This is a genomic window from Citrobacter sp. 50677481 (genome assembly GCF_001463265.1).
Classification (GTDB): Bacteria; Pseudomonadota; Gammaproteobacteria; order Enterobacterales; family Enterobacteriaceae; genus Citrobacter_A; species Citrobacter_A sedlakii.
In genome coordinates this window covers 1-56,121 of the sequence record NZ_LNHZ01000079.1, presented here as the reverse complement: position 1 = coordinate 56,121, position 56,121 = coordinate 1, and the positions used below count along the sequence as shown (strand labels likewise).

The following is a 56,121-nucleotide window of genomic DNA, read 5'->3' as shown; positions in this document are numbered from 1 at the left end:
TTGGCAAGAAAAGTGTCGGCAGAGTTCTTCACTGCACAACTGAACCGTATACTGAAAGAGCATGACGGTCAGTTGACGCTCAGCGATGGAACGTCGTACCCCAGCTTTTGGAGCTTCATCGACAAGGTTGATCCAGAGCAGGTTGGTTTCGTGGAGATCTACGCTCGGCAGGATGTTAACGATAATGTTGAAGCGACACTGGCGTGTGACATCGTTTTGGTAAATGGTGTGATCACCGTTAAACCTCACTGGTGTGCTTACAAAGACATCAGGGCTGACGAAGTGATTTCCACCTTACTGGTGCCTTTGCATTTGAAGGCTCTCCAGGGTAAGGCTTACATTCGCTGGGATGATGGTGAAACCGAACCTCTGTTACAAAACGACGACTATCAGGCTGAACTTGAAAATGTGTTTAGTGTTTCCAAGTACCCATCAGCCATGAGCTGGGGCGATACAGCAGACCAGAAGGTTAAGCAGTACAAGATGGACCTTGAGTGCGCCACAGATGTTGGTCGTCGAGGTGTCTCATCAGAGCAAGCATGGGATGCTTATCGAGAACTCCGTTACAATAGAACAGTGTGAAACAAGCGGCCATCGGCCGCTTTGAACTTTCACATGTGAAAGTTTTTCGCCTCCCGCTCTTATCATCTCCTCGAATAAACCTCCATAAAGTGCCCAAAATGGGCCGTAACAGCACTGTTCCTAGATTGATCAATTAAGAGACGATTACTCCGTGATGACGACAAGTTATTTGGAGGGTCTATGTCCGCACAAGCTCACGTCAGAGAAAGCGAAAGCTCATCTGGTTCATTCATCTCCTGGCAGTTCCTTGTCTGGCAGGTGATGTTCGTTATAGGTGTTGTTGCAGGGATGAACCTGGAACACGCATTCAATTTTCTAGGTTAATGGGAGGAAGTGTGAACCTTAATAAACAATTTTTCTGGTTTTTGATGAACGCGGTGCTGATGTGCATCTTCATCGTTCCAGTGGCCGTCGCGTTTTGGCTGTCTGCTTTTGCGGCAGGTTTTGACTGGAGTCAGTGGGTTAAGTTGGCTGCTGATACGGCCAACAGAGCTGCAAGTGACCCGGCCAAGGCTCTGGGCACGGTTCAGACCTACTGGGGCATTCTCAGCTTCTTCCTGCTGGCGGCGTACAGTCTGATGTTCAAGTTTAAAGCCAATGCTAACAAGGAAGTGAAAACTCTGGAGGTGGCCCGACCAGCCAATGAAGTTAGCGTTGCGGCTTCGGAAAAACATTCGGAAGCGGTTCCTCAAAATCAATAACCGATCCAGTAAACGCAAAAAAGGCGGCTTAGGCCGCCTTTTTTTATTTGTCGCTGGAAGTGCCCGAAAAGGGCGCGAAGCCGTGGCAGAAAATCAGTGACCCTGAATGAGAATACAGGCCACTAGGAAAAGAAGAGGGTTGCTATGAAGCCTGTAAAGATACCGCGCCGGGTCGATGAGCCCCCGCATCTGCTGTTGTGGAGCGCAGATGAGTTGGCCCCGATGCTTTTGGGGCTAACGATAGGGGTCATCATCGGTAAGGCTCTGATCTGCTTTCTGGGGGGGTTACTTGTAACCAACCTTTATCGCCGATTCAGGGATAACCATCCGGATGGATACCTGCTCCACATGATCTACTGGGCCGGGTTCATCATGACCAAGGCCAAATCTCTCAAGAACCCGTTTGTCCGGAGGTATTTGCCTTGAACCTGAAAAAGTATCTCAAGACCTGGGAAGGGACCCAAACAGAAAATAAGTGGGGGCGAATCTTCCAGGGTGGTCTTATTGCTATCGTTTTCCTGCTGGTGGTCCAAGTATTCAGCAAGGAAACCATCGTCACTATCCAGCCTTTCACGCTCACGGAAGAAGCCTGGGTGACGAAAAGTAACGCCTCTCAGTCCTATAAAGAGGCTTGGGGTTTCGCTTTTGCTCAGCTCCTTGGCAATGTGACGCCAGGAACCGTTGACTTTGTGAAAGAACGGATCACCCCGCTTCTCTCCCCGAGCATCTATCAGGACGTGATTGATGCCATCGAAATTCAAGCTCAACAGATCAAGAACGACCGCGTAACCATGCGGTTTGAGCCGCGTTTTGTTGAGTACGAGCCCAAGAGCGACAAGGTGTTTGTCTACGGATATTCCTACGTCAAAGGGGCTTCTTCTAACGAAGAGCGTAGCGAACGCTCCTACGAGTTCGCCATCAAGATTTCAAACTACGCGCCCGTGCTGGACTACATCGACACCTATGTAGGAAAGCCACGCACCAAAACTGTTTTGGAGCAACTCCAGCGCAAAGAAGAAAACCGGAGAAAGCATGAAGAACAACGCTAAACTTTCGCTCCTGGCGCTGTCCTTGGCGCTTGGAACTTCAATGGCCTATGCCTCGGATGACATTCCTGTTGTCCCGGCCAGTGTTATGAAAAAGGATGTTCCTGCCCCTGTGACGTCAGGACAAAGCTCCCATGAGGTTGTGGGCAGCATGAATGAAAACCCCTTACTGACGATGAAGCCGGGGGTTAACCAGATCATCCCGATAGCCGTTGGTCATCCGAACCGAATCGTCACGCCTTTCAGCAATCCTGAGATCGTTTCAACATCTCTGACCGGGGCGACGGATAACGGCCAGTGTGGTGAGGTCTGCATCAAAGAGAATGTGGTCTATGTCGCCACGGATAAGCAGTATCCGGTGACTATGTTCATTACTGAAAAAGGCTCGGAAGCCCAAGCTCTCAGCCTGACGATGGTTCCCCGTCGTATTCCGCCCAGAGAAGTCTTTCTCAAGCTCGATGGTGGTGTAGGTATCACTGGTGCTTTTGCCAATACCAAGGCTGAGACCTGGGAACAGAGCCAGCCTTATGTCGAAACCATCCGGTCGGTATTCCGCAAGATTGCTCTTGGTGAAGTCCCTCAAGGTTACACGTTGAACCGCATCCCTGCTGGTGCTGCGGTGCCGAGCTGCGCTCATCCTGGGGTAAAGGTGGATTTCAGCAAGGGGCAATACATGATGGGCCACCACCTTAACGTGTTCATCGGTGTCGCCCTGAACGTCTCTGATCAGCCTATTGAGTTCAAAGAGGCGTTGTGTGGGAGCTGGGATGTGGCTGCGGTGACTACGTGGCCGCTTAACGTGCTTGAGCCCGGCCAGAAGACGGAGATCTATGTGGCGAAGAAGCAGAAGCGTGGTCTCGCACCAACGTCTAAGCGTCCATCGCTGCTGGGAGGTGCCCAATGATTAAGCGATTTTGGACACAGTTAGACCCCAACAAGAAGCGTTGGGTGTCTATCGCTGGCGGCGTCTTCGTTCTTTTTGCGGTCGTGACAATGTTCTCTGGTGAACCCAAGAAAGAAGAGAAGCGCGGTCGCCAAGAAACCATCAAGCACGTTCTCACAGACAAAAACACCCGTGAGATCGGGATAGATTCGTTGTCTGCCGATGTGAAGATGGTGTCTCGTGAAAACTCCGACCTGAAAAAGGAGCTGGAACGAGTCAAGAAAGAGCTGGAGGAAACCAAAACCACTGCCGGGAAATCCAGTGATGTTGGCCGTGAGATGACCCGCCTTCGTCAAGATTTGGACCGCCTGACCCAGAAGAACATGGAATTGGCTAAGAAAGTCGAAACCGGCGCTGCTGGTGGAAAAACATCCTCTTCATCAGAGGATGCCAGAGCCGATGTTAATGGTGCATCTGGTGGTGATGGTCAGTTCATGGAGAAAAAGCTCGACTACAAAGATCCTGCATCCTTTTTTCGGGACGCACCGCTTCCTGACTCGAAGGGTGGGGCTCCTGCAACTGGCAAGGGAGACGGTCGTGATGCAACTAAACCAGGCATCCAAATAGTGAGCTACTCGCAGAAAGCGCCAGAAGTTGAAGAGAAGGACAACAAGGATGATGAGTCTATCTACCTACCTTCTGGCTCCATCCTGACAGGGGTGCTCATCAACGGTATGGACGCACCAACATCTCAAGGTGCTCGTCGAGATCCGTTCCCTTCGACCCTCAGGATTCAGAAAGAGGCTATTTTGCCTAACCGCTTCCGTGCGGATGTTCGTGAGTGCTTCCTGATTGTTTCAGGCTATGGAGATCTCAGTTCAGAGCGAGCGTACCTGCGTGGCGAGACCTTCTCGTGCGTTCGGGATGATGGGGGTGTCATAGAAGCGAAGCTGGATTCCTATGCAGTGGGTGAAGACGGTAAGGCCGGTGTCCGTGGTCGCGTCGTATCGAAGCAGGGGCAAATCATCGCCAAGAGCTTGATGGCAGGCTTCCTTGGTGGCGTTTCCGAAGCCTTTGACGTCAATCCTGTGCCGGTCGTTAGCACTAACCCTGGCTCAAATACCCAGTACCAGTCTGTGTTCTCCGACCAGATGTTGCAGGGAGCAGCAGTGAAGGGGGCCAGTAAGGCGCTAGATCGCATCGCTCAGTTCTATATCGACATGGCCGAAGGCATCTTCCCTGTTATCGAGGTCGATGCTGGCCGTCAGGTAGACATCATCGTGACCAAAGGAACCAAGCTACAAATTCGTTCCACCGGGGGAACCAAGAAATGAAAAATTTGAACATTTTGACCAGAAAGGGCAGTTCCAGAGGCGAGGCTCAAAAGGAACAGGCAGTAAGATCCGCAAAGATGTTGGGGGTGGGTGCAGCGCTACTTATTTTGTCGGGCTGTTCGACGTTCAACATCGGCAAGGATGAGTATAGCTGTCCGGGAATGCCGAATGGTGTTCAGTGTATGTCAGCGCGAGACGTTTACGCCGCAACCAATGACGGAAATGTCCCGCGTCCAATGAAACCAGAGGAAGTCGAGGCCAAAGCGGAAGCGGATGGCGAAGGTTCCTCAAACGTTTCAGCGAACTCATCTAGCTCCGGAGACCCGGTGATTGACAACTATGTCGCACCGCGTCTTCCGGATCGCCCGATTCCAATTCGTACACCAGCACAGGTTATGCGGATTTGGGTAGCTCCCTGGGAGGACACCAATGGTGATCTCATCGTGACAGGGTATGTCTATACCGAAATCGAACCGCGCAGGTGGGTGATTGGGGATGGCACACCGCAAAGTGAGCCAGTTTTGAGACCGCTGCAAACGGTACAACACGAACCGAAGTCTGAAACAACCAAATAGGAGATGTTCTTGATGAACGCAAATCAGTTGGCGAATGCCTCAAGTAAAAACAACGCACTCTTCCTCTTCCTGGGGTTGATGGTGGTAGCCTTCCTGCTCGTGCCGGATCAGGCCCACGCTGGTACTGGTGGTACAGCGTTTGACGACGTATGGGTAACTCTCAAGGATTGGACCCAAGGTACTTTGGGTCGAATCGTTGCGGGTGCGATGATCCTGGTCGGTGTTGTTGGTGGTATCGCTCGCCAGAGCCTCATGGCTTTCGCTATGGGTATCGGTGGCGGTATGGGCCTGTACAACTCCCCGACCGTAGTGGAATCCATCATGTCTGCTACTCTGGAACATGCAGAGAAGGTCATCCCGGCTGTTGTGCAACTCAGCAATGGCCTGGGGGTGTAAAAGACACCTTGCCGTTAATCAACGGGTGATAGGGGCAGCCTAAAAGCTGCCCTTATTTTTTGGCAAAAAGTCCAGTCATAACAAATTCCAACTATTTCCCTAGATTCTACGTCAGTACTTCAAAAAGCATAATCAAAGCCTTGATAAATATGCATTCCTTCGAAATTCAGCTTTCACCCATTGGGTGAAAGAAAAGTGCTCAAAAATATGTTAAATTATCAGCTTTTATGACTCGATATATGGTAAAATAATAGTAAGAAAAGTAGTAAAAAGGGGTTCTAATTATGATTAATAAAATTGATTTCAAAGCTAAGAATCTAACATCAAATGCAGGTCTTTTTCTGCTCCTTGAGAATGCAAAAAGCAATGGGATTTTTGATTTTATTGAAAATGACCTCGTATTTGATAATGACTCAACAAATAAAATCAAGATGAATCATATAAAGACCATGCTCTGCGGTCACTTCATTGGCATTGATAAGTTAGAACGTCTAAAGCTACTTCAAAATGATCCCCTCGTCAACGAGTTTGATATTTCCGTAAAAGAACCTGAAACAGTGTCACGGTTTCTAGGAAACTTCAACTTCAAGACAACCCAAATGTTTAGAGACATTAATTTTAAAGTCTTTAAAAAACTGCTCACTAAAAGTAAATTGACATCCATTACGATTGATATTGATAGTAGTGTAATTAACGTAGAAGGTCATCAAGAAGGTGCGTCAAAAGGATATAATCCTAAGAAACTGGGAAACCGATGCTACAATATCCAATTTGCATTTTGCGACGAATTAAAAGCATATGTTACCGGATTTGTAAGAAGTGGCAATACTTACACTGCAAACGGTGCTGCGGAAATGATCAAAGAAATTGTTGCTAACATCAAATCAGACGATTTAGAAATTTTATTTCGAATGGATAGTGGCTACTTTGATGAAAAAATTATCGAAACGATAGAATCTCTTGGATGCAAATATTTAATTAAAGCCAAAAGTTATTCTACACTCACCTCACAAGCAACGAATTCATCAATTGTATTCGTTAAAGGAGAAGAAGGTAGAGAAACTACAGAACTGTATACAAAATTAGTTAAATGGGAAAAAGACAGAAGATTTGTCGTATCTCGCGTACTGAAACCAGAAAAAGAAAGAGCACAATTATCACTTTTAGAAGGTTCCGAATACGACTACTTTTTCTTTGTAACAAATACTACCTTGCTTTCTGAAAAAGTAGTTATATACTATGAAAAGCGTGGTAATGCTGAAAACTATATCAAAGAAGCCAAATACGACATGGCGGTGGGTCATCTCTTGCTAAAGTCATTTTGGGCGAATGAAGCCGTGTTTCAAATGATGATGCTTTCATATAACCTATTTTTGTTGTTCAAGTTTGATTCCTTGGACTCTTCAGAATACAGACAGCAAATAAAGACCTTTCGTTTGAAGTATGTATTTCTTGCAGCAAAAATAATCAAAACCGCAAGATATGTAATCATGAAGTTGTCGGAAAACTATCCGTACAAGGGAGTGTATGAAAAATGTCTGGTATAATAAGAATATCATCAATAAAATTGAGTGTTGCTCTGTGGATAACTTGCAGAGTTTATTAAGTATCATTGCAGCAAAGATGAAATCAATGATTTATCAAAAATGATTGAAAGGTGGTTGTAAATAATGTTACAATGTGTGAGAAGCAGTCTAAATTCTTCGTGAAATAGTGATTTTTGAAGCTAATAAAAAACACACGTGGAATTTAGGAAAAACTTATATCTGCTGCTAAATTTAACCGTTTGTCAACACGGTGCAAATCAAACACACTGATTGCGTCTGACGGGCCCGGACACCTTTTTGCTTTTAATTACGGAACTGATTTCATGATGAAAAAATCGTTATGCTGCGCTCTGCTGCTGACAGCCTCTTTCTCCACATTTGCTGCCGCAAAAACAGAACAACAGATTGCCGATATCGTTAATCGCACCATCACCCCGTTGATGCAGGAGCAGGCTATTCCGGGTATGGCCGTTGCCGTTATCTACCAGGGAAAACCCTATTATTTCACCTGGGGTAAAGCCGATATCGCCAATAACCACCCAGTCACGCAGCAAACGCTGTTTGAGCTAGGATCGGTTAGTAAGACGTTTAACGGCGTGTTGGGCGGCGATGCTATCGCCCGCGGCGAAATTAAGCTCAGCGATCCGGTCACGAAATACTGGCCAGAACTGACAGGCAAACAGTGGCAGGGTATCCGCCTGCTGCACTTAGCCACCTATACGGCAGGCGGCCTACCGCTGCAGATCCCCGATGACGTTAGGGATAAAGCCGCATTACTGCATTTTTATCAAAACTGGCAGCCGCAATGGACTCCGGGCGCTAAGCGACTTTACGCTAACTCCAGCATTGGTCTGTTTGGCGCGCTGGCGGTGAAACCCTCAGGAATGAGTTACGAAGAGGCAATGACCAGACGCGTCCTGCAACCATTAAAACTGGCGCATACCTGGATTACGGTTCCGCAGAACGAACAAAAAGATTATGCCAGGGGCTATCGCGAAGGGAAGCCCGTACACGTTTCTCCGGGACAACTTGACGCCGAAGCCTATGGCGTGAAATCCAGCGTTATTGATATGGCCCGCTGGGTTCAGGCCAACATGGATGCCAGCCACGTTCAGGAGAAAACGCTCCAGCAGGGCATTGCGCTTGCGCAGTCTCGCTACTGGCGTATTGGCGATATGTACCAGGGATTAGGCTGGGAGATGCTGAACTGGCCGCTGAAAGCTGATTCGATCATCAACGGCAGCGACAGCAAAGTGGCATTGGCAGCGCTTCCCGCCGTTGAGGTAAACCCGCCCGCCCCCGCAGTGAAAGCCTCATGGGTGCATAAAACGGGCTCCACTGGTGGATTTGGCAGCTACGTAGCCTTCGTTCCAGAAAAAAACCTTGGCATCGTGATGCTGGCAAACAAAAGCTATCCTAACCCTGTCCGTGTCGAGGCGGCCTGGCGCATTCTTGAAAAGCTGCAATAACTGACGATGAGGCCCAGGATATTGGGCCTCCTTTCTTTCTCTTTTTTTCCTGTTGTCATCTACACTTAACAAAAATACAGCAAGGAAAATCCCATGCGCATTTTGCCCGTCGTTGCTGCAGTTACGGCTGCATTCCTGGTTGTCGCGTGTAGCTCCCCGACACCGCCGAAAGGCGTTACCGTGGTAAATAACTTTGATGCCAAACGCTATCTGGGAACCTGGTATGAAATTGCGCGCTTCGACCATCGTTTCGAGCGCGGATTGGATAAAGTGACCGCAACATACAGCTTGCGCGACGACGGCGGCATCAACGTTATTAACAAGGGCTATAACCCTGACAGGGAGATGTGGCAGAAAACGGAAGGGAAAGCCTATTTCACCGGCGACCCAAGCAGAGCCGCGCTTAAGGTTTCTTTTTTCGGCCCCTTCTATGGCGGGTATAACGTAATTGCACTCGACCGGGAATATCGTCACGCGCTGGTTTGTGGTCCGGATCGCGACTACCTGTGGATCCTTTCACGGACCCCTACTATTTCAGATGAAATGAAACAGCAAATGTTAGCCATCGCGACCCGGGAAGGGTTTGAAGTGAATAAACTGATTTGGGTGAAACAGCCTGGCGCTTAGTGAGTGCTCAGCTTCAGACCAATAATGCCAGCAACGATCAGCCCAAGGCTCAGCAAACGTGCCGGGCTGGCAGACTCACCCAGCAGCAAAATCCCTGTAATGGCCGCCCCAACAGCGCCAATACCGGTCCAGACCGCATAAGCGGTTCCTACAGGCAACGTGCGCATTGCCCAAGAGAGCATGGCGATACTGACGATCATCGCCGCAATAGTGATAATGCTTGGCGTAAGACGCGTAAAACCGTGGGTGTATTTCAGGCCAATCGCCCAGACAACTTCGAGCAAACCTGCAATTAATAAAACGATCCAGGACATATCAGGCTCCAGAACAATGGGGCCGTCCCCGGTGAAAGAAGCGTTTGCAGGTCGTCCTGCAAAGCTAATGTGTGAAATGGCATTTTTGCCCGGAAGAAAATGAATTTCAACCTTTTTATTCACCGCCTGCTAAAAGCAAGAATTAAGCATAATTAGCGGCGTAGTTCCCGCATTTGGCACTCATCGGAGTTCTCTATGATGAAGGGCTTTCTGAAACCAGAAAGTCGATTGCCCCTCTTCTGAATGCGAAACGTTTATGCTTAAAATTTTAGTGATTGACCGGTGCCACTTTACCCGCACAGGGATAGAGGCCTTGCTTAATCATTCTGGCAGGTTCAGCTCCTCATTTCTGGTATCAGGAATCAATAATCTCCTGTTAGCAAAAGAGCATATTTTGCAATGGAAACCGCATCTGGTGATCGCGGATTTATACAGTTTTATTAGCGAGACGCACTCCAGTCCGCCAATTAAACCTTTTTTTATGAGTTGTGGCGTCATCCCACTAATTTTACTGCAATCAGCAGACAGACAGCATGCACCCATCGTGCCCTCTCAATCCGTAGCCCATTCGGTCTTGACCAAGCACACCACGCTGAACACACTCTCCCACACAATTCAGGATTTCCTTATTTGCTCAAAAAGGGCACTTCCACAGCCCATGTTTATGCACTCCCTCCCGTAACCTCCAGCATTGGGTTCTTGTAACTCAAAACGAATGGAGAATGCGATGATCAATTTCAAGCCTAAAATTCCGGCGATGCTTGGGGCTCTGGCGGTTCTTACCGCTGGTGCTGCTCATGCAGAGCTGCTGGAATACACCTTTAAGGCTCCAGATGGTACGCAACGGTCTCTGACTCCGAATGCCAACTATGCCAACCCAACGGGCAATATCTCGTTTGCCTTGAGTGCCGGTATCGACCGAAAGGTAAAGATTTCGGTGCTTCGGTCGGATGGAACAGTGGTTTCGACAGCGACCAGCCACCTTCTTGGGGCTACTGATCGCATCACAGTGGGTGGAAAATCCTACTATGGTGCGGAACTTCAACTACCAGCTCCAGTTGGTGGGGCATACACTATCAGGGCGGAAATTCTTGCCTCTGATGGTTCTACAGTACAGACGGATGAATACCCTCTTACTGTCGATGTGACGCCGCCAACCTACTCTTCGCTTGCCCCGGTTTATAGTAACTATGGGCAGGTTACTAGCGGTGATGTTTGGAAACTGGGTCTAGGTGGCTCTGAGGATAATGCCTTTTTGCTGTCAGGAATCTCTGATGAGTCACCCATCAAAGGCGTCAAAGCAAAGCTGTATCGTCAAGACGGTTCACTCTACAAAGATGTATCCGTGAACTACGATGACGCTAACGGACAAGCTAGACAGTCTTTCCAATCTGGCTTTTTCCCAGCCTCTGACTTGGATGAAGTGTTTACACTTCAGTTTGAGATAAGCGATAGCGCTGGAAATAGCTATCTTTCACCTCGTCAAAAAGTGATGTTTGATAGCATAACCAATGCTCCGTCTGCACCTTTTGGTGTTTATGACCCTTCAAGTACAAACAACTTAGGCCCTGGATTAACCGGATTTGTTGCTTACACTGAGGGCATGACAGTTAAAACTAACCCAATCAAGTTAGCTTGGCGTGTTCCGCGTGATAACTGGCATGAGTATAGAGAAGGTGGGATAAATATGACCAATGCCTTGGGAGAGATGTCCAAGGTAGGAGAAGATGCCAGCTATGTTTATCTCGTCACAACCGCACCTTATGGCAATACCGACGGCAATTATTGGCGTTGGGTGAACTTCGGCCAGTGGGGGGGAGGCGGTATTGCTTATAACCTCACACTCTCTCCATCAGCGCCTAAAAGTCCCAGACTTTTGGGTGTGGACTACAATTACAGTGATATAGGATGGTCTAGTTTTTACCGCTACTGGGTGAACAATTCTGTTCTTCCTGTCACTGTTAGTAGTATCCGTGTCAAAGTTGAACCAAGGCCTTACGTTCAAACTGCCGTTCACAGGGGAAGCTGTGAAATTCCTGTTGGTCAAGATAGCTGCGTGATTGCAAATAGCTTCACAATGGCTAAAGGCACAACAGGGTACGTCCACGATAATGCGACAGTTTTCAATCCGGATAAATCTCTTCGCTCGAATCCTCTTTGGGCAGAGGTTAACTGGAACGATCAGCACTACCCTCAGCTAAGTCAGCAGTTCGATCAAAATAGCAAGGTATTTACCTTATTCGTTAACCAGCCAGGACGAGGCGCTTACTTTGATAGGCTGCGTCTGCGAAGTGCATGGATTGAAGATAGCAAAGGCAACAAGCTGTCTCCAACTGGTGGGTTAATAGCCAACAACTGGGAGAACTACACTTACCAGTGGGATCTTAAAACTCTCCCTGAGGGGCAATACAGTCTTGTTGCCGCAGCAGAGGAGATGCACGGGCCTTTAACGCGACAACCAATGTTCCAGATAACGTCTGATAGAACGCCACCAACCATGACACTCAGTGTGGCAGATGGAGCAGCTATCCAGACTCTAGATGATGTTGTTATTACCTTGGCTGATGCTATCGACCCTTCACCTAAATTGACCTCTATTGCCCTTGTAGGGGGGCCTGCCAATGACAAGGTGCAGTTGTCTTGGCGTGAGGAGTCGAAAGGTCGATTCCGCCTTGAGTACCCGGTAATGTTCCCTTCTTTGAAGGAAGGGGAATCTTACACGCTGACTGTTTCCGGTGAGGATGCACAAGGCAATGCGGTTCAAAAGGCTGTTGGCTTCGAGTACAAACCTCGTCAGGTAATGCTGGCGGATGGGATGGATGGCAAGGTCATGGTCCCCGCTGTCACTCATGAATTTGTTCATGCAGATGGCAAACGGATCATCGAAACCAAGCCGCTGACGCTCAGTGATGGTGCTGTCGTGACAGGTTCATACGACGTGTTTGCGACCCTACGTTCTGATGCGAAAGTACCGCTGGTGGTTAATGGGGTGCGTATCGAGCCAGGCCAGACAATGGGGATCATGAGCCAACATGATTTCGGTGCGTCAGGTGGTCGTTTGAGCATTCCGGTTAAACCTGCTGTTCCTGATGTGGTCGGCTCTTCCAGCCTTCTTGTCATGACCTCCGCGCCGAACTCACCCATCTTGGTTGTGGACATCAATACCTGGAAAGGGACGGCTAAGCTCTCTGCTGAATCATGGACAATTCGCCAGGTCATTGACCCAGTGAAAATCTATGCCCTGCCAGAGTCGGGTGTGCCTTGCCGGTTCACCACGAAAGAGGATGTGGCTATGGCCGCAGACCCAATTCGTGACCCGGTGTGTTTGCTCCAGTGGGACAGAACTCCAGATGAGGCTGAACAAACTACGCAGGACAACAACGGGATGAAAGTTGCTGGGCTGGTGGGGCAGGCTGTGAGCATTGGTGAACAACCTGTCGAATACAGCCTGTACCTGTTCAGTGGTGACGGTTCCAAGGTAAAAGTTGGGTCTGGCTCTCAGAACCTGACGGTAACTACTGCCTATGGCTCTGTTGGCTACACCCCGATTGATGACATTGCTCAGGTGAATCGCGTCATTGAAGATTTTGATGTGAACTTCAAGCAGAGCAAGGGGCCAGACTGTTCTATAACCCTCAGCGCAGACCGTGCGAAAAAAGAGGCCGCGAACAAGGCTGTTGGTAGTGCAAGCCGTGCCTGTCTGTTCGAGTGGCAGCAGATCCCCGATGGATTGGTCCAAGACCCGTTATCGGAATCACCTTCGCTCTCTGGTTCATTGGCCTCCAACGGCGTTCATCCACTGGGGTGGCGGGTAAGTATTTTCACCCGTAACGGCACTAGGGTGACGTTGAACGACGAGACTTTCAATGTCGAAGCGGTTGACCCACCAGCTCCGACCGTTGAACTAGCCTCCGACTACAACTTCAAAGACAACATCTACTTGGTGCCGATGACAGGTAACTACCTGGGTGATGCCATTATCAACTCTGAACGAGCTGATCTGGATATTGCCATATCGCGCAACTCGGATGTTCTTGAGTCTGAGACCTTCACTCCGGGATGGGGTGCCACCAATAAGGTGTATCGCCGCATCAATACCGATGAGCGAGCGTTGTGGGAGGAGACCACCTACAAGGTGAACGCGGCCTACAACAAGGTGCCTGATGTGAAGACTGAGGTTGTCTACCGGGCTATCTCTGCACCTTCTGACAGTATCCGTCCTATCGTTGAAGTTAAAGGTGATACCGCGATTGACACCCAGGCATTGCCGGTTAGGGTTCTCATCCGTGATCAGTACAAACCTGATGGTGACTATGACGCTAACACGATGGGGGTGTGGAAAGTACGCCTGATCCAGCAAAAGGCCTACAACGAGACGGTTGCGCTCACTGATTATGCGGAAGCATCGAACGGTGAAGCTCAGTTCTCAGTAGACCTGTCTGGTGTGGATACTTCCTCCGTCCGTATCGCTGCTGAGGCTGTTCTGGAAAGCCCTGTTGAGGGTTACAACCGCACAGAGTTGTCTATCAGACCTGCCTTCTTGACAGTGCTTCGCGGTGGTGCCATCGGTGCTGGCGTGGAGGCTCGCAAGTTGTCTGGTGAAGCTCCGTTCACTGCTGTGTTCAAGCTATCTTTGGACGACCGTCAGGATCTCCGGGCTACCGGCCAGGTTGTGTGGGAAACCAGTAAGGACGACGGTAAAACCTGGGAGCAGTTCATCCCAGAAGATCGATACAAGTATCAGCTTGTGAAGACCTTCGACAAGGGGGAGTACCAGGTTCGGGCCAAGGTGGTGAACGTCAACTCAGGTGCGGAAAAGTACACCGAAGCGGTCAGTGTTGTCGCTTACGACAAACCTGATATTGCTGTTATCGGCCCGACCACGTTGTTTGTCGGAAGTGAAGGCAAGTACACAGCGAACCTGACGTTGAACGATGAGCCAATCTCCGGTGGCAATGCCATTGTTGAGTGGTCTACTGACGGTGGCAAAACCTACGCGCAGACAGGGGATAGCATCACGCTTTCGAGCGATGAAGAAACCCGATACCGCCTGTGGGCTCGTGTGCGCTCTGCCACGGCACCGGCTGATGACGGCTATGCCTATGAAGTTGCGAAAACGGCGGTTGACTTCCGAGCAGTGAAGGCACCTCGTCCTTACGTGACAGGGCCGCGAGTTATTGAGACCGGTAAGAAGTATGTGTTCAAAGCCGAAACCAGCCTGCCTTACCGTGGGATGGACGTGAAGCTGAACGGGTTCTTCACGCTGCCTGATGGCTCGATTGTGCAGGGTGATACTGCTGAGTACGAACCCTCTGACACTGACCTCAATCAGGCTACTGTAGAAACGAAGTACACCACCTGGATCGAAGGATACCGAGATCAGGGTGCAGAGGCTTCGCATAGCCTACGCTCCCGCGTTTGGCAGTATGTATGGCCGAGCTTCGGAATGCAGGTTAGGAAGAACGCAGACGTGGCTCCTGCGACGATCACCGCGTCAGTGCGGCCAATTGCCTTCAACGGCAAGCTGGAAGAGCCGACCTACGAGTGGGAGTTGCCGGAAGGCGCTGTGATTCAGGATCAGCGGCAGGATATTGTCCGGTCCTTTGTGATCAATGAGCCGGGTGATTACAACATCAAGGTCACTGTCCGTGATGCTCGCGGCCATGAGACCGTGATCGAGCAACCGCTCAAGATCGGCCAGGCAGCGCCCTATGCCATTGACCTGCAATACTCTGGCTCGAACAAATACGAGCGTGAGCCTCTGGATGTGCTGTTGCGACCGTACATTTCTGGCGGCCACCCACGCGACCGTATTTCGACTCGTGTTTATTCGGTAGATGGTACACCGTTGGAAAGCAGTGGTTACTACGGCAGAGCAACTCTGGGCGCTGGTGAGCACAGCATCAAGCTGAAAATAACCTCAGAAATGGGGCATGAAGCTGAGGGCGAGGTGAACATCAATGTTGCAGAGAACAAGTTGCCTGCATGTAGCCTGAGCTCACGAGAGACCGTTGGGTCGTGGATCGTCTATGCGAACTGCGAAGATACCGATGGCCGCATGAAGTCCTACGAATGGACCATTGCCGGTGAGTTGCAGAGCATCAGCTCTGATCGAGTGACTATCAGCAAGGGCACCTATGAAACGATGCCGACCATCTCTCTGGTTGGGGTCGATGACTCTGGGGGCAAATCCGAAGCTGTTACCATGAACTAAGGTTCATTCCTCTCAAAGCCCGGTTCAGACCGGGCTTTTTTTTGTATCGCGCTGGAATTGTCCAAATTGGGCTATTACAGAGGCGAGTCTATTTCCATCCCCCGGATACACTGCCCAGCATCCAGTAATCCAATCTTAGGGGATAGACATGCGGACAAAATTACTTGGGGCGCTGATGGTGTTCGGGATTATTACCGGCACGGCTCATGCGTCATCGAAATTGGAAATCACCGATCCCAGAGCGGCGAAGATAGAGGACATTGTAGAGCTACCCATCAAAGGGGTTCGAGCCGTCCAAAGTGATGGGCAGATCATGTTCCTCTCTGAAAACGGACGATTTGTTATTTCAGGACAAATCTACGACCTGTGGAGCAAGAAGCCCCTCAACACGATGTCCCAAATGAGGGATGTAGCGGAGCGTATCCACTTCAAGAGCATGGGCATGGATGTGGACACGCTGAACACTGTGTCGATGGGGCGTGGTGACAAAGAGGTGGTGGTCTTTGTTGATCCTAGGTGCGCGGTTTGCCATCAGCTCATGGGTGATGCCAAATCGCTGGTGGATGATTACACCTTTAAATTTATCGTGATTCCAGCTCTGGGTGCTGAGTCCAACCGCCTGGCAAAAAACTTGTACTGCGCGAAAGACAAAACCCACGCGCTTGATGCGCTGATGAACAACACCCTGGGTTCCCTTCCTTCAAAAGAAACCTGCGACCCCGGCCAATACGACCAAACGCTGCTGACAGCTCATTTCATTGGGATTGAGGGCGTTCCGTTCGTTGTTGCTCCGGATGGTCGTGTCAGCAAAGGACGTCCGAAGAACCTGAAATCATGGTTGGAGAGTGCTGAATGATCGTAACCATCAAAAAGAAACTCGAAGAAACGTTGATCCCGGAGCACTTGCGAGCTGCCGGGATTATTCCTGTCCTGGCCTATGACGAAGACGATCATGTCTTCCTTATGGATGATCACAGTGCAGGCTTTGGTTTCATGTGTGAGCCCCTGTGTGGTGCCGATGAAAAAGTTCAGGAGCGAATGAACGGTTTCCTGAATCAGGAGTTCCCGTCGAAGACTACGCTCCAGTTTGTCCTGTTCCGCTCCCCGGACATCAATCAGGAGATGTACCGGATGATGGGTTTGCGTGATGGCTTCCGTCACGAGCTGCTGACATCTGTTATCAAGGAACGGATTAACTTCCTCCAGCACCACACGACAGATCGCATATTTGCCAAGACCAACAAAGGTATCTACGACAATGGCTTGATCCAAGACCTCAAGCTGTTCGTTACGTGCAAAGTCCCCATCAAGAACAATAACCCGACTGAAAGCGAACTCCAGCAGCTCGCACAGCTTCGCACGAAGGTCGAATCATCGCTTCAAACCGTTGGTCTGCGTCCTCGCACAATGACGGCGGTGAACTACATCCGGATCATGAGCACCATCCTGAATTGGGGGCCAGATGCTTCATGGCGACATGACTCTGTGGATTGGGAGATGGATAAGCCCATCTGCGAGCAAATCTTCGATTACGGCACCGACGTGGAAGTCAGCAAGAATGGCATCAGGCTGGGTGACTACCACGCGAAAGTCATGTCAGCGAAAAAGCTGCCTGACGTTTTCTACTTTGGTGATGCGTTGACCTATGCCGGGGATCTCAGCGGCGGCAATTCCAGCATCAAAGAAAACTACATGGTCGTGACCAATGTTTTTTTCCCTGAGGCAGAAAGCACGAAAAACACTCTGGAGCGCAAACGCCAGTTCACTGTAAACCAAGCCTACGGGCCGATGCTCAAATTCGTGCCGGTGCTGGCGGACAAGAAGGAGAGCTTCGACACTCTCTATGAGTCCATGAAAGAGGGGGCTAAGCCAGTCAAGATCACCTACTCGGTGGTTTTATTTGCTCCAACCAAAGAACGTGTTGAAGCGGCGGCGATGGCCGCACGAAACATCTGGCGTGAATCTCGGTTCGAGCTGATGGAGGACAAGTTCGTTGCTCTGCCGATGTTCCTCAACTGCCTGCCATTCTGTACCGACCGGGATGCAGTGCGAGACCTATTCCGCTACAAGACCATGACAACCGAGCAGGCTGCTGTGGTCCTGCCGGTGTTTGGGGAATGGAAGGGGACCGGGACCTATCATGCAGCGCTGATTTCCCGCAACGGCCAGCTCATGAGTCTGTCTCTTCACGACAGTAATACCAACAAGAACCTGGTGATCGCAGCCGAATCCGGCTCGGGTAAATCGTTCCTTACCAACGAACTGATTTTTTCCTACTTGTCCGAGGGGGCTCAGGTCTGGGTTATTGATGCCGGTAAGTCCTACCAGAAGTTGTCGGAAATGCTCAATGGCGACTTCGTTCACTTTGAAGAAGGAACGCACGTCTGCCTCAACCCGTTTGAGCTCATACAGAACTACGAGGACGAAGAAGACGCGATAGTCAGCCTCGTTTGTGCGATGGCTTCGGCTAAGGGCTTGCTGGATGAATGGCAAATCTCTGCGTTGAAACAGGTCCTTTCTCGCCTGTGGGAAGAGAAAGGTAAAGAGATGAAGGTTGACGACATCGCTGAGCGCTGCCTGGAAGAAGAAAATGACCAGCGCCTCAAGGATATTGGTCAGCAGCTCTACGCCTTTACGTCGCAGGGCAGCTACGGGAAATACTTCTCTCGCAAGAACAACGTCAGCTTCCAGAACCAGTTCACTGTACTGGAGCTCGATGAACTGCAAGGGCGTAAGCACTTGCGTCAGGTTGTACTACTCCAGCTTATTTACCAGATCCAGCAAGAAGTATTCCTGGGTGAACGTAACCGCAAGAAAGTCGTCATCGTGGATGAGGCCTGGGACCTGCTCAAAGAGGGCGAGGTCTCGGTCTTCATGGAACATGCCTACCGCAAATTCCGTAAGTACGGTGGCTCCGTTGTCATTGCAACGCAGTCCATCAACGACCTCTATGAGAACGCAGTGGGCCGCGCCATCGCGGAGAACTCGGCCAGCATGTACTTGCTCGGCCAAACCGAAGAAACCGTGGAATCTGTTAAACGTAGCGGTCGTCTGACCCTTTCAGAGGGCGGGTTCCACACCCTCAAAACGGTACACACCATCCAAGGCGTGTACTCAGAAATCTTTATCAAATCGAAGAGCGGTATGGGCGTCGGTCGCTTGATAGTGGGCGACTTCCAGAAGCTACTTTATTCGACCGATCCGGTGGACGTTAACGCCATCGACCAGTTTGTGAAACAAGGCATGAGCATACCTGAGGCAATCAAGGCCGTAATGCGAAGCCGTCGGCAGGCTGCATAACCAGGGAGACAGTAATGGACATTAAATCAATCGCAATCGCCGCCATTCTCGGTGCCGCTGGTGGCTTCGGCGGTAGCTACTACGTGATGAGCGAACAAACGGCAAGCATCCATCAGCGTTTGAATCAAACCCCGCCAGTGGTCGTGGTTGACTTCGCTAAAGTGGCGTCGGCGTATCCCGCTGGTGCCTCTCAGGAGGAAGTTGAAAGGCTGATGGTCAAGACCAATGACGCAATTTTGAAGTTGAAAGACGCAGGTTATTTGGTCCTTGACGCAAGTGCTGTCGTCGGGGCTCCAAGTGACGTGTACCTCCCTGATGAGGTGCTGAAATGAATTTTCCACTCAAGAAGTATTTCGTCAAAAAGGAATCCTGGAAGCGCTTCGGGGTTAAGGCAGGTGTGACACTAGTGGTTCTTTGGGCTGCTGGTGCGGCCTTTGCCAGCCGCTACCGTATTGGCATTGATCCACAACAGGAGAAGTGCCTGCCGGGTTACACCTTCTTCCTCATTGATCTGAACGACCAAACTCTGGAGAGGGGAGCGGTTTACGCCTTCCAAGCCAAGAACATGCAGCCTTTCTACAAGGACGGGACTCGCATGGTCAAAATCCTCACCGGTATGCCGGGGGATAAAGTCGAGATCAACGATAAGTGGAAGATCACCGTCAATGGTGATGTCGTCGGAGAGGGGCTCCAGCTCGCAGGGAAACTACATCTGCCAGAGAGCCACTTTTACGGCAAGACCACGCTGAAAGAGAACAACTACTGGTTTATGGGCAAAAGCCCATTCAGCTTCGACTCACGTTACTGGGGGACTGTGAAAAATGATCAGATCATTGGCCGCGCATATCCCCTGTTCTAAGAGCGTTCTGGTGGCGTTGATGTTCTCTGTGGCTGGCGGGGCATACGCTCAAGAGTCTCCGCTCACAGAGCAGGATAAGGCGCTTATTGAGCAAGGAAAGCAAATTGCCCAAAAGGCCCAGAAGATGGAAATGCCATCTCTGTTGCAAAACCAACACATGGACGAGGCTCAGGCCGAAGCCAAGGCATTTTTCAAGCAGCTCCAAACTACTAACCCAACGCTCAAGGAGATGCACCGGAAACAGGCTGAAAAGGGTATCTACTCTGACCATCGGATACTGGTTTTCGCCTCGTTGTCTCTTGGCGAACAGGGGTTAGATGACGTCCTAACGGCGGTGTCAGGCCAGCCTGATTCTGTAATTGTGTTCCGTGGCATCCCGGAAGGAATGAACTTGGGGCAGGGAGTTAAAGCTATTCAGGCGCTCGCGGCCAAAAAAGACCCAGTGCCGAACATCATCATCAACCCTACGTTGTTCAAAACGTACAACATCACAGCCGTTCCCACGATTGTGATGCTGGAGGATGAGCCGCTGCCTGGCGAACAACCAAACGTCGTCGCCCAGGTCTCCGGGTTGTCCGACCCGGTATGGTTGGCTCGGGAAGTGGATAACGGAGAAAAAGGCGATCTCGGCGTTAAGGGGCCGGTGGAGAAAATCAGTGAGCCAGACCTTATTGATGTTGCCAAGAAACGCCTTGCCAATATCGACTGGGAAGAGAAGAAGAAACAGGCTATAGAGCGCTTCTGGACCAAGCAGAATTTCAATGAGCTGCCAAGAGCGCCAAAATCTCGAACACGAGAAATTGACCCTAGCGTCATGATCACCAGTGACATCAGCACTCCGGATGGCACTGTGTTCGCTCACGCGGGTGACGTGATCAACCCATTGTGCGATCCGAAGGAAGTTTGCAAGCCTGGAACGCGGCCATTTACCCAAGCGGTCGTAGTTTTCGACCCGCTGGACAAAAAGCAAATGGAACTACTCGCCAAGAAGCTGCCTGAAATCAAGCTGGAGCCTGGCGTACAACGGATCACCTATATCGCCACAGAGTTCGACAAAGACAAAGGCTGGGATTCCTACAAGAGTGTCACCGACAACTTTGACGCGCCGGTATATCTGCTGACGCCAGATCTGATTACCCGGTTCGAGCTGGAGCACACACCGAGCGTCATTACTGCCAGAGGCAAGAAGTTTGTTGTCCGCGAACTTGCTGAGGAGGGCGGTGAATGATTTTTGCCCCGGCTTTCCAACCAATTAAAGACGTCGGCACAGGTTCGTTTGTCGCTGCTGAGGTACTGGCTCGTTGGTACGACGAAGGCCGGGTTCTTACACCATCCTCTCTGTCATCTCCTCCTTATTGGGGACTGGTGGATATGGAGATGGCACGGTTCATTCAGGACAACCTTCATTATTGCTTGGATCTGTACCCGGCTCTCTTTCTGAATGTCTCCGAACAAACTTTGCAATCAGACGTCATCTTCAAGGCGTGGTGTAGGGTTGTCCGCGACATTGCTAAAAATCACTCATCACGGCTTGTCATCGAGATTACAGAGGGCATTCAGGACGCCTCTCTCGCATCGAGATGGGAGGCTCTGACCGAAATAGGGGTTGAGCTGGCGCTGGATGACTATGGAGACAAAAACTCTTCTCTGGATCGCCTGAGCCGTTATGACTGGCACTATTGCAAGTTTGACGCGAGAAGACTGCGGTCGCTTGAAGACTACCCGGCCATCCTCCACTGCCGCCGAAAAGGCATACAGCTCATTGCTGAGCAGGTGGAGAGCTTCCCATTGGGGGAGAGCGCCAAATTACTTGGACTGTCATGGCAACAAGGTTTCTATCACGGGAAGCCTGCTGTCATGGAGAAAAATTTGAATTACGTAAAGGCCTTACCATGATGCAAAAAATTCTACGGATCATGGCCGTTAGCGCGGTCTTTTGGGTTGGTTCGGTATCGGCTGACCCTGGGTGCCAGAATGCGGAAGTGATCGGCGGAAAACTGATTACTGACATCTGCTGGAGCTGTATTTTCCCTATCAAAGTAGCAGGGGTTCCTATAAGTGGTGGAGGCGGATCATTCCCGAGTGAAGCCGTAAGCAACCCTCTGTGTATGTGCGAGGATAATCTAGGGGTCCCTCGGCCTGGAGTCACCACTTCTATGTGGGAGCCAGCACGGCTCGTTGAATTTCAGAGAGTGCCTGGCTGCTCATCAGTCTTGAATGGTGTCAGGTTCCCGTTTGATAGGACTAACCAAGGGCATCATGGCATGGGAGACATGGATGGTGGTGATGGTTCTTTTATGCACTATCACTACTATGCGTTTCCTCTGTTGGTGATGCTCGATTTATTTATTAAGCAGACCTGTAATGCTGATGGGTATATGGATCTCGACATCATGTACATGTCGGAGCTCGACCCGACCTGGAACAATGATGAGCTCGCTTTTTTTACCAATCCAGAGGCGGCGGCAGTAGCAAACCCAATTGCGGCGGCTGCGTGTACTGCTGATGCTGTCTCATCAACCGCTGGAAAACCTTTAAAACAGCTTTTCTGGTGTGCTGGTTCATGGGGCACCCTGTATCCATTTAGTGGCAACCAGAATGGTGGAAAAGGTGTTATCCGCGATAGCAGTCTTCTTAGCACAAGGGTTCTGGCTGCTTTGCATCGCCGGGGGTTAGCGTGGAAGACAATGGGTTCTGAGGCTATGTGTAGAGGCGTTATTAGCCCAACACTACCCAAAACGCAGTACAAATTCACGCTATTGCATCCGGTTCCAGAGACAAACTCATCTCACGTAATTGGCGAATCCACTCTTACGTGGGGTCTGGCGCGAACTATACCGGCAATTGGGCAAGACCCTATTTACACCATCTGGCGATGGAATGATTGCTGTAACAATTGAGCAGACCCTAACGAATTTGCACGGGCATTTTAGATTATGCCCCAAAAGGGCCACTACACGTACAGGTGGCCCTTGTCTTCTCAGATAGCATGGGAAGGTTGAAATGGAGAACACAATGCGAAGTCATAATTACTTTATGAAAGCTGTGGCCTCGCTGTTGACAGTAACCATGTCTGCGCTGCCGATACATTCCTACGCTAACGGTAGCCAAGACCAGGACATCACAGCGGTGGGTAAAGAGGCCCAGGCTTTCGGACAAAACCTCTCAAACTCATTCAAGTCGAGCTCGGGGACTGTGCAAGATGGCACAATCTCTATGCCGACGTTGAAAGACGGTCAATTCCAAATGAACGGGGGGAGTCAGATTAATGTCAATGATCTATTCCCCGGAACGAGCGGGACCAACAATAAACCTGATAGTTATTACTTCCCTGATGCCAATAAACCTGATGTGGGCGGTCTGCAAGGCATTTACGACTCTGGCGATGACATGGACAGCGTGGGGAATAATGCAAAAGGGTCGCTGTGGAGTGATGCCAATAGTGCTAATCCATCAATCTCTGGTGCGGCATACAAGGTTCTTCTCGATGCCTCTAATCGATCACGCCCTGATTTCAGTAATGACCCGGTACTAAATCTAAGCAAAAAGACCTATGAGGATATGGACCTCATCGCAGGTGGCTTTGGGGATTGTTCTGCCGAAACAACCATCAATCAGAATACTATCAACGCCCACATTCCAGAGTATGAACGGTGTCAGCGTGTTGTAGATCAAAGCGCGGACTGTGAGGTTGTCCATGACTACGACGCCTCTGTGGTGAAGCACTATGATGGTCCATATAACCTCAAATCTTGTGGAGAAGGCTGTACTGAGTTGTGGATTGGTCGAGTGGGGGACAACTACTGGAGTGGTAACTGCAAGATTTATGAGGAGTACACGCGGGTCCAAGTCAGCAATCCAGATGCCATAGTGTCTGCAACGCTTGAATACGCCAAGTGGGATGACTACATGCAAGTGTGGGTCGGTAAGTCCGGCCAAGAGACTAAAGTGTGGTCTGGCCCAGATGGCAACTTCCCTCCAGAAACAGCCGGTAGATGTGAGCTCTCCACGAGTTGGGAGCGAAACCCTAATGTTGATGTCACTCCCTATTTTAAGAACGTGAAAGATGGTGATGTTGTTACGTTTAAGATCCGCGTTTCAGTAAGTGGCGAAGGTGAGGGTTTTGGCCGCATAAAACTCCGCTATGACCCATCGAAAGCCATTACCAAGGATGAGTGGGCTCCACAGAGCTGCATGGATTCAGCCAAAGGGGTGGTAGATGGTTTTGCGGAAGGCGAGATCACATGTATAGATGACCCGACTGATGCTACTGGCTGCACAGTCATCAATGGGATCAAAGTTTGCGAATCTCAACTCAAGCCGTCACCTTTGCCTGGTATTCCAAAACTATGCAAAAAGGTTCGAGTTAAAGCTGACTATGACTTCTATAAGGGGCAAATGGACTGCTGGACAGACCCTCAAGGTGAAACGCACTGTCCGGTAAACACGGGCGGGAATCTCGATAGCTGTCAGAAATATGAAGAAAACCCTCAGTGCGGCTTCATCAGTTCCAAATGTGTTGATGGTGCTCAGGGAAGTTCTGGTACGTGCTACGTCCACGAGGATACTTATGACTGTGGTACAGATGTTTCTGTTCCGACCTTGGAAAAGGAAACTGAGTACCAGTGCGGTGGGCCTATACGCTGCATGGGAGATGACTGCCTTGATTTGACCAAAACACAAAGCACTGATTTTGCTCGCGCTACTGCGTTGCTCAATGCAGCCCAATTCATGACGCAGGATATGAGCTGCACAGGCCAAGATGGGGATGACAATCCTACCGGGGATGAAAACGTTATTTGCTCTGCTTTTGCAGGGGAAGCTGGCGAATGCAAGATAGCTGTTGGGGGAGTTTCTGATTGCTGTGAAAAGCCAACCAATATATCTCTTGCCGATTATCTGAACCTAATAATGGCCGTTCCAAAGCTCGATGGCGCAGTGATGGGGCTGACTGATGGTAATGCGCTTAAAGGTGCTTATCAGGTACTTAGGGAACCTGCCCTTCAAGGGTGGACAGAAGTCACAAAACCGTTCACAAGTTATATAGAGAACGTTTCAGGTGCTGTTGATTCGTTCTTCCAGCCTGTAGAGCAGTTTGTTGATCAACTCATTGACCAGCTCAAAGAGCAAGTCAAAGAAGTGATGATGGATGTCATGAAATCAGCAGGCCAAGATGCAGCAACAGAGCAGGCGGCTGCCGCAGCATCTGAACAAGCTGCCGAAGCAATGATGGAGACTGCGACAACATGGCTTAGCACTGCCATGACGATATATACCGTCTATGTCGTTGCGATGGTGATGATCCAGATGATTTATAAGTGCGAGGAAGAAGAGTTCACTATGAACGCAAAAAGAGCGCTCAAGAATTGCACCTATGTAGGCTCTTATTGTAAATCTAAGGTGTTGGGCGCTTGTATTGAAAAAAGAGAAGCGTATTGCTGCTTCAATTCTCCGCTCTCTCGTATTATACAAGAACAGGTTCGCCCTCAATTGGGGCAGAACTTTGGAGACCCCAAAAATCCTCAGTGTGAAGGGATTCCACTAGATAAAATTGCCGAAATTGATTGGAGCAAAATTAATTTGGATGAGTGGCTTGGGATATTACAGCAGAACGGTAAATTCCCTGATCCGGCCTCAATAAATCTCGACTCGCTGACTGGAGCAGGGAATGACTTCAATATTGACGGGACGCGGAAGAATGCTCAGGAAAGGGCGTTGGAGCGGTTGGAAGGGATTGATATTGACGCGAAGCGAAAAGAGGCGACAAACAGCATAGACCCTCAAACAGGCGCGCCAACTGGTGGTGGATAAAAAAAGGGGCCTTTCGGCCCCTTTCTCATGTAGATTGATTACGCTTCTGGGTAAACAAATAACTCTGCTTTTCCCTGATCAAGAAGGTAAGGGAAAGCAACTTTTTCGCCATTATCCAGCTCAACCGATTTTGGAGCAAGGTAGAGGTAGGCCCAAGCTGGTAGCTGTTTGCTAATAGCTGCGTAGATCGCTTGCTGAGGAGCATGGCTTGCTGCCCCATTACCGACATTCACAAAGTTGTATGCGGTCTCATGGCCTGATGTGAAGGCATACGCTGTACCTTGAACGCCAGAGACAAAATTAGGAGCTGACCCTAGGCGAGGCTCCACGATTTTCACCTTAACGGAACACATGTCAGCTACCTTACTTTGTCCGTTCACCCACGTCGGGCAACCCCATTCATTCTTGTAGAACTGATAGGTTAGGCGACCGTCTTTGTCATACAGAAGCGTGAAATTGGCACCCAAATCAGTCAGCGCTGACTCAATGGAAACTTTCACATGTGAAAGAAATTTGGCCTGAGCGTCTGCCGGTGAAACTGCTTCGTTAGCAGGCATCCAAGCGATCAAGCTATTGCGAGCGCCATGCTGTTTGGGGCCGATAGCCCAGTTCGCAAGGTTGACCAAGCCACCTTGCCAGTCGGTCATTCCGAGCTGAGGGGACATGTAGCCAGACAGCACGTAGGCTGCCCCAAACGTTTTGGTGTCGGTCAGACGCTCCAGCTTGTCACGCGGAACAGAAGCGTCTTGGATGCCTGTTACCAGGCCACCGGCCTCCGCGATGTTGTAAGCGCGACTGTGATTGGTTTTGTACGCTGTGGGTTCGTAACTGCTGGTGGATGCACAGCCAGATAGAGCTGCTACAGCCAGAGCCACGGTGGTGATTAAAGCCTTTTTCATGTTGTTCTCCGTTCTTACCTGAGTTGAATCTGATTTACTTCGATAATATCACAGCATCAAAAAATGCAACCATAAAAGACAAAAAAAAGCCCCTCGGGCGAGGGGCAAAGGTTTGGGCTGGGTTATGCTGCTTTTGTTTTCTCGGCTTCGTCTGCGATTTCCTTGTCGCCGGTTGCAGATTCCGGAGCGGCTTCGGCCACTTCACCTTCTTTGCCTTTGCTGTGGGCGGAAATGCGAGCCCGTTTCTCGATGCCGATGATTCGACCGGCCAGCTTGATGAGGCGTTGCTGCCATTGGTAAGTGGCGTCGGTGCGCTGCTTGCTGGTCAGTACGGTGTTCAGCCAGAGAGTGTCAACGATCCCCATCAGGGTATCCAGTTTGCGGATCAGGTGTGCAAACTGAGCAACCTGAGGAGAGTTGATCTCGATGGTGTATTCATTCGGGTTGGTGTAGCCGGGCATCATGTCGATGCCGTTGTCTTCCATCAGCTTGTTGAGCTGGGCGGTAGCTTTGTCCAGGTCTTCGGAGACCTTGGAAATGTGTTCCAGGATGACGGTTTCAACCTGGTCGATTTCGTCCTGCTCACCGATGATGCGAAGGATCACGTCGATGGAGAACAGGGAGTTGGAAACTCGCTCAAAGCTGCGTTCCATGACGCGCTGAGCTTGGAGGCTGTTTACTTTCAGAACTTGCTTGAAAACAGGGCGAGAGTAGTGGTTGCTGCGGTCGTTGTTTGTGTCCAGTGCTACTTGTGCTTCTGCCATTAGAGATACTCCTAAATTTGAGGTACAGATAAACGCACTGGAAAGGATAAATGCGGTCAATCTGTAACCTGACCTCTCGAAGTGCCCAAAATGGACAGTTACAGCGTTTTCTGTTTAGCAAAGGTGAGCTATATTTGAATCATCTTAGTCGCTCTGCGGCTATAGGTGAGATAGCTGGTCTCCGAAAACAAACAGCATCTAGTCTTATGCCGTATGGCATTACTTAACCCCAAGCCGGGGGCTTCTCCCGGTTTTCGGGTGTTGCCCCTGTTTTTTTTACATAGGAGCAACACCATGCACATCATCACTTTCATTGTAGTTCTGCTTGCATCTCTGGGCGCACTGTACGTAGGCGCGAAGGCATTTGCTTTTTCCTTCATCGTTCTCGCTAAAGTGTTCCAGCGTATCGGTTTGTTCCTTTGGAACAAATTCGCAGTTCCTGCAATGCGGTCTGTACAGGCCGTCATCAAAGAACGTGCTGCCAAGGCTGAACAAGCCAAAGCAGTCGTTGAACCTGAGGTAACTCAAGTTCAAGAAGTCGCTAAACAAGAACCTGACTGGGATTATCTCGAAATCCCGACTTACCTTCGTAAGGGCAAGGAACTTGTTTGGTAATAACTGTCGCTGAGTAATCTTCGACACTTTCAAACCCATCGGGGCAACCATACCCCGACGGGGATGTTGCCCCTTTTTGCTTAGGAGCAACATCATGGAAATCGCTATCATCGCTTTGTGTATCCCTGCTGGTTGGGCAATCTCTCGTCCTTTCGTGAGAATCGCTGAATCGTTCGGTTACTGCTGATAGTCAACGCAAAGGGAGGGGGCAACCCCTCTCTTTCTGGTCAAGCCTCTGTGGCTTGTCCTCAAAGTCTTCTGGTGTCAGTTGGCTTTGACGACAAGCTACAGGGGGAATGTCGAATGCAACAGAATCTTCATGTTTACGACGATCACGCAGGCATCATCTATCTGGCTGATGGACGCGAGGTGAAATTTGATCCGAAACTGTATTCCAGCTCCTACCAGGCGCACAGTGAAGCAGTGAAGTGGGCCAAAGAAACCGGGGTCATTGGTCAAAACGACGATGTGGTGATGTTCGTCCATTGAGGGAGTAGCCTCCAGGAGAGGCTACTCTCCTCGCTCCTTAAAAGTCTTCTTACTCATGGTGAATACCATCAGTAAGCAGATTTTGTTCTCTTCGGAGAGCGAAAAGTGCGATAGCTGGTCGCCAAAAACAAACAGCAAATTAACGTTAATTTACTAGCCCAACCGGGCGCATCCGCCCGGTTCGGGACGTGGTGCGCCTGTCACAATAGGAGCGCACCTATGTCTCAATACTCTCAATTCTCAGTAAGCAAGGTTTTCGGTATGCCCAGCATTCCGGAGAAGGTAACGGCCATCGGCTACGCTGACGGTTCAAACCCTTTCATCCCTGCCACTGATACCAACTACGTTTTCCGCAAAGAGTTTCTGCGAGAGGTCTTGGCCTATCTCAAAGAGCCTGGCGGTGACGCATTGTTCGTAACCGGCCCTACCGGGTCTGGCAAAACCTCAGGTATCACCGAGATCGCTGGTCGTCTCAACTGGCCTGTTCAGCAAATCACTGCCCACGGGCGGATGGAGCTGACAGATCTGATTGGACATCACGCTCTGGTCGCGGAAAAGCCTGGTCAACCACCTGTCATGAAGTTCATGTATGGACCTCTGGCAGTCGCTATGCGTGAAGGTCATCTGCTCCTCATCAACGAGGTGGATTTGGCCGACCCTGCCGAGCTGGCTGGTCTCAACGATGTCCTTGAAGGGCGTCCCCTTGTGATCGCTCAGAATGGCGGGGAAATCATCAAGCCGCACCCGATGTTTCGTGTGGTCGTTACTGGTAACTCTACGGGGTCCGGTGATGCTTCTGGTTTGTACCAGGGGGTGATGATGCAGAACCTCGCAGCTATGGATCGCTATCGTTTCACCAAAGTAGGGTATGCGGATGAGGAAGCTGAACTCAGCATTCTTGGCCGTGCTACTCCGAAACTTCCGGAAAATGTGCGGAAGGGAATGGTTCGGATTGCTAATCAGGTCCGCAAACTGTTTCTTGGCGAAAACGGTGAAGATGGTCAGATCAGCGTCACCATGTCCACTCGGACGTTGGTGCGTTGGGCGAAACTGTCTCTAGCGTTCCGTGGTGCCCCAAATGCTCTTGAATACGCCTTGGATCAAGCTCTGCTTATCCGTGCGGCCAAAGAGGAGCGTGAAGCCATCCTGCGTGTTGCGAAGGATGTGTTCGGGGACCAATGGCGCTAAGAGGTGACGCATGAAGAAAAATGACTGTTTGTGCCGTCGTTACACTGCTAAAGAGTGGGGCAATGACGAAACCACAATAGAAGTCTTCATTGGCTACAAGTTGCTCCGGGAGCCCAGCTCCTCGGAGCCAGGCCAATTCACGATGGTCGAGCTACGCCGAACCGTCACTGATGGGAAAGCTGAAAATTGGTCTGAGACAAAGCTCGAAGGACCTTTTGAAGCTAACGGCCCAGACACGATCCCAATGTCCTACAAGGACAAAGAAAGCCAGTATGTGTCACAGTTTCTCAGCCAGGGGTACACCTTTCTGGATGAGGTGCTGGTAAACGCAGAGACACAGACGGTGCTGGAAGGGGGGAATGTTTCAGCCGGACAAACAGCCAGCTTGGGATCTCTCAACTGGCTGTTATCTCCGCCCTCTGAGTTACCTCCAGGTGACATAAACCTCTTCAAAGGTTTTGTTGCTGGGGTTTTTGCCAAAGGAGCCGGTTTAATCGGCTTTGAGGTTGCTCGGAGCGAAGGCTCAAATGACTTGCTACCCAGTGTGCTGATGCGTACTGACAGCGGTTATGAGCTTGGGGTTAGCACTGGACTAGGCGAAAACACTATCCATCCAGCTACGCTGGAAGGCGCTGGTGAACTCCGCCCGGAACATGGTCACAAACCCCTGCTGATGTTGGTTTACCTGCAACAGCGTTTCGCGGATGACTTTTCAAACGTAGAGAAGCCGCTGGTGGCATTCTGTGATGAACAGGGTGATACCTTCGACTACGAGCGTTTTGATTCACTAAAACCCCTCATTGAACGGTTTGGTTTCAGCTACGACGAAGTAAGAGCAGATGCAGAAAGGCTTGGCCTTGTATCTGAGCTGATTCGCCTGGCAGAGATCGACGCCGAACAAGAGGATCACTTTTTTTAACCCTTACGGGGGCTTGCTCCCCGAAAGGGGCGTTGGCCCTCTCCAAATAACTTGGAGGTCATGATGTCTAAAGGCGTCAACAAAGTAATTCTGGTCGGTAATCTCGGTTCTGACCCGGAAATTCGCTACATGCCAAGCGGCACTGCCGTTGCCAACTTCAACGTTGCAACAACGGATACGTGGCGCGATAAGCAGTCTGGCGAGCAAAGAGAGCATACTGAGTGGCACCGTATTGTGCTTAAAGGTCGTTTGGCGGAAGTCGCTGGTGAGTACCTGAAAAAGGGCTCCCAAGTCTATCTCGAAGGGAGCAACCGCACCCGGAAGTGGACTGACAGCCAACAAATCGAGCGCTACACCACCGAAGTACACTGCGTTGAAATGCAGATGCTTGGTGGTCGTGGAAATGCACCTCAGGACAACTCTCAACGTGCAGCGCCCCAAAAAGGGCAACGTACAGGAGCCGGTACGCAATCTGCTCCTGTGCAGCAATCAGCACCGCAAGGTGGTATGGGCGGAGGCTATGGTCCCGCTCCTGATGGCTGGGATGATGACATCCCGTTCATGCGGCTGCACCACTTGGCTGGCGGGTAACACCGCCAACTCTTACTAAACCCCACGGGGGCACTCATGCCCCGAGGGGGTCATGGTGTCCTCAAACCGTTCATTCGTGAATTGGAGAAACACCATGTCTGATAACAAATCTCTTGTAACCCGTATCGCAAGCCGGTTTGGCGTGGACACCCGAAAGTTCTATGAAACTTTGAAGGCGACCGCATTCAAGCAGCGAGATGGAAGTGCCCCGACCGATGAGCAGATGATGACGCTCCTGATCGTGGCTGAACAGTACGGTTTGAACCCTTTCACTCGGGAAATCTATGCGTTTCCTGACAAGCAAAATGGGATCATTCCGGTAGTAGGTGTTGATGGTTGGAGCCGCATCATCAACGAGCATCCCCAGTATGATGGCGTCGAGTTCGTGTATTCGGACAAGATGGTCAGAATGCAGGGGGCGAAAGTTGACTGCCCTGAGTGGATTGAATGCGTGATTTACCGTAAGGACAGATCTCGCCCTATCCGCATCAAGGAGTTCATTGATGAGGTGTACCGTGAACCGTTTCAGGGTCAAGGTCGCAATGGTGCTTACACTGTTGATGGCCCCTGGCAAACGCACACCAAGCGTCAACTCCGGCACAAGTCGCTGATCCAGTGTTCTCGTGTCGCATTTGGTTTCTCTGGTATTTATGACCAGGATGAAGCTGAACGCATCCGTGAAATGGAGCAGGCATCGGCCATTAACCCGGCTATTGCCAATCTCCCTTCACCATCTCAAGTTCAAAGCCAAGAGCCTTTGGCTATTGAGCACAAAGAGCTTGACCCGATCCTAACCAAACTCGCAAATCGCGCCATTGCTGAAAACGCATGGTCTGCGGCGCATGAGTATGTGAAGGGACGGTATGAAGGTTCGGAACTGCAATATGCGACTCAATTCCTTCGTGACAAGGAGATGGATCAAATGGAGCCTCCGAAACCTGACTACCAGGAAGCGCACGAGCAAGAGTCCGCCGCTGGTGGTTCTGCAAATGCTGAACCTGGTGCCGAAGAAATGCCGCCTTTGAGTGACGAGGACATGATCCCTGTTACAGAAGAGGAGGGCGCGGAAGGCAGTTACTACTAACCCCAACGGGGGGGACTCCCCCGCTGGGGGAGATCTCCCTCCTAACCATTGGAGAGAGGTCCATGAAAATAGTCAACCTATCGCAACGCGAGGAAGATTGGCTTGATTGGCGGCGTCAAGGTGTAACAGCCACTGACGCCGCTATCCTGCTCAATCGGTCTCCGTACAAAACACGATGGAGACTGTGGGCCGAGAAGACTGGGTATGCGCGTGAAGTCGATCTGAGTCTTAATCCGCTGGTTCGCCGGGGGATAGAAAACGAAGATGCTGCAAGACGCGCTTTCGAGGAGAAGTATGATGACATGCTGCTCCCCGCCTGTGTCGAATCGGTTCAATACCCGCTCATGAGGGCCTCCCTGGATGGCCTGAGAGATAACGGGGAGCCCGTCGAGCTGAAAAGCCCGAGTGCGACTGTCTGGGAAGATGTTTGTGCTGAGAAAGCAAACAGCAAGGCATACCAGCTTTATTACCCGCAGGTGCAACACCAGCTCCTGGTAACGGGGGCCAAGCAAGGCTGGTTAGTCTTCTACTTTGAAGGTCAGATTCAGGAGTTTCCAATACTCCGAGACGAAGCCATGATTCAAGAAATCTTGGCCGAGGCTAAAAAGTTCTGGCAACAGGTAGTAGACAAGAAGGAGCCCGACAAAGATCCAGAGAGAGACCTGTACATACCGCAAGGTGAAGAGGTCAACCGTTGGATTGCTGCTGCTGAGGAATACCGCCTCTATGATGCAGAGATTCAGGAGCTGAAACAGCGACTGTCTGAGCTTCAAGAAAGGCAAAAGCCTCATCTCGACACCATGAAGTCCCTCATGGGGGAATACTTCCATGCCGACTACTGCGGTGTGATGGTAACGAGATACAAAGCGGCTGGCCGGGTAGACTACAAAAAGCTGTTGGCTGATAAGGCGTCAGGCGTGAAGCCTGAGGATGTTGACCAGTACAGAGAGAAGTCATCAGAGCGGTGCCGTGTAACGGTTACTGGCTCTGTGAAGCCACGGTACATTGTTGATGAGGACGTGCTTGCTCCTCTTGATGATTTGCCGGAAGAAGTAGAGACGTTCTACTGGTGAGTGGGGGATTTTCCCCCGCTTTCCCTTGGGGATTCTGGGAGTCTCCAACGGAAAGCAAGATTTTGTTCTCTTCGGAGAGCGAAAAGTGCGATAGCTGGTCGCCAAAAACAAACAGCAAATTAACGTTAATTTACTAGCCCAACCGGGCGCATCCGCCCGGTTCGGGACGTGGTGCGCCCCCAACTTTTTGGAGTGCATCATGACTAAAGTGAACCATCTACAAAGCCTCTGTGTTATCCACGTAGACTTTGACATCTGGAGTGGACAAACCCGTTTGTCTGCATCTGATCTCAAGCTGGGCGAGGGTGGTGAAATTCCACCTGAGAAAGTAGCTCAACTGGGAAGTAAGAAGATCTGTGATCCGGCTAAGCTGAAAGGCTTTCATCGCCTGAAAACAGAAACTCGTCGCCTCCTGCTGAAATTCGGTATGCCGTTCATGAACGGATTTGCCGTACCCGTCAGCAAGACCGATGAAATCTGTAACAAGCTGAATGACATCAACTTTCAGTTTAACCAACTGAAACAGGATTTCATCAAAGGTTACAACAAAGCCGTGGATGAATGGTGTCAGGAGAACCCTGAGTATGAACGAGCTATCCGTGCCGGAGCCCTTCCAAAGGAAACGGTCGAGGAGCGGATTGGCTTTGAGTACCAGGTGTTCATGATCCAGCCTGTGAACGAAGATGAGGCCAACGCCAAACGCCTTAACCGCAAGGTTGAGCGCCTGGGTGACGATCTCATCTCCGAAGTGGTTCAGGAAGCGAATAAGTTCTATATGGAACGTTTGGCCGGTCGAGACCAATGTGCGGTCACTACTCGGCAGACACTCCGTAACATCCGCGACAAGGTGGATGGGCTTAGCTTCCTGAACAGCGCTTTTAACCCTCTGGTCAAGCTGCTCGACCAAACCCTCCGGGGATACGAGCAACATGCCGATGGCCGAAACATCGTTGCGCCTTTCTTTTATCAGGTCGTGGCCGCAGTGCTGATCATGAGCGAGAGGGACCGCATCGAGCAGTATGCCAATGGCTCGATTACTGTAGAGGGCATGGCTAATGACATTGGCGGTTCGGGAGCCCAGATGGGGGACCGTTCTAAAGATGAAAAGGCCGAACAGAAAAGCGATAAAGCCGGTGAGCTTATCCCTGCAACAGAGGGTGGCGAAACCAAGCAGCAACAGGTAGGTGGTACTGAATCTGTTCAATCAGAACAGACTAACAGCGGTGGTAACTCTGTTGACCTGGATGAAGACATCGACAACTTCTTCAAGAGTTTTGCAGAACGAGGCGAGGGTGAATCGGAAGATGAATCCAATGCCGGTGATGTGGTTCGAGAAGAGCGTGTTGATGTTGAGGATGAGCTGGTTTTGCCTGAGGAAACTCCGGTAGAGCAAGAGCCTGTCCAAGAGGAGACGACAGAGGAGCCTCTCAACCAGGAGCTGCCTAAAACTGACGACGATGGCGACTATTTCTTCTAATAGTCACTTCAACTAAACCGACCCGGAGGGGATAGCCATTCCCTCCAGGGGTGGACTATCTCCTTCCCTACCAGGAGAAAAGATATGTCCAAAAAACGCACCATTTACAGCGCTCTACCAATCGTGGCCGCAGCCTATGGTGAAAAACTCGGTGTCAAAGTCGCCATCGGTAACGATGACGCATACACCGATGGTAAGACCATCGTGGTTCCGAATATCCCCGACGACTATCCTCACATGGATGCTGTCTGGGGGTATTTGGCCCATGAAGCAGCCCATGTCCGGTTTACGGACTTTGGTGTTGAGCGCCGCAGAGGTCTTCATGCTGAGTTGTCCAACGTTTTGGAGGACTGCCGCATAGAACGGGCCATGATGGAACTCTTCCCCGGTACGTCGCAGACCCTGAATGAGGTTGCTCGCTATATGGCTCAAGCTGGTCATTACGAGCACGTCACAGACAAAGAGGCCCCTGCCTCCATTCTGACAGGGTTTTGTTTGTACTGGTTGCAAACCAAGGCTGTAGGGCAATCCGTCCTTCAACCCTATCTCGATTCGGCTACCCCCGTATTCGAGCGCGTGTTCCCTCAGGGTGTTGTTGTTCGGCTGAACGCTTTACTGCGTAAGGCTGTGAACACTAAGTCAACCGCAGAGGTGACATCCTTGGCCGACCAAATCATCAAGATGATCGAGGAGGAAAAGGAGAAAGAAGAGCAAAAGCCCCAGAATGGTCAGGATGGTAACAACCAGCAGAATGCTGGTGGCAACCAACCTCAGAACAGTCAGGGCGGAAGTGGTAACGATCAAAACCAAGGGCCTGATGCCAATGGTGGTGATCAGCAAGGTAAAGACCAGAAGCAAGACGATGCTAACGGGAAATCTGATCCGAAAGGACAGGGCGACCAAGGCAAGTCGGATACTGATGGTGGCAGCAAGGCAGGACAAAGCCAGGCTGGTGGCAATTCTGACGCGGCGAAACAAGACGCGGCCAAAATGCTCCAGCAGGTTCTGAATGCCGGTGCCGGTGATTTGCGTGGTGACGCGCATGATGCACTTAAAGCCGAGCTCAACCGGGTGGCTCAAGATAAGGGGGACAGTAGCTATATGACTGTTCGCTCTGCTGTGAACACCCAGGACAACCCTGCTGTTGGCAAAAGCCTGGTAGGGGATGTGAAGAGCACCACTTCAAAGATAAGAACGCAGCTCTACGGATTGGTCCAGGCCAGCCAGCGAGTTGCTCACCGTAACCAACGATCAGGGAAGCGTGTGGATGCTCGGAAACTACATCGTGTAGTGACGGGTGATACCCGCGTATTCCTCAAGCCAGAAGCCAAGAAACGCCCTAATACGGCGGTTCACATCCTGGTTGATATGAGCTCCTCGATGGCCTACAAGGCCGCCAATGGAAAGGAGCGTCAAGACATTGCGCGGGAAGCGTCCTTGGCTATTTCGATGGCTCTGGAAGCAATACCCGGCGTAAACCCGGCAGTCACCTTTTTTGGTGGCAACCGGAACCAGCCAGTGTTCAGTGTCGTGAAGCATGGAGATACGGTTCAGAATCGGGCCGGTCGGTTTGGGTTCAAAGCAACTGGCGGTACGCCTATGGCGGAAGCTATGTGGTATGCAGCTTTTGAACTCACCAAGACCCGTGAAGAGCGAAAAATGTTGATCGTAGTGACTGACGGGCAGCCTCAAAGCGCCCCGGCATGTCGCTCAGTGATTGACCTCTGTGAACGAAGCGATGTTGAGGTGATCGGCATAGGGGTAGAGACTACCGCAGTGTCAGGACTGTTCCAAAAGAACATTGTCATTGATGATGCGGCAGCTCTGCAACGCACACTGTTTAAGTTGATGGAGCGGTCATTGACTGCTTTTGCAGCTTAACAGGAAGTGAAACGACAAACGGCTATCCCTTCGGGGGTGGCCGTTTTTATTTGGAGAGTCTATGAACCAATTCCATTCATCTTTGGATTTGTATCATCGGAACAAAGGTAGAAGGGCTACAGTGCCGGAGACGCCTTTTTTACTGCTTGCTAAGCGCATTCCTCCGATGTACTGGAGACTGTTCCAGGGTGTTACTTTGGATAGTCGTATGGGATACACAGGCAGGCGGCAGTTCCACCGTCTTGGGCAAGCAATCGACTGGGCAAAGTCATCAGTTGGCGATTCCTGGTCAAATAAGCGCTTTCACAAGCCGGTAGGCCTCGATGTATTGCTGGCCTGTACTGCGAGTAAGGTGCCTGAACATCTGGTCGAAGAACTGAAAAGACGGGGCAGTTGATGCGTCTTTGAGCTTTGCACCCGAAAAGGGCAGTTTGAGCGTTCCTGTTCACACAGCTCTCGTGGAACAATCAAAGTGAGGAGGGAATACCCTCCCACTTTCTCAGAGGCCTTCATTGAGGGTTGCTGAGAAAGTGAATTTTGTCCTCTCTGAGGGCGAAACGTGCGATAGCTGGTCGCCAAAAACAAACAGCATTCAACCTCAGCCTAAGGGCGCACTGCGCCTGACAGGCTCTGTGTGCCCAAGTTACTTTAAGGAGCACACATGTCTCATCTGAACAATCTCAAATCCGTAATGATCTCTCTCGCCGCCGAACATAAGCTGCCTGAAATCTACCAGGATGACATCACTACCGATGTGGAGTCTCTGGAACGATTCGATGGTTTACGTCTGGTCTGGCTGTTGCGGTCTTGCGGCAGCGTATTGGTGCCAGCGGAAGTTGGCGTTAATCCGATCTATATCACCCATTGGTTGTGGTCTAACCACGGTCAACAGGTGGTTCCATTCTCTGTGGATACCCGCACGGGGTTGATTGAAAAAATCGACTTCGAGCAAGCTGAAAAGCTGATCATGCAGATGCCTTGCAACCTCTCTTCATTGCAGAACAAGGAATACTTGGTTGACCAGGTAAACCGAGTATTGCAACGAGGTTGTGAAATGCGTATCTGGGGTATCTTCGAGTCTCCAAGCTCGGTGGAATCCGTTGGTGGTTGGAAAGAGTGGCAGAGCTATTTCAGCTCTACTGGGAATCGACTGATGGCCGATTTCGTTGGTAAAGCCATTCGATTCACCAACCCTCGATAAATCGCCGTTCAACCATTAACCCTAATTAACCCTATGGGGCTCCGATAGCCCTGAGGGGACGGGGCTCCGCAATCGCAATAAGGAGTCCCTATGAAAAACCTATCAGCTTTGGAAGCAGTTCTTGACTACGACAAACCTTCTCGACGTTTTCTTGATGAGCTCAACGAAAACCAGATGAAGGATTTGTCCGGGGAAATCTTCGCCAAGCTCTACTGGAGCAAGCGTAATCCCCAGTGGTACGAGAAAGACACCAATCGGCTGTTTGCACGACTTCGTTGGGTTCAGCGCATCATCAAGAAGCGCTTGAAAACCGGCAAGGTTAAACCTGAACTGACAGAAAATGGTTCAGTGATGGAGCGCTTCAACTTCCCTTATGGTGACACTCTCGATTTCTTCCATCGGTACTTGCGACATCCCAAATGGGAGGTTGTGTATCAAGAATCGGGGTGCAGTGCCTTTTGGAAAAATGAAGCAACGCTTGAGCTATGCACCTACTGCGAAGGTGATGTGGTCATGATGAAGGCTCCTGATGAAGCAACCTTCTTTCGTGATTGCAATCGCCTTAGCTGGTGGTATGCAGATAACGCTTGATCTTAATCCCTAACCAGGGGCGAACCGGCCCCTGATGGGAGCATGGTGCGCCCCATCTATGATGGAGGACGCCATGTTCAAATCATCAGTATGCTCCTACGAAAACAGGGGGCCTTACGGAAACAACAAGTACCGAGGCAACTGCTCGGGCTTTATCGTTAAAGACTTCATTGAGTCTTACATGAGAAAGCCGAACGGGCTGGTGGCAGACCCAAGTGTTGGGGGTGGCTCTAGCATCGACGTTGCCAATGAACTTGGTGTCCGTTTCAAAGGGACAGACTTGCATCAGGGGTTCAACCTGTTGCGGGATGACTTCCTTTCGTTCCTCGGAGAGCCTGCACACCTGATCTGGTGGCACCCTCCTTACTGGGACATGATCCAGTATTCAGGTAAGCAGTGGGGCGAGCCCAACAAATGGGATATGAGCCGCATGAATTTGCCTGAGTTCGTTGAAGCCCTTGAGCTGGCCGTTATGAATATTCATGACGCCTGTGAGCGAGGAGGGCATTACGGAATCCTCATGGGAAACCTGAGGCGCGATGGGGATTATTTCAACCTGTCCAGCCTTGTGGAACGTATCGCACCTGGGAAGCTGGTGGATGAGATCATCAAAACACAGCACAACTGTGTGAGTGACCGAACTCAGTATTCCGGGAAGCTGGTGCGTATCGCCCATGAAAAGCTGTTGGTGTTTCGTCGTAACGACGTTGCCTCATCGCTCTGTCTTCTTGCTGCCGTACACCGTCGAGCAACCAATATGGTTTCGACTACGTGGAAAGCTGCAATACGCCGAACCCTACAGGGGAAAACGTTGAAGCTGGAGCAGATTTACAAAGAGATTGAACCCTACGCAAAGCATCGAGAGAACAACCACTGGCAAGCAAAGGTCAGGCAAGTTCTTCAAGATGCCAGGTTCTTTATTCGCATCGAGGTAGGTGTCTATGCACTTGCTGAGTAGCCCAACCGGGGCGTGACATCCCGGAGGGGATTGGTCGCGCTCATCAACAACAAAGGAGCGTGACCATGAACGTACAACTTCAAGCCAGCAACAATGTGCTGTTGGCGCAAATCGAAAGCAAAGGCCTCACTGTTGAAACGCATTGTCGCAGTGGCTTTTGTGGCATGTGCCGGGTTCGTCTACTCGAAGGTCAAGTGGCTTATGACGAGACGCCCATCGCATTTGTCAAAGAAGGGGAAGTGTTGGTTTGCTGCGCTAAAGCAAAAACCGATGTGACCTTGGAAATTTAACCCATCCGGAGGAGCCTTTCCTGCGGGTGGGGCTCCTCTATCCATTACGAGGAGAAACACTATGTCTATCAATACCAAAGTTGAACAAATCGCATACGGTCATGCTACCGCTCTAGTGCTCAGTGAACTGGGCCAACAAGAGAATTGGTGCAAGGCTTATGAGTATTTGTCTGAGTGTGTAGAACGGGGAGACGAACCTGAGGATCTGGTCGTTTGGCAACCGTTTGAGCACTGGGAATGGAAAGACATTCTGGAGCAGATCGAGAGCGAAGCCGAGTCTCTGCTTTCGACTATTAAGTCGGTTTTAGGCTTGGCCCACAAAGGCATCATTCAGTCAGCAATTGACTGCTCTCTGGATTCGGACATGACCCAGCTTGACCTGATTGGAATGGTCGAGCTCGGAAGTGAAATCGAAGATGGGGAGTGTGCTGGAGGTGGCTATGCAGCTTAACCGATACACGGCCAGGGAGTCTGACAAAAGTCGGATACTTCGGACCATAGGCTGGTGCAAGCGCAACCACCTTACACTTGCCGGTCTTCCATACGAGGACAATCTTGCAGGAAGTGATGGGATCAGCATAGAGATCATCACTCCTCCTGGTATGTCGCGGGAAATGTTGGAGCAAGCCGTCAGAGAGGGGTATTCAGAGCGAGATGTCGTAAGGCATCGCATTCTGGAGTGCCCTGTCGGTTGGTTCATGGAAGCTGATGGCAAGGCATTTGATCATGAAGTGTTCCACGATTACGTGGTGGCTCATGGTTATGGCGAACCTTCCAGCGAAGCCTATGAGCTGGCGGAGCGGTGGTTCTGGCAGGGCAACGATTATGCGTTGATAGCTGCGGAAATAGTTGCTCGTGATCTTTGTGTTCGTGATGACGAAGATGAGGACTGATCCTATGGATGCTGTAGCGCATATAGCAGCAGATAACCTTGTACCGGCATGTGGAGGTGCAGAGAAGCCGTTTACCGTTAGTGGTAGACAGTGGCTTTACTGCTATCACCCAGCCAGTGGGAGGCACTGCTACTTAGACCTCGATAATGACCGTCCAGTCTGGCATCGAGGATTTCATCCTGCTTTTCATCCTGAGCTTGAGTTCGCTGATGAAGCTGAGTTGCTTCGACCAGTTGAGCGAAAGCCTGACCATGAAGAGCTGGAGGATTTTTACTTTTAACCCACGGGGCCGCTCTTCCTGATGGGAGACGGTCCTCCATTCTCAAAGGAGAAGACCATGAAAGATCACAGTCAAACGATTGTGTTCCCTGGGAACAATGTTGAATCACTTGCTGAGGCTAACGCCATGTTGAGCGCTGTGTCGGAAGATGCACGTAAAGCCAGCAATACGGAAGACAAACGTGACCTTGAATCGCTTCAAGGCTGGCTGGAAGAGAACATCAATTCTCAACTGGCAGGCGTGAAGTAACTATGACTGTAACCCCACTGGGGGCTTCATGCCCCTGTGGGGGCATGGTGCCCGTAAAAGGAGTCACCATGAATGCAGTGAAGATGATCCAGAAGGAAAACCAGCTTGAGCTGCCGCTTTTCTTCCTGGATGAAGAGCCGAAGACCGCAGAAGTCATTCCATTTGAGCCAAAGCCTGAATGGACTGATGATGAGGTAAGGCAGTTACGTGATGGGCTTTTATGGCATAGCCTTAGAGTCCTTGCTGATGGTCGAGCTGGAAGTGAAATCAAGCAGGAAACGATGGCTTGGGTGATGTCCGATGAGGTACATCCATTCTCATTTGTGGTCTGCTGCGATGAAGCAGGTTACGATCCATCTGGAGTAAGGGAAGGCGTGAAGTCTATCCTAAACCGCTTAGCGCGGGTTAAAGCGGGGGGTTAACCCCCTGCTTTCCCAGTGGCATCGACTTTCACATGTGAAAGTTTGTGCCCCTCGGAAAGCAAGATTTTGCTCTCTGTCGAGAGTGAATAGTGAGGTAGCTGGCCTCCCCAAACAAACAGCATTCTACATAACCCTTGGGGGATCACTGCCCCTCGGGCTGGTGGTTCCCTGACAAACATGGAGCCACAACTATGACTACTCTTGCCAGCTTTGCGAATCCGATTTCTGTTATTCAACGCTCACCAACCAGTGGGGTGTTTGGCACAAATCAGTTCGTAGGAGACAAAGAGGGATTTGTACAAAAGGTGCTCGGAAAGTGGTACTGCAATCCAGGGAATACCATTCCCGTTGAGAGCATGTCCCACCTTGAGCAGGCGGAGAAACTGTATGACTTCTATGTCAAGTATCTCCAAGTGAAAGAAAAGATCTCTGTGAACCTTGGCCGGGTGCTGCATAAGCTGTACAGCACTGGTTCTATCAAGGAAGCAGAGATCGTGCTTGAAGCAATAAAGGCTCAGGCTGGCGTAACAGCTTGAGCAATCTACTAACCCTAAACCGGGTGCATCCGCCCGGTTCGGGACGTGGTGCGCCCCCAAACTATTTGGAGTGCATCATGGAAAAACATAACCTCAAATCCGGATTCAGCATCTATTTCGCTGACGTCCATTTCGAGAAACAAGTCTACGCATTCGGCTCAGGACTTGGCTTCACCTCTGTGATTTACGCCTACTCGCTGGGCCGAGATCCGGAAGAAGCTGAGAAGCTGGCGCTTGAAAAGTACGACTCTGACGAAACGAAGGTGAAGAAGGTGCATGTCAATCTGGCTCGCAGCCAGGACATCAACCGCTACACCTTCCCTGAACAAATGGCTGGCTTTGCTAATGCCATTCAGTCTCACGGCATCGCTGTGAACTGAGAACCACTTTAAACCCATCGGGGCCATTACTTCCCGATTGGGACGGTAGTGGCCTCTCAACCGAAAGGAGAGAGCTCATGGCTACTATCGTAAACACCAAGTTAGGAGAACATCGAGGCAAGAAGCGCGTCTGGCTGGAAGGCCAAAAGCTACTGCGTGAAGGTTACTATCCTGGCATGAAGTATGATCTGGAGCTGAAAGATTCCCAGGTTGTGCTTCGCGTCAAAGAGGAGGGTAAGTTCACCATCAGTAAGCGTGAGCGCAATGGCCGGGTGTCTCCAATCATCGATCTGACCGTGCAGGAGCTTGCTACCGTTTTTGACGGTGTAGAGATGCTCCGCGTGTTCATCCGTAACGGCGCAATTGTGATCTCTGCTCACCATCAACAAGAGCGAGTGATCGAGCGCGTCAACCGGCTTATCAGTAAGCTGGAGAATGGAGAATCGCTTTCGGTATGCAGCCTCTTTCATGGGGGTGGTGTGCTTGATAAAGCGATTCACGCCGGTTTTCACAAGGCGGGAATTGCCAGTGCCATATCTGTGGCCGTGGAGATGGAAGGGAAATATCTCGATTCGTCTTTGGCAAATAACCCGGAGCTTTGGAACGAAGATTCTATTGTTATCGAATCGCCAATCCAGGCTGTGAATCTCAGCAAACGCCCACCACAGGTGGATGTTTTGATGGGGGGCATACCGTGTACCGGCGCGTCAAAGTCAGGTCGCAGTAAGAACAAGTTGGAGTTTGCCGAATCGCATGAGGCGGCAGGTGCCATGTTCTTCAACTTCCTGCAATTCGTAGAAGCGCTAAACCCAGCCGTTGTGCTGATTGAGAACGTGCCTGAGTACCAGAACACCGCTTCGATGGAAGTGATTCGTTCGGTGCTCTCTTCGTTGGGTTACTCCCTACAAGAGCGCATTCTCGACGGCAATGAGTTTGGGGTTATTGAGCGCCGCAAGCGTCTTTGTGTTGTTGCGCTTTCCCACGGGATCGACGGGTTTGAACTTGAGAAGGTTCAGCCTGTTCGCACCAAGGAAAGTCGCATACAGGACATCCTGGAGCCAGTTCCGCTCGATTCTGAACGTTGGAAGTCATTTGACTATCTGGCTGAGAAGGAGTTGAGAGACAAAGCTGCTGGCAAGGGGTTCTCTCGCCAGCTTCTGACTGGCGACGATGAGTTTTGCGGCACCATAGGTAAGGACTATGCAAAATGCAGAAGTACCGAACCTTTCATTGTTCATCCAGAACAGCCGGAGTTGTCTCGCATCTTTACACCGACAGAACATTGTCGAGTGAAAGGGATACCAGAGGAACTCATCCAAGGTCTGTCGGACACTATTGCCCACCAGATTCTCGGGCAATCGGTAGTCTTTCCCGCGTTCGAGGCTTTAGCCCTCGCATTAGGGAACAGCCTGTGGAGCTGGGTTGGAATGATGCCAATCATGGTCGAAGTCGTGGATGAATCACAGCCGGTGATCGGTGGTGAAGACTTCCATTGGGCAACGGCATTGGTTGACGCAAAGGGCACTCTCAAGCTGTCACCGGCAGCGAAAAAACAGGGGATGCCCTTCAACATTATGGATGGTCAATTGGCTGTCTATTCACCTAACGGAACTAAAAAGAGCTGCGGCCATGAGCCTTGCGAATATCTCCCGGTAATGATGTCCGGAGACGCAATCATGGTCACTTCATCTTTGGTTCATTAGTAACTCACCGGGGCAATGCCGAAAGGCCTTTGCTCCGGCCTATCCGAAAGGAGAGTAATCATGAAAATCGAAACTGTTGTGCCTTTACCTCCCGAGGATTCAGGCCTTCAACACTGCATTGCCAGGTTCCATAACCGCAACATGGATTCCAAGCGAAAAGACAAGACCCGTTTTTTCAGGAGGGAGCCGGTTATGATCGTAAACCCAGAGACCAAAGCAAAGGTTCTCCGGTATGCGATGGGCAACCCTGGGAATTTATCCATCACAAAGCTGGCGGTCGCGCTGGATTACGATGCGGTAGATGCTCTGGGTGTTCGTTTTAAAGACACTGTAAATCTTGAGGTTCGCAGAGCCAGGCGCTGGGAAGTCTGGCAGTGGTTCTGGAACCATCCGGATCAAAGTGTCCAACTGTCAATCAAATTGGGCGTGGTTGGCGCTGTGTTGGGAGTCATGGGCTTCCTGACTGGCGTAGCTCCGTACCTCTTGGGATAAACCAATAAAGCCGTTAACGGGCAATGTAAGTCCGGAGACGGCTTGCATTGCTCTCTCGAAAGTGGAGAGTCAAATGAACACATTAGAACAACTTGTAAATCAGAGAGTGCTTGAGGAAGGTCTGAAAAAGGCGAAGCCATTGGCCGCGCAAATGGGGCTTGAATCTGTACCTGATGAGATGCTTGAAATGATCTGCCCAAACTTGAACTACTCTGGGCAGTTTACGCCAGCTCTGTACGCGAGATTTCAAAGCGTAAAGCGATTACTGAAAGAGTTGTCGGAACAAACCTCACCTAAGCACGGGCATATTGTGAAGTTTACCAACCAATATGGGAGCTACGATGAGTCAGCTTTGCTGTTCAAAGAAGGCGACGTCAGAAACCAGAACTTGGTTGCTTGTGTGGGCGGGAAGACGATAAATCTCGGAGAGCTAGAGCTTCGAGATTATGGGCTCAATATGCACATCGGTTGCGGTGGACCATTTGAGCCGATCTCAGAAGCGCAGATTCAGTCCTTGTCTGAGTTTGACTTCTATGAGACGACCTACAGATTCTGGGGCCAGAATCCATGTGGAAACGGGATGATAGACATCACCGTCCCTATGAAACGTTGGTTCTTGACTGTGTAGCTTCAACCTGAGTGCGCCGAGAAATCGGCGTACCGGCCCCTTAAAAAGGGTAATCAGCGCAGGGGGAAACCCCGCGCTTTCCCAAGCATCTCGGTTTCCCAGGGTGCTTCGGAAAGTGCCTTAGGCGCTCAAGTGCGGTAGCTGGCTGCCAAAAACAAACAGCAAATTATCAACCCTGACGGGAGCACCTCCTGTTAGGGGGGCTCCGTCATAAACTGAACGGAGATATAGCATGTCTAAAAACGTCAACGATGTTTTTTCAAACCGAACTTCTTTGGAATGTACTGTGAATGCAGCGCTGGATCGTCGTATCGGTCTGCGTGTCGGGTTCCCTCATTACAGAGAAGGAGCAAACGGTGTGGTTTGTGAGATCGAAGCAGAGTACCCATTGCTCAACACTCATTCGAGTGTTGCATGGCCCCTGCTCGATGAACTCAACAGTTACACCATCCAAAAAAACCAATCGCTCATTGATCACATTGATAATGCGGTCGCTGAACTGTTGAAACACAAGGCTCGTCTACAGCTTGATATTCAAAAGCTGCAAGACGGTGACATTGATCTGGTGAAACAGGCCAAGCAGCAATACGAAGACAACCAGATGTCGAGTAGCAGCTAGTTCAGGTCTGATAGCCAGGATTCAATTTTAACCCTACCGGGGTGCTTTCCCGGAAGGGATGGGCACCCTGCTAATCCAGGAGGCCCTATGCAACAAACATTAAACTTTGATCTATCAGAACAACCCATCCCAGTGCTTTTGCGTGGGGATAAGTGGGATTCTGTTTGGTCAGAACTGACTGATAACGAGGATTTGAACTTCGTTGATGCCAGTAGAGGAACCAGTCTGTCATCGTTGATCACGTCATCGGTTGAGTCCATTCACACGGCCTTAATTGATGGGTGGACCATGATGATCGGCTATTCCAGTGGTAAAGATTCTGAAACGGTCTTGCACCTGTTCCTGATGGCCCTGATCCGGGCTGTAAGGAGTGGGGCGACCATCAGCCAGCACCACTTCATCTTGCACACTGACACACTGATCGAAAGCCCAGAGGTAAGGTGGCTGGCGGATCAGAAACTGGCCGAGCTGGAGCGTTTCATTGCGAAGGAAAACCTTCCTCTGACCATCGTTCTAGCAAAGCCTGGGATCTCGCAGAGTTGGACGGGCCGAATCCTTACTGGGAGGGGGTTGCCTACGTTTTCCAACTCCACGGCCCGCCAGTGTAGCCAGGATTTAAAAATCACCTCTGCCAAAAGAGCGAAGGCAGCTTATATGCGAGAGCTTCCCAAAGAGGTTCGACAGAAAGTCTGCCTTTTGCTGGGCAGTCGTGATGCTGAAAGCACTATTCGTGCGGCCAACATTGCAAAACAGCGAGGAAGCTCAGATCGCGTCATTAAGACGAAAGATGGGGGTGAGCTGTATGTGGTGAAAAACTGGTTGGCGAGTGATGTCTGGGAGTTCTTACTATCCGCTGGCATGGGCTCAGCATATCCTCTGCCAAGTTACTTGGAGAGCAATGTCACTACGGCAGAGCTTTACAAGGCGGCAACAGGGGAGTGCGTGTGGTCGGCAACAGAGAAGAAGGCCAGTGACGCCTGTGGCGCTCGCTTCGGTTGCTGGGCTTGCCAGGCTGTTGGGTTGGATAAGTCAATGGAGACGTTGCTTGCCACGGACCCTGAAAGGCATGGCTATATGTCGGGGCTGAACCGCATCCAGCGCTACTTGGCAAAACGCCGGTACGCATGGGAAGACCGCCATCCCGTAGGTCGAACGATTTACGAGGGCGGATACATCAAAATACAGCCGGACGTTTACAGTCCTGTTTTCCTAGAACGATTGCTTCATGTCTGTTGCAGCATGGACTACATGGAGCAAAAGAGAGCTGATGAGCTGGCATACAAGCTGGCTACTGGTCAAGCAGAGGATAACGACTGGAACCGTCGAATGGCAGAGCCACAATTCCGGATCATATCGGAAGAGGCTTTAGTCCATATCGACTTCATGTGGGCCTTCCATCATTTCAATGATAAGCCTTTCCATGCCCTGGAGATTTACCACAGGGTTTGGTCGATGGGTGATCTGGACTTGCTGGAAGACGAGCCGCAGTGTGAAACCGTTCCTCAGTCACCAATTCCGAAGCCATTGTGGTTGAAGGTTGGTCGCTGGGGCGATGGTTCGCTTTCTGATGGCTTGGCCGATCCGTTAGCGGAAATGGCTTACTTTGACGGCGGGGATGACCCGTTGGCAGCGCAAGTGATCAATACCGCAGACGGAAAGAGAAGGGTGGTTTGCTTCGCAGAAGATGATGAAGTGAAAGTCGATCCCGACTCCGCTGCGTTCATCATCTGGAACGAATACCCGCGACTAAGGGAGTCTGTACTAAAGGGACATTATACGCCCGGTAGTGCAGCGCAGTTCTACCTTCGGTTCGGAGCAATCCAGCTTGCGAAAGGAAAAGGCGCTTTGTATCACCGTATGATGCAAAGAGGTCAAACCTACCACCAGATGGGCCTTACAGGGCTACAGACGATGGAAGGAATCCAACAGCGCAAGGATGTCAAAGTGCTTAGCGATGCTAAGTACAAAGATCTGGTGAAGCGAAAAATCAAGGGAAGACTGGCAACGGTACGCTGGTGGGTCAACTTGCACTTAACGTTCAAGTACCATCTGCACCACCGTACTCCGACGGGGTTGTTCATCGAGAAGCAACTTGACCAGGAAGCAATGGAAGAACAGAAACGGCATCAGGAGCGATGGTTTAACTACGTGACTGACGCGATGCTTTGTTACTCCAGCGCATTCTGTATGAGCGTCATGGAAGGGCGAGAGGGGAGCGGAAACGCCAACATTCGTCGTTACATGGCCGCGACCAGAAGGAAGGCTTATACGGCCCTCTGCGAGCTCTTGGACAATACTGACGCCCAGTGGATGAATGATGTGGTCCAGAGTGCCGTAGGGCAGTATGAGGCGATACAGGCAGCCCTAACCGAAGGTTCCGCGCTTGCTATCTATCTCGACTGGATCAACCTACTGTCAAAACGCCATCCAGCCTCTTTGGAGCGACATGTCAGAACGATGATCAAGGCGGTTCAACGCTTACATCGCCGCGACGACACAGAGTTGCAAAGAGGACAGCAAGGCTTGTCCTTGGCCGCATAAAAAGCCCTCCTTCGGGAGGGCTTTTTCTTTTGCACCCCAAAAGGGCAATTACAGCGTTTTACCCTTTTAGGTGGCTGTCATACTCTTTGTTCATTGTCAGCGCTTGCTGGCTATAACGGTAGCTGGCCCAAAACAGCAATAACCTAACCCCTCGGGAGGAAACCCCTCCTGGGTTCTCTCCCACAAACAAAGGAGAGAAGCATGAGCCTAGACAAGTTAAGTCGGCTGGTGGACCAACAACGAAAGATCCAGGATGAAATCGACAATGAAATCATTCTGGCCGTCAAAGAGGTGTTGGCTACAAACTCAGTCGGTTTAGCCCGTGAGCTTGTTGGGGGTGTCCCGCAAGATCATCCATTCCATCCGTTTTTACTCGCTATAGCTAAGCAGCTTGACCCGAGATAACTAAGTAACCCAACCGGGTACACCAAGGCCCGGTCGGCTTTGGTGTACCTCCAACCAATTTTGGAGGCACTATGTCTAATTCAAATTTCGGCTTTCTAGCTCTGGCCTTGCGCCAACGCCTGATCAAACGCTGGTCACTGATGCACTCTGTTCAACCGGAGTCTGTGTTGGAACACAGCGCTGTTGTTACCCTGCTTTCCTACCTGGCTGGCAATATTGCCATTCAGCAAGGGAAGTCGGTGGATCTGGCAGTCATGCTTGCTCATGCTTCGTTGCATGATGCAGCCGAGGTTCTCTGTTCGGATGTTGTAACACCGGTCAAGAAAGCAAACGCTGTTTTGCAGCGTGAGTTTGAACGACTGGAAAAGGCCGCAGAGGACAAACTCATCCAGACTCTTCCCGAAGAACTCCAGGATGCAGTCGCCATAGCCTTCGCTCCCGGTGGCTATGAACAATCACTGGTTAAGGCCTGTGATACCTACTCCGCTTACATCAAGTGCAAACTTGAGGTGGCCGCAGGTAATGGCCTTGAGTTCCAGGATGCTCTCAGCAAAATGGAACGTGTTGTTGCTCAGGTGAAATCGGACTTCCCGGAAATCGACGCTCTGGACAAATGGTTTGGTAACGGACTCGGCCATTCAGTAGATAAACTGCTGGCAGGGGGTAACGATGACTAATCCAATCCCTGGCGACATCAAGATTAAGGACTTTGGCCGCGACCGGAAATTCCGTTCGGTTGATGAGCTTCAAAGCACTTTGTCAGAACAGTACAAAGGTCAGCATGTCAGCATCGTTTACCCTGCAAAGCCCAGCGGTTTACTCCGCACGGTTTTTGTCAGTGTCGATGATGCTGGTGGCGTGAATCGAACCTATGGGGACCAGTCTCCTGTCGATTTTTCTGCCATCAAAGATGACCTGTATGTACCAAGTGACCTGTAGGAGAGCACTAGCTATGGTGGTGATCATCGTAAACACAGGACACTATGAGTTTATCGGCCTTGGTGAGACCCACGGACAAGCCACAGAAGGGCTTTTGAAACGCTGGGACGAACACTGCGAACGTAATCCGGATGCTGAGTCTGGTTACATGCAGGAGCTGATAGAAGAAGGAAGCGCACAAGTTGTCGAGATGGAGCCCGGCTCCGCCGTAATTTACGGACTTGACGGCTAAGCCTTCTCAACTAACCCACTCGGGCGCATCATCCCGAGAGGGTGTGGTGCGTCCTAACCAAAAGGAATGCACTATGTCTAACTTTGAACAAGCTCTGGAGCGTACTGACGGTAAAACACTGATTCTCAGCAATGGGAGTAAGTGGGCAGGCCAAGACCCGGACAGTATTCAGACTTTACTGGATGTCCTGGGTGACAACGTTCTTGACCCGATGTTTGAGCAGTATCACTGTTATCGCCCATACCCGTTTGAACCAATGGTGAGGACGGGGCGAAATGGCGAAATGTTCCAGCCTTGGCTTGGGGCAGCCTGCTTCTTTGGGAACTTCCTGACTGTCTCTCATGTTTTCAACATCATCACGAAAGATGACGGTGTTGTTGAGGCCTTAACAGAGGCGATCCGGAAGAATATGGCGACTGAACAGTACCAGCAGAATGCCTATGAGCGTTATGCCGGTTGGTTCTACGCTGAAACCAGCGAAGGGTTAAGGCTAGTCTCTCCAAGTGAGGCTGCCGACATCCGAGCTGGCGCAGTTTCAAAGCTGCGTTACCCAAGAAACTTCGAGGTTATGAAAACTGCGGTTCTCAAAGGTCCTCGATTTGATACTGAATTAAGCCGCAAGGCTTCTTAACCCAAACATTAACCCCACGGGGGACATCGGTCCCTGAGGGGATGGTGTCTCCCTCTGAAATTAAGGAGATACCAATGATTAAACAGCATTTTCAAAACGAACTGGTTAAGTGTGGATACCCGGATGATCTGACGATTGAGTACAGTCTCGGATACTGCCAGGGGGATGGCGTAGCCTTCTACGGGGATTTGAGCGTTGATGACGTCAAAGCTCTCATGAATCGCCTATTCAGCACTGAGCCCGGCCAAGTGGATGCTGTCAGCCGCGTGAAGAATGTTGTGGTCAAATTTAAATGGACACTTTGATCGGGTGTTTTCCCCCCGACAAGGAACATGAAGAGATGACCGACAAGACAACCGACACAACCAAGAATCGCCGAACCTTTGATCCAGCGTTCAAGTTACAGGTGGCGCGCATGGTGCGCGAGCAAGGCGTCAGCGTCAGCCAAGTCTGCCGCGAAATGAAGCTGACCGAAAGTGTGGTCCGACGCTGGGTACACCAACTGGATGACGAGTCAGCCGGCAGGCCGGGGATTGGTAAACCGTTAACGGCTGAGCAGCAACGTATTCGAGAACTGGAAGCCGAAGTCAGGCGACTAAAATCAGACAATGAATTATTAAAAAAAGCTTCGGCCTTCTTCGCACGGGAAATAAAGTGATCCACGATGTTGTCACTGAGTTAGCGAAGCAGGCCCCGATCAAGCAGGTCTGTCAGGCGTTGGACATCAGTCGCTCTGGTTACTACGCAGCGCGTCGCAGAGTCAATACACCCAAACCTATTTGCCAGGACAGCGTGCATGCTCAGGCGGTTTTTCTTGCCAGTGGTCGCACCTATGGCAGTCGTCGTTTGAGTGCAGCCCTGCGTGCCCAGGGCCATGATGTTGGACGTCATCGCTGTCGTACCTTGATGAAAGCCTGTGGACTCAAGGCCTGTTGGCGTCGCAAGTTCGCTCATACCACCGATAGCAAACACCATTTGCCGGTGGCAGAGAACGTGCTCAACCGTCAGTTTGAGCCTGAAGCACCCAATACGGCCTGGGTGTGCGATGTGACGTACATTCGGACCGACAGCGGTTGGCTATATCTGGCCGCTGTGCTGGATCTGTATTCACGTCGCATCGTGGGTTGGTCCATGGCACCGACCATGCCTGCACAGCTGGTGTGCGATGCGTTGAGCATGGCTATTTCGGTTCGCCAACCGGCACCGGGTTTATTGGTTCATTCGGACCGGGGCAGTCAATATGCCAGTGCTGAACACCGGCAATTACTTGAAAACCATGGTCTGGTACTCAGCATGAGCCGCAAGGGTAATTGCTGGGACAATGCCGTGATGGAGCGGTTCTTTCTGAATTTGAAAATGGAGCGTGTCTGGCAGACTCGGTATGCCAACCATACAGAAGCCAAACAAGACATCACCGACTACATCGTTAACTTTTATAACAGTACCCGATTGCATTCAAAACTTGGCTACCGATCACCCGCACAGTACGAAACGCTGGCCAGCCCTGCCGCCCAGTTGCCCGCCTGTGCATAACCCTACCATCTGATCGGCGTGTCCAAAAAAACTTGACCACAACAGAACCTGATGGCACAGAAAGACATTGAGAATATGCTTTCTGTCCTCCGCGAATATGGTTCCTGTGACCTGTCCATTACTCGGAATAGTCACGGGCATCACTACAGCCATTGGAACTGCATGAACATCGACGACAACGTGGACTTCACAGGGATCTTCCCTGATGATGATTCCATGATTGGCACCGGCATTGAAGGGATTAACCAGGATATGGTCGAGCGCTGGCAAGACCTCTGGGAACGCTTTGTGCTGGAGCTGGCGGATGATGTAAAAAGTCTTTCCAAGAAGCTCGAAGCGGACGGGTACTCGCTGATCGAGGCCTCTCCATGCGAAGATGAAGTGGTTTGGGAACGGGCCACTGAAAACTACCTGGTGCGTGTTACTGAACTCCCTGAGCGGGATTTCGATATGGGCCACTGGGATGACGAAGTAAGAGACCAAACAATTTGTTCTATCCTGGAAGGGAAAGAGCGAGTGCTTGGCCTACGTGTTGAGGTACTCTCTCGTGAAAACGAGATTGTCCTGGGTGAAGAGAGTCTGCACGGCTTGACCGTTGCCAGTGATGACAAGAGCTACGCTGGCTACAGACGAGAACTTCTCCGGGGAGCTATCCAGCAAACCAGGGACTTTTTCTCTCGCCACCTCAAAGCGGCATAACAAGGCAGGGGGAAACCCCTGCTTTACTTCCCAAGTCTTCTTACTCATGGTGAATACCATCAGTAAGCAGATTTTGTTCTCTTCGGAGAGCGAAAAGTGCGATAGCTGGTCGCCAAAAACAAACAGCAAATTAACGTTAATTTATTAATCCCTGCGGGAGTCTATCTCCTGCTGGAGATACCTCCCGTTATTTCTGGAGGTATCCATGAACAAATTCCAAGACTTTAAGTTGGTTTATCGTCAAGGTGGTCGTCGCTTAGAGCGTGTCTTTACGGACACTCTTTACGCGAATGTGAAGCGTGTCGCTGACTCGTTTCCTCCGACCGTTCTTTGGCGCATTCAGCCAGCGTAAAACTCGGAACCTTAAAGCTCGGCTTTGGCCGTGACCTTTCAATAACCCATGCGGGTACACTTCCCCGCACGGGGTAGGTGTACCCATTAACTTTGGAGTACACCTTATGAACCAAGTAGCTAAATTGGACCTCGCCCAAATCCGTCAACAAGCCATCAATGATGGTCTGCTGGTGGACCAATCTTCCATCGGTAAACAAGCTGGTTTCCTGACCAATGTGGCAGTGACCCCGGCAATTGTCGATGGAGTATTTGGTGCAGATGGTAAGCACTCGGTAGAAGACTTCCTTTTCATGTTTTTGCAGCTTTGTGTTGCTCAAACAAAGGTCGCTTTTACCGACAACAAGAATTGGGGAAAGATTCGTCTTTATTACCCCATGCCCACTGTAGATGGCTTTTTCAAACCCACTGAGGTTGTGATTAAGTCAGATCCTGTAACCGCAGATGTCACAATCATGATGGCCTCGGAAGAGGGCGCTCATTTGTGCTTGTGATATTCACAAAATTCGCCTCCGTTTCGGGGGCGACCTTTTTAAACCCCTCGCCGGGGAGAACTCCCCGGCTGGGGAGCCTCCTTGGCACATTCTCCCGGTGTCGGGGTTTCCTTAAAACCCTGGCGACGGGGGTTTAAGGAAGCCTCGATGCTGGGGTTCACGCTAAGGAGAAAACCTATGTCTTACTACAAAGCTGACACCGTTCGTGAAGCTGCAAACGGAAACTGGCTATTCATCCTGGCGGCCCTAGCGCCCCATCTTGAACCAGCTCTCCGTAAACCTGGTCGTCATGTTTCTTGTCCTATCCACGGCGGGAAAGATGGCTTCCGACTGTTCAAGGATGCCCACCTGACTGGTGGCGGCGTATGCAATACATGCGGTGCCAATCATGATGGTTTTGAGCTGCTGATGTGGCTCAATAACTGGGACTTTAAACAGTGCCTGAGCGAGGTTGGTGATTATCTGGGCGTTGAGAAAGAGCAACCCCAGTATCAACAAGCCGCTGCACCGACACGAGCTCCTGTCCAGGCCAAAGCGCCTGTTCAGCAAGAGCCTATGAAGGTGAATAACAAGGTTCTCGATTCCAAGAATCGTAAAAAATCCATTGCCGGTACTCTGATTGCCCACGGTAAAGCTCCTTATGAGCATAACGAAGACAACGAGCTCAGCTACTTTGCCTTCATCCGTGACAAGAGCGGTTTGGAACGCACCATCTGGGGCGTGGATCTTGAAAGAGCCATTGGTGAAAGTGAAGCCAAGTATGGGGATGAGATCGTCATGACAAACCTCGGGCGCGAGCCTGTAACTGTCGTCGTTGAAGTTAAGGACGAGCAGGGGAATGTTGTGAGAGAACAACCTATGCAAACGCATCGCAACACCTGGCTGGTGGAACGTCGCGGCGCTACGGTAACGCAGTTCCGCGCTCGCTCGAACGGTGGTGTTGAGCCGGTGAGTCACCATGTTGAGTCGGCCCCTGTGGTCAACCGCAAGGTAGAAACTCCGGCACCGCAAGTACAACCTGCGGCCACACAACCGGAAGAGCAAAGCAGCGAAAATAAGCCGAAAGTTGTTCCGATGTTTCGTGAACAACCTAAGCCTTGGTTGCTTGAGCTCCAAGAAGAAATGGAGAAGAGAATGGAGCGCGAACGCGCTTACAGTGCTCGTCTCCGTGAGAAAATCGAGAAGGTATGGAACGAGTGTTTGCCGTTCTCCAGTCATGTGACTGAGCCAATGCGTCTGTACTTCAAAAACCGCGAGCTGCTGTTCAAAGTTGATGAAGTAGAAAAAACAGACTGTCTGCGGTTCAATCCGGCTATGGCCTACTACGACGAAGATGGCAATGAAGTTGGGAAATTCCCGGCTATCGTCTGCGCTATCCGAGATGTGGAAGGCAACCTGGTAACGCTCCACCGCACCTATCTCACCCAAAACGGTAAAAAAGCCAAGGTCGGCAACGCCAAAAAGATGATGCCCATTCCTGACGGTTTGGATGTCAATGGCGCGGCCATCCGCCTCGGTGAACCGACTGAGGGTATCCTGGGTGTTGCAGAAGGGCTGGAAACAGCTCTGTCAGCTTATCGAGTCACTCAAATCCCGGTTTGGTCAACGGTCAATGCCACCCTAATGGAGTCCTTCGAGGTTCCAGAAGGTGTTCACACCGTACTGATCTGGGCTGACAAAGATAAGTCTGTGACTGGGGAGAAGTCAGCGAACGTGCTGAAAGCCAAGCTGGAGAAGCGCGGCATTCGTGTGTACGTCCTGCTGCCTAAGCTCCCGATCCCGCCCAGAGCGAAAGGGATTGACTGGAACGATGTCCTGATGAGTCAGGGAAGCCTCGGTTTCCCGAATGCTCGCTACCTGCGCGATTTCATTGCGAGAAGGAGAGCTGAGTATGGCCGTCATTGATGTCTCGAAGGTTGATACAACGCCTGGTAACGACGCGGTGTGCCCCTTCTCTCCCCCTGAGGGGTGGGAGGGGGACTCTGCGGCCTACGTTGAGCTTATGCGGTCTCGGTATCGTCATCTGATGCACGGCCAGAGAATGATGGTGACAGCCTCCTTCGCAAGAAGGGAGCCTATCCAAGTTACTGGCCCGTTTGCTGATGAAGCGACGAAGATCATTAACTCAATGAAGATGAACAAGGCGAAGCCAACAGCTTTGTCTGCCTAAAACTTTAACCCTGAGGGGGTGTTCATGCCCTCTCAGGCATGATTCGCCTCCTCTTCAACTATGGAGGTAATCATGAAAAAGTTTTTGCGTATTAAGACGTGGTTTGTGCGTCTTTTCTCTCCTGACAAGAAGACTCTGGGAGCTATCGGTGAAGACCTGCGTAAGGTCGCCGTAACAGCCATCGGTGTCGGTATTGTAGGGGTCGTCTCAGAAAACGGAATCTATGGTCACTCCCGTTTTTGCAAC

59 protein-coding genes and 1 pseudogene (1 of these 60 only partly in view) are annotated in these 56,121 nt (G+C 50.8%); 57 read left to right on the top strand and 3 right to left on the bottom strand.

The features are described 5' to 3' along the window. The 11 genes from APU02_RS24170 to APU02_RS24120 form a co-directional block, all read left to right on the top strand. Positions 1 to 582: the 3' portion of a hypothetical protein gene (locus APU02_RS24170; protein WP_001231464.1), read on the top strand. Its footprint begins 81 nt before the window's first position; the window shows 582 of its 663 coding nt (coding positions 82-663); the start codon falls outside the window, past its left edge; the stop codon is at positions 580 to 582. Positions 583 to 917: 335 nt separating this feature from the next. After that, positions 918 to 1,283: a hypothetical protein gene (locus tag APU02_RS24165; RefSeq protein ID WP_001052530.1), complete on the top strand. Its 366-nt coding sequence runs from the start codon at positions 918 to 920 to the stop codon at positions 1,281 to 1,283. A 144-nt stretch (positions 1,284 to 1,427) separates the two neighbouring features. Beyond that, positions 1,428 to 1,709: a type IV conjugative transfer system protein TraL gene (traL, locus tag APU02_RS24160; protein ID WP_000805625.1), complete on the top strand. Its 282-nt coding sequence runs from the start codon at positions 1,428 to 1,430 to the stop codon at positions 1,707 to 1,709. Further along, positions 1,706 to 2,332, top strand: a complete 627-nt coding sequence (locus APU02_RS24155) for a TraE/TraK family type IV conjugative transfer system protein (protein WP_001049717.1) — start codon at positions 1,706 to 1,708, stop codon at positions 2,330 to 2,332. The genes traL and APU02_RS24155 overlap by 4 nt, the downstream gene beginning before the upstream one ends. Then, positions 2,316 to 3,233: a type-F conjugative transfer system secretin TraK gene (locus APU02_RS24150; RefSeq protein WP_000794249.1), complete on the top strand. Its 918-nt coding sequence runs from the start codon at positions 2,316 to 2,318 to the stop codon at positions 3,231 to 3,233. Before APU02_RS24155 ends, APU02_RS24150 begins: the two co-directional genes overlap by 17 nt. Beyond that, positions 3,233 to 4,546: a TraB/VirB10 family protein gene (locus APU02_RS24145; protein ID WP_024131605.1), complete on the top strand. Its 1,314-nt coding sequence runs from the start codon at positions 3,233 to 3,235 to the stop codon at positions 4,544 to 4,546. The genes APU02_RS24150 and APU02_RS24145 overlap by 1 nt, the downstream gene beginning before the upstream one ends. Continuing rightward, a complete protein-coding gene (gene traV / locus APU02_RS24140; protein WP_000793435.1) occupies positions 4,543 to 5,121 on the top strand; it encodes a type IV conjugative transfer system lipoprotein TraV in 579 nt (192 codons plus the stop codon). The genes APU02_RS24145 and traV overlap by 4 nt, the downstream gene beginning before the upstream one ends. A 3-nt stretch (positions 5,122 to 5,124) precedes the next feature. Beyond that, the gene (gene traA, locus APU02_RS24135) at positions 5,125 to 5,517 is read left to right on the top strand and encodes a TraA family conjugative transfer protein (protein ID WP_000479535.1); all 393 of its coding nucleotides are present in this window, start codon (positions 5,125 to 5,127) and stop codon (positions 5,515 to 5,517) included. Between the two features lie 284 nt (positions 5,518 to 5,801). After that, complete coding sequence (locus APU02_RS24130; RefSeq protein WP_000608644.1) at positions 5,802 to 7,064, top strand: IS1380-like element ISEcp1 family transposase; 1,263 nt, start codon at positions 5,802 to 5,804, stop codon at positions 7,062 to 7,064. 323 nt (positions 7,065 to 7,387) lie between these two features. Then, entirely contained in the window at positions 7,388 to 8,533 is a 1,146-nt protein-coding gene (locus APU02_RS24125; protein WP_015056382.1) for a class C beta-lactamase CMY-4, read from the top strand. A gap of 93 nt (positions 8,534 to 8,626) precedes the next feature. Beyond that, positions 8,627 to 9,160 carry a lipocalin family protein gene (locus tag APU02_RS24120; protein WP_001221666.1) on the top strand — a complete coding sequence of 178 codons (534 nt, stop codon included), beginning with the start codon at positions 8,627 to 8,629 and terminating at the stop codon, positions 9,158 to 9,160. Here the strand turns inward: APU02_RS24120 and sugE are convergent. Beyond that, positions 9,157 to 9,474, bottom strand: a complete 318-nt coding sequence (gene sugE / locus APU02_RS24115) for a quaternary ammonium compound efflux SMR transporter SugE (RefSeq protein WP_000118520.1) — start codon at positions 9,472 to 9,474, stop codon at positions 9,157 to 9,159. The genes APU02_RS24120 and sugE overlap by 4 nt on opposite strands. A 256-nt stretch (positions 9,475 to 9,730) precedes the next feature. On the opposite strand from sugE, the pseudogene APU02_RS27170 reads away from it, so the two are divergent. The 10 genes and pseudogenes from APU02_RS27170 to traN form a co-directional block, all read left to right on the top strand. Further along, positions 9,731 to 10,096 (top strand): annotated as a pseudogene (locus tag APU02_RS27170) (LuxR family transcriptional regulator); the annotation flags it as partial. A gap of 105 nt (positions 10,097 to 10,201) precedes the next feature. After that, positions 10,202 to 15,688, top strand: coding sequence for an Ig-like domain-containing protein (locus APU02_RS24110; protein WP_000606835.1), 5,487 nt, complete (start codon positions 10,202 to 10,204; stop codon positions 15,686 to 15,688). 148 nt (positions 15,689 to 15,836) lie between these two features. Beyond that, a complete protein-coding gene (locus APU02_RS24105; RefSeq protein ID WP_001259346.1) occupies positions 15,837 to 16,544 on the top strand; it encodes a DsbC family protein in 708 nt (235 codons plus the stop codon). Continuing rightward, positions 16,541 to 18,988: a type IV secretion system protein TraC gene (gene traC, locus APU02_RS24100; protein ID WP_000637384.1), complete on the top strand. Its 2,448-nt coding sequence runs from the start codon at positions 16,541 to 16,543 to the stop codon at positions 18,986 to 18,988. Before APU02_RS24105 ends, traC begins: the two co-directional genes overlap by 4 nt. A 14-nt stretch (positions 18,989 to 19,002) precedes the next feature. Continuing rightward, the gene (locus APU02_RS24095; RefSeq protein WP_000351984.1) at positions 19,003 to 19,320 is read left to right on the top strand and encodes a hypothetical protein; all 318 of its coding nucleotides are present in this window, start codon (positions 19,003 to 19,005) and stop codon (positions 19,318 to 19,320) included. After that, positions 19,317 to 19,847, top strand: a complete 531-nt coding sequence (locus APU02_RS24090; RefSeq protein ID WP_001010740.1) for a S26 family signal peptidase — start codon at positions 19,317 to 19,319, stop codon at positions 19,845 to 19,847. The genes APU02_RS24095 and APU02_RS24090 overlap by 4 nt, the downstream gene beginning before the upstream one ends. Then, on the top strand, positions 19,810 to 21,075 hold the full coding sequence (locus APU02_RS24085) for a TrbC family F-type conjugative pilus assembly protein (protein WP_001447719.1): 1,266 nt from the start codon (positions 19,810 to 19,812) through the stop codon (positions 21,073 to 21,075). The genes APU02_RS24090 and APU02_RS24085 overlap by 38 nt, the downstream gene beginning before the upstream one ends. Beyond that, positions 21,072 to 21,743 carry an EAL domain-containing protein gene (locus APU02_RS24080; RefSeq protein ID WP_000575345.1) on the top strand — a complete coding sequence of 224 codons (672 nt, stop codon included), beginning with the start codon at positions 21,072 to 21,074 and terminating at the stop codon, positions 21,741 to 21,743. Before APU02_RS24085 ends, APU02_RS24080 begins: the two co-directional genes overlap by 4 nt. Next, on the top strand, positions 21,743 to 22,747 hold the full coding sequence (locus tag APU02_RS24075) for a TraU family protein (RefSeq protein WP_005507569.1): 1,005 nt from the start codon (positions 21,743 to 21,745) through the stop codon (positions 22,745 to 22,747). The genes APU02_RS24080 and APU02_RS24075 overlap by 1 nt, the downstream gene beginning before the upstream one ends. A 115-nt stretch (positions 22,748 to 22,862) precedes the next feature. Further along, positions 22,863 to 25,658, top strand: a complete 2,796-nt coding sequence (gene traN / locus APU02_RS24070) for a conjugal transfer mating pair stabilization protein TraN (protein WP_001256484.1) — start codon at positions 22,863 to 22,865, stop codon at positions 25,656 to 25,658. A 38-nt stretch (positions 25,659 to 25,696) separates the two neighbouring features. Here the strand turns inward: traN and APU02_RS24065 are convergent, their stop codons facing one another. Both APU02_RS24065 and APU02_RS24060 read right to left on the bottom strand, forming a co-directional pair. Then, a complete protein-coding gene (locus tag APU02_RS24065) occupies positions 25,697 to 26,557 on the bottom strand; it encodes a hypothetical protein (RefSeq protein ID WP_000709517.1) in 861 nt (286 codons plus the stop codon). 122 nt (positions 26,558 to 26,679) lie between these two features. Further along, a complete protein-coding gene (locus APU02_RS24060; RefSeq protein ID WP_000796664.1) occupies positions 26,680 to 27,321 on the bottom strand; it encodes a hypothetical protein in 642 nt (213 codons plus the stop codon). Between the two features lie 294 nt (positions 27,322 to 27,615). Here APU02_RS24060 and APU02_RS24055 point away from each other — a divergent pair, with 294 nt between their 5' ends. The 36 genes from APU02_RS24055 (at position 27,616) to APU02_RS23880 (ending at position 55,875) form a co-directional block, all read left to right on the top strand. Further along, on the top strand, positions 27,616 to 27,936 hold the full coding sequence (locus APU02_RS24055) for a hypothetical protein (RefSeq protein ID WP_000547566.1): 321 nt from the start codon (positions 27,616 to 27,618) through the stop codon (positions 27,934 to 27,936). Between the two features lie 303 nt (positions 27,937 to 28,239). Beyond that, positions 28,240 to 28,425: a hypothetical protein gene (locus APU02_RS24050; protein ID WP_001186917.1), complete on the top strand. Its 186-nt coding sequence runs from the start codon at positions 28,240 to 28,242 to the stop codon at positions 28,423 to 28,425. A gap of 219 nt (positions 28,426 to 28,644) precedes the next feature. Then, entirely contained in the window at positions 28,645 to 29,613 is a 969-nt protein-coding gene (locus tag APU02_RS24045) for an AAA family ATPase (RefSeq protein ID WP_000085160.1), read from the top strand. A 10-nt stretch (positions 29,614 to 29,623) separates the two neighbouring features. Next, positions 29,624 to 30,532, top strand: coding sequence for a hypothetical protein (locus APU02_RS24040; RefSeq protein ID WP_000739139.1), 909 nt, complete (start codon positions 29,624 to 29,626; stop codon positions 30,530 to 30,532). Positions 30,533 to 30,592: 60 nt separating this feature from the next. Beyond that, on the top strand, positions 30,593 to 31,123 hold the full coding sequence (gene ssb / locus APU02_RS24035) for a single-stranded DNA-binding protein (RefSeq protein ID WP_000987165.1): 531 nt from the start codon (positions 30,593 to 30,595) through the stop codon (positions 31,121 to 31,123). Positions 31,124 to 31,217: 94 nt separating this feature from the next. Further along, the gene (gene bet / locus APU02_RS24030) at positions 31,218 to 32,207 is read left to right on the top strand and encodes a phage recombination protein Bet (protein WP_001282585.1); all 990 of its coding nucleotides are present in this window, start codon (positions 31,218 to 31,220) and stop codon (positions 32,205 to 32,207) included. A 62-nt stretch (positions 32,208 to 32,269) separates the two neighbouring features. Further along, positions 32,270 to 33,280, top strand: coding sequence for a lambda-exonuclease family protein (locus APU02_RS24025; RefSeq protein ID WP_000706865.1), 1,011 nt, complete (start codon positions 32,270 to 32,272; stop codon positions 33,278 to 33,280). A gap of 199 nt (positions 33,281 to 33,479) precedes the next feature. Next, the gene (locus tag APU02_RS24020; protein ID WP_000170087.1) at positions 33,480 to 34,757 is read left to right on the top strand and encodes a DUF3150 domain-containing protein; all 1,278 of its coding nucleotides are present in this window, start codon (positions 33,480 to 33,482) and stop codon (positions 34,755 to 34,757) included. Positions 34,758 to 34,841: 84 nt separating this feature from the next. Beyond that, positions 34,842 to 36,638: a VWA domain-containing protein gene (locus APU02_RS24015; RefSeq protein WP_000039319.1), complete on the top strand. Its 1,797-nt coding sequence runs from the start codon at positions 34,842 to 34,844 to the stop codon at positions 36,636 to 36,638. 61 nt (positions 36,639 to 36,699) lie between these two features. Continuing rightward, on the top strand, positions 36,700 to 37,035 hold the full coding sequence (locus tag APU02_RS25635) for a hypothetical protein (RefSeq protein ID WP_001447572.1): 336 nt from the start codon (positions 36,700 to 36,702) through the stop codon (positions 37,033 to 37,035). Positions 37,036 to 37,299: 264 nt separating this feature from the next. Next, positions 37,300 to 37,839, top strand: a complete 540-nt coding sequence (locus tag APU02_RS24010) for a hypothetical protein (protein ID WP_060571463.1) — start codon at positions 37,300 to 37,302, stop codon at positions 37,837 to 37,839. Between the two features lie 90 nt (positions 37,840 to 37,929). Further along, positions 37,930 to 38,430, top strand: a complete 501-nt coding sequence (locus tag APU02_RS24005; protein ID WP_000793769.1) for a hypothetical protein — start codon at positions 37,930 to 37,932, stop codon at positions 38,428 to 38,430. A gap of 73 nt (positions 38,431 to 38,503) precedes the next feature. Further along, the gene (locus APU02_RS24000; RefSeq protein ID WP_000477209.1) at positions 38,504 to 39,388 is read left to right on the top strand and encodes a hypothetical protein; all 885 of its coding nucleotides are present in this window, start codon (positions 38,504 to 38,506) and stop codon (positions 39,386 to 39,388) included. A 65-nt stretch (positions 39,389 to 39,453) separates the two neighbouring features. Then, on the top strand, positions 39,454 to 39,678 hold the full coding sequence (yfaE, locus tag APU02_RS23995; RefSeq protein ID WP_001102700.1) for a class I ribonucleotide reductase maintenance protein YfaE: 225 nt from the start codon (positions 39,454 to 39,456) through the stop codon (positions 39,676 to 39,678). 61 nt (positions 39,679 to 39,739) lie between these two features. Next, complete coding sequence (locus APU02_RS23990) at positions 39,740 to 40,129, top strand: hypothetical protein (protein ID WP_000026577.1); 390 nt, start codon at positions 39,740 to 39,742, stop codon at positions 40,127 to 40,129. After that, the gene (locus APU02_RS25965; protein ID WP_001176699.1) at positions 40,119 to 40,571 is read left to right on the top strand and encodes a hypothetical protein; all 453 of its coding nucleotides are present in this window, start codon (positions 40,119 to 40,121) and stop codon (positions 40,569 to 40,571) included. The genes APU02_RS23990 and APU02_RS25965 overlap by 11 nt, the downstream gene beginning before the upstream one ends. 337 nt (positions 40,572 to 40,908) lie before the next feature. Next, complete coding sequence (locus APU02_RS23980) at positions 40,909 to 41,100, top strand: hypothetical protein (RefSeq protein WP_000651508.1); 192 nt, start codon at positions 40,909 to 40,911, stop codon at positions 41,098 to 41,100. 68 nt (positions 41,101 to 41,168) lie between these two features. Beyond that, positions 41,169 to 41,522, top strand: a complete 354-nt coding sequence (locus APU02_RS23975; protein ID WP_000994741.1) for a hypothetical protein — start codon at positions 41,169 to 41,171, stop codon at positions 41,520 to 41,522. Positions 41,523 to 41,713: 191 nt separating this feature from the next. Then, positions 41,714 to 42,058: a hypothetical protein gene (locus APU02_RS23970; protein WP_000209093.1), complete on the top strand. Its 345-nt coding sequence runs from the start codon at positions 41,714 to 41,716 to the stop codon at positions 42,056 to 42,058. A gap of 77 nt (positions 42,059 to 42,135) precedes the next feature. Further along, a complete protein-coding gene (locus APU02_RS23965) occupies positions 42,136 to 42,438 on the top strand; it encodes a hypothetical protein (protein WP_000410925.1) in 303 nt (100 codons plus the stop codon). A gap of 77 nt (positions 42,439 to 42,515) precedes the next feature. Beyond that, entirely contained in the window at positions 42,516 to 44,141 is a 1,626-nt protein-coding gene (locus APU02_RS23960; RefSeq protein ID WP_000201432.1) for a DNA cytosine methyltransferase, read from the top strand. A gap of 60 nt (positions 44,142 to 44,201) precedes the next feature. Further along, on the top strand, positions 44,202 to 44,633 hold the full coding sequence (locus tag APU02_RS23955; protein ID WP_000687894.1) for a hypothetical protein: 432 nt from the start codon (positions 44,202 to 44,204) through the stop codon (positions 44,631 to 44,633). Positions 44,634 to 44,706: 73 nt separating this feature from the next. Further along, positions 44,707 to 45,261 (top strand): hypothetical protein, encoded by a 555-nt coding sequence (locus APU02_RS23950; RefSeq protein ID WP_001093867.1) that lies wholly within the window; start codon positions 44,707 to 44,709, stop codon positions 45,259 to 45,261. Between the two features lie 232 nt (positions 45,262 to 45,493). Continuing rightward, positions 45,494 to 45,880: a hypothetical protein gene (locus APU02_RS23945; RefSeq protein WP_000042274.1), complete on the top strand. Its 387-nt coding sequence runs from the start codon at positions 45,494 to 45,496 to the stop codon at positions 45,878 to 45,880. Between the two features lie 87 nt (positions 45,881 to 45,967). Beyond that, positions 45,968 to 48,421: a phosphoadenosine phosphosulfate reductase gene (locus APU02_RS23940; RefSeq protein ID WP_001187969.1), complete on the top strand. Its 2,454-nt coding sequence runs from the start codon at positions 45,968 to 45,970 to the stop codon at positions 48,419 to 48,421. A 201-nt stretch (positions 48,422 to 48,622) separates the two neighbouring features. After that, positions 48,623 to 48,826, top strand: a complete 204-nt coding sequence (locus APU02_RS23935; RefSeq protein WP_000050847.1) for a hypothetical protein — start codon at positions 48,623 to 48,625, stop codon at positions 48,824 to 48,826. Between the two features lie 71 nt (positions 48,827 to 48,897). Beyond that, the gene (gene yfbR, locus APU02_RS23930) at positions 48,898 to 49,503 is read left to right on the top strand and encodes a 5'-deoxynucleotidase (RefSeq protein ID WP_000071870.1); all 606 of its coding nucleotides are present in this window, start codon (positions 48,898 to 48,900) and stop codon (positions 49,501 to 49,503) included. Further along, positions 49,496 to 49,765 carry a hypothetical protein gene (locus APU02_RS23925; RefSeq protein WP_000184110.1) on the top strand — a complete coding sequence of 90 codons (270 nt, stop codon included), beginning with the start codon at positions 49,496 to 49,498 and terminating at the stop codon, positions 49,763 to 49,765. Before yfbR ends, APU02_RS23925 begins: the two co-directional genes overlap by 8 nt. Positions 49,766 to 49,778: 13 nt before the next feature. Beyond that, complete coding sequence (locus APU02_RS23920; RefSeq protein ID WP_000260293.1) at positions 49,779 to 49,997, top strand: hypothetical protein; 219 nt, start codon at positions 49,779 to 49,781, stop codon at positions 49,995 to 49,997. Positions 49,998 to 50,070: 73 nt separating this feature from the next. Next, positions 50,071 to 50,628, top strand: coding sequence for a hypothetical protein (locus APU02_RS23915; protein WP_000064432.1), 558 nt, complete (start codon positions 50,071 to 50,073; stop codon positions 50,626 to 50,628). A gap of 74 nt (positions 50,629 to 50,702) precedes the next feature. Then, entirely contained in the window at positions 50,703 to 50,933 is a 231-nt protein-coding gene (locus tag APU02_RS23910; RefSeq protein ID WP_060560592.1) for a hypothetical protein, read from the top strand. A gap of 35 nt (positions 50,934 to 50,968) precedes the next feature. Beyond that, positions 50,969 to 52,161, top strand: a protein-coding gene (locus APU02_RS23900; RefSeq protein ID WP_085955245.1) for an IS3-like element ISKpn18 family transposase whose coding sequence is annotated in 2 segments (ribosomal slippage) — positions 50,969 to 51,245 and positions 51,245 to 52,161 — 1,194 coding nt in all. Because the reading frame shifts where the segments join, the coding sequence is not laid out codon by codon here. A gap of 51 nt (positions 52,162 to 52,212) precedes the next feature. Then, positions 52,213 to 52,860, top strand: coding sequence for an NgrC (locus APU02_RS23895; RefSeq protein ID WP_169006708.1), 648 nt, complete (start codon positions 52,213 to 52,215; stop codon positions 52,858 to 52,860). 458 nt (positions 52,861 to 53,318) lie between these two features. Next, positions 53,319 to 53,705 carry a hypothetical protein gene (locus APU02_RS23890; RefSeq protein ID WP_001077336.1) on the top strand — a complete coding sequence of 129 codons (387 nt, stop codon included), beginning with the start codon at positions 53,319 to 53,321 and terminating at the stop codon, positions 53,703 to 53,705. 177 nt (positions 53,706 to 53,882) lie between these two features. Further along, positions 53,883 to 55,610: a toprim domain-containing protein gene (locus tag APU02_RS23885; RefSeq protein WP_000122922.1), complete on the top strand. Its 1,728-nt coding sequence runs from the start codon at positions 53,883 to 53,885 to the stop codon at positions 55,608 to 55,610. Then, positions 55,597 to 55,875, top strand: a complete 279-nt coding sequence (locus APU02_RS23880; protein WP_000268337.1) for a hypothetical protein — start codon at positions 55,597 to 55,599, stop codon at positions 55,873 to 55,875. The genes APU02_RS23885 and APU02_RS23880 overlap by 14 nt, the downstream gene beginning before the upstream one ends. The last annotated feature ends 246 nt before the right edge of the window (positions 55,876 to 56,121 follow it).

Excerpts from the sequence above, each read along its gene's own strand:
- APU02_RS24010 (WP_060571463.1), top strand. The coding sequence starts at position 37,300 with ATGTCTCATCTGAACAATCTCAAATCCGTAATGATCTCTCTCGCCGCC.
- APU02_RS24080 (WP_000575345.1), top strand. The coding sequence starts at position 21,072 with ATGATTTTTGCCCCGGCTTTCCAACCAATTAAAGACGTCGGCACAGGT.
- APU02_RS24065 (WP_000709517.1), bottom strand. The coding sequence starts at position 26,557 with ATGAAAAAGGCTTTAATCACCACCGTGGCTCTGGCTGTAGCAGCTCTA.
- APU02_RS24020 (WP_000170087.1), top strand. The coding sequence starts at position 33,480 with ATGACTAAAGTGAACCATCTACAAAGCCTCTGTGTTATCCACGTAGAC.
- APU02_RS25965 (WP_001176699.1), top strand. The coding sequence starts at position 40,119 with ATGCAGCTTAACCGATACACGGCCAGGGAGTCTGACAAAAGTCGGATA.
- traC (WP_000637384.1), top strand. The coding sequence starts at position 16,541 with ATGATCGTAACCATCAAAAAGAAACTCGAAGAAACGTTGATCCCGGAG.
- APU02_RS24040 (WP_000739139.1), top strand. The coding sequence starts at position 29,624 with ATGAAGAAAAATGACTGTTTGTGCCGTCGTTACACTGCTAAAGAGTGG.
- APU02_RS23935 (WP_000050847.1), top strand. The coding sequence starts at position 48,623 with ATGAGCCTAGACAAGTTAAGTCGGCTGGTGGACCAACAACGAAAGATC.
- traA (WP_000479535.1), top strand. The coding sequence starts at position 5,125 with ATGTTCTTGATGAACGCAAATCAGTTGGCGAATGCCTCAAGTAAAAAC.
- APU02_RS24110 (WP_000606835.1), top strand. The coding sequence starts at position 10,202 with ATGATCAATTTCAAGCCTAAAATTCCGGCGATGCTTGGGGCTCTGGCG.
- APU02_RS23940 (WP_001187969.1), top strand. The coding sequence starts at position 45,968 with ATGCAACAAACATTAAACTTTGATCTATCAGAACAACCCATCCCAGTG.
- APU02_RS23965 (WP_000410925.1), top strand. The coding sequence starts at position 42,136 with ATGGAAAAACATAACCTCAAATCCGGATTCAGCATCTATTTCGCTGAC.
- APU02_RS24095 (WP_000351984.1), top strand. The coding sequence starts at position 19,003 with ATGGACATTAAATCAATCGCAATCGCCGCCATTCTCGGTGCCGCTGGT.
- APU02_RS24015 (WP_000039319.1), top strand. The coding sequence starts at position 34,842 with ATGTCCAAAAAACGCACCATTTACAGCGCTCTACCAATCGTGGCCGCA.
- traV (WP_000793435.1), top strand. The coding sequence starts at position 4,543 with ATGAAAAATTTGAACATTTTGACCAGAAAGGGCAGTTCCAGAGGCGAG.
- APU02_RS24125 (WP_015056382.1), top strand. The coding sequence starts at position 7,388 with ATGATGAAAAAATCGTTATGCTGCGCTCTGCTGCTGACAGCCTCTTTC.
- APU02_RS24025 (WP_000706865.1), top strand. The coding sequence starts at position 32,270 with ATGAAAATAGTCAACCTATCGCAACGCGAGGAAGATTGGCTTGATTGG.
- ssb (WP_000987165.1), top strand. The coding sequence starts at position 30,593 with ATGATGTCTAAAGGCGTCAACAAAGTAATTCTGGTCGGTAATCTCGGT.
- APU02_RS23925 (WP_000184110.1), top strand. The coding sequence starts at position 49,496 with ATGACTAATCCAATCCCTGGCGACATCAAGATTAAGGACTTTGGCCGC.
- APU02_RS24120 (WP_001221666.1), top strand. The coding sequence starts at position 8,627 with ATGCGCATTTTGCCCGTCGTTGCTGCAGTTACGGCTGCATTCCTGGTT.
- APU02_RS23990 (WP_000026577.1), top strand. The coding sequence starts at position 39,740 with ATGTCTATCAATACCAAAGTTGAACAAATCGCATACGGTCATGCTACC.
- APU02_RS24105 (WP_001259346.1), top strand. The coding sequence starts at position 15,837 with ATGCGGACAAAATTACTTGGGGCGCTGATGGTGTTCGGGATTATTACC.
- yfaE (WP_001102700.1), top strand. The coding sequence starts at position 39,454 with ATGAACGTACAACTTCAAGCCAGCAACAATGTGCTGTTGGCGCAAATC.
- APU02_RS24085 (WP_001447719.1), top strand. The coding sequence starts at position 19,810 with ATGATCAGATCATTGGCCGCGCATATCCCCTGTTCTAAGAGCGTTCTG.
- APU02_RS23945 (WP_000042274.1), top strand. The coding sequence starts at position 45,494 with ATGTCTAAAAACGTCAACGATGTTTTTTCAAACCGAACTTCTTTGGAA.
- APU02_RS23890 (WP_001077336.1), top strand. The coding sequence starts at position 53,319 with ATGAACCAAGTAGCTAAATTGGACCTCGCCCAAATCCGTCAACAAGCC.
- APU02_RS24060 (WP_000796664.1), bottom strand. The coding sequence starts at position 27,321 with ATGGCAGAAGCACAAGTAGCACTGGACACAAACAACGACCGCAGCAAC.
- APU02_RS24000 (WP_000477209.1), top strand. The coding sequence starts at position 38,504 with ATGTTCAAATCATCAGTATGCTCCTACGAAAACAGGGGGCCTTACGGA.
- APU02_RS23880 (WP_000268337.1), top strand. The coding sequence starts at position 55,597 with ATGGCCGTCATTGATGTCTCGAAGGTTGATACAACGCCTGGTAACGAC.
- APU02_RS24130 (WP_000608644.1), top strand. The coding sequence starts at position 5,802 with ATGATTAATAAAATTGATTTCAAAGCTAAGAATCTAACATCAAATGCA.
- APU02_RS23920 (WP_000260293.1), top strand. The coding sequence starts at position 49,779 with ATGGTGGTGATCATCGTAAACACAGGACACTATGAGTTTATCGGCCTT.
- APU02_RS23955 (WP_000687894.1), top strand. The coding sequence starts at position 44,202 with ATGAAAATCGAAACTGTTGTGCCTTTACCTCCCGAGGATTCAGGCCTT.
- APU02_RS24150 (WP_000794249.1), top strand. The coding sequence starts at position 2,316 with ATGAAGAACAACGCTAAACTTTCGCTCCTGGCGCTGTCCTTGGCGCTT.
- APU02_RS23975 (WP_000994741.1), top strand. The coding sequence starts at position 41,169 with ATGAATGCAGTGAAGATGATCCAGAAGGAAAACCAGCTTGAGCTGCCG.
- APU02_RS24090 (WP_001010740.1), top strand. The coding sequence starts at position 19,317 with ATGAATTTTCCACTCAAGAAGTATTTCGTCAAAAAGGAATCCTGGAAG.
- APU02_RS24050 (WP_001186917.1), top strand. The coding sequence starts at position 28,240 with ATGCAACAGAATCTTCATGTTTACGACGATCACGCAGGCATCATCTAT.
- APU02_RS23950 (WP_001093867.1), top strand. The coding sequence starts at position 44,707 with ATGAACACATTAGAACAACTTGTAAATCAGAGAGTGCTTGAGGAAGGT.
- traN (WP_001256484.1), top strand. The coding sequence starts at position 22,863 with ATGCGAAGTCATAATTACTTTATGAAAGCTGTGGCCTCGCTGTTGACA.
- APU02_RS23910 (WP_060560592.1), top strand. The coding sequence starts at position 50,703 with ATGATTAAACAGCATTTTCAAAACGAACTGGTTAAGTGTGGATACCCG.
- APU02_RS23960 (WP_000201432.1), top strand. The coding sequence starts at position 42,516 with ATGGCTACTATCGTAAACACCAAGTTAGGAGAACATCGAGGCAAGAAG.
- bet (WP_001282585.1), top strand. The coding sequence starts at position 31,218 with ATGTCTGATAACAAATCTCTTGTAACCCGTATCGCAAGCCGGTTTGGC.
- APU02_RS23895 (WP_169006708.1), top strand. The coding sequence starts at position 52,213 with ATGGCACAGAAAGACATTGAGAATATGCTTTCTGTCCTCCGCGAATAT.
- sugE (WP_000118520.1), bottom strand. The coding sequence starts at position 9,474 with ATGTCCTGGATCGTTTTATTAATTGCAGGTTTGCTCGAAGTTGTCTGG.
- APU02_RS24075 (WP_005507569.1), top strand. The coding sequence starts at position 21,743 with ATGCAAAAAATTCTACGGATCATGGCCGTTAGCGCGGTCTTTTGGGTT.
- traL (WP_000805625.1), top strand. The coding sequence starts at position 1,428 with ATGAAGCCTGTAAAGATACCGCGCCGGGTCGATGAGCCCCCGCATCTG.
- APU02_RS23885 (WP_000122922.1), top strand. The coding sequence starts at position 53,883 with ATGTCTTACTACAAAGCTGACACCGTTCGTGAAGCTGCAAACGGAAAC.
- APU02_RS25635 (WP_001447572.1), top strand. The coding sequence starts at position 36,700 with ATGAACCAATTCCATTCATCTTTGGATTTGTATCATCGGAACAAAGGT.
- APU02_RS24045 (WP_000085160.1), top strand. The coding sequence starts at position 28,645 with ATGTCTCAATACTCTCAATTCTCAGTAAGCAAGGTTTTCGGTATGCCC.
- APU02_RS23915 (WP_000064432.1), top strand. The coding sequence starts at position 50,071 with ATGTCTAACTTTGAACAAGCTCTGGAGCGTACTGACGGTAAAACACTG.
- APU02_RS23970 (WP_000209093.1), top strand. The coding sequence starts at position 41,714 with ATGACTACTCTTGCCAGCTTTGCGAATCCGATTTCTGTTATTCAACGC.
- APU02_RS24055 (WP_000547566.1), top strand. The coding sequence starts at position 27,616 with ATGCACATCATCACTTTCATTGTAGTTCTGCTTGCATCTCTGGGCGCA.
- yfbR (WP_000071870.1), top strand. The coding sequence starts at position 48,898 with ATGTCTAATTCAAATTTCGGCTTTCTAGCTCTGGCCTTGCGCCAACGC.
- APU02_RS24005 (WP_000793769.1), top strand. The coding sequence starts at position 37,930 with ATGAAAAACCTATCAGCTTTGGAAGCAGTTCTTGACTACGACAAACCT.
- APU02_RS23980 (WP_000651508.1), top strand. The coding sequence starts at position 40,909 with ATGAAAGATCACAGTCAAACGATTGTGTTCCCTGGGAACAATGTTGAA.